Annotated in this window: 53 protein-coding genes and 1 pseudogene (1 of these 54 cut by a window edge); 35 read left to right on the top strand and 19 right to left on the bottom strand. The window is 71.5% G+C overall.

Annotated elements, in window-relative coordinates; translation table 11 throughout:
- Positions 1–507 carry the 5' portion of a DUF2470 domain-containing protein gene (locus VH969_RS34105; protein ID WP_331982330.1) on the bottom strand. The gene continues 255 nt to the left of window position 1, outside the view, so 507 of the gene's 762 nt are visible here — the first part of the coding sequence; its start codon is at positions 505–507; the stop codon falls past the left edge of the window.
- Positions 508–571: 64 nt separating this feature from the next.
- On the opposite strand from VH969_RS34105, the gene VH969_RS34100 reads away from it, so the two are divergent.
- Together VH969_RS34100 and VH969_RS34095 are read left to right on the top strand one after the other, a co-directional pair.
- A complete protein-coding gene (locus tag VH969_RS34100; RefSeq protein WP_331982327.1) occupies positions 572–1,195 on the top strand; it encodes a LysE family translocator in 624 nt (207 codons plus the stop codon).
- A gap of 28 nt (positions 1,196–1,223) precedes the next feature.
- On the top strand, positions 1,224–2,735 hold the full coding sequence (locus tag VH969_RS34095; protein ID WP_331982324.1) for a cyclic nucleotide-binding domain-containing protein: 1,512 nt from the start codon (positions 1,224–1,226) through the stop codon (positions 2,733–2,735).
- A gap of 197 nt (positions 2,736–2,932) precedes the next feature.
- Here the strand turns inward: VH969_RS34095 and VH969_RS34090 are convergent, their stop codons facing one another.
- A complete protein-coding gene (locus VH969_RS34090; protein ID WP_331982321.1) occupies positions 2,933–4,111 on the bottom strand; it encodes a homogentisate 1,2-dioxygenase in 1,179 nt (392 codons plus the stop codon).
- Positions 4,112–4,181: 70 nt separating this feature from the next.
- On the opposite strand from VH969_RS34090, the gene VH969_RS34085 reads away from it, so the two are divergent.
- From VH969_RS34085 to VH969_RS34075, 3 genes are all read left to right on the top strand, one after another.
- Positions 4,182–5,060 carry a hypothetical protein gene (locus tag VH969_RS34085; RefSeq protein WP_331982399.1) on the top strand — a complete coding sequence of 293 codons (879 nt, stop codon included), beginning with the start codon at positions 4,182–4,184 and terminating at the stop codon, positions 5,058–5,060.
- A 73-nt stretch (positions 5,061–5,133) separates the two neighbouring features.
- Positions 5,134–6,336: a fumarylacetoacetase gene (gene fahA, locus VH969_RS34080; RefSeq protein ID WP_331982318.1), complete on the top strand. Its 1,203-nt coding sequence runs from the start codon at positions 5,134–5,136 to the stop codon at positions 6,334–6,336.
- A gap of 1 nt (position 6,337) precedes the next feature.
- Complete coding sequence (locus tag VH969_RS34075; RefSeq protein WP_331982315.1) at positions 6,338–7,024, top strand: helix-turn-helix domain-containing protein; 687 nt, start codon at positions 6,338–6,340, stop codon at positions 7,022–7,024.
- A gap of 2 nt (positions 7,025–7,026) precedes the next feature.
- Here VH969_RS34075 and VH969_RS34070 read toward each other — a convergent pair whose 3' ends face one another.
- Positions 7,027–7,890 (bottom strand): oxygenase MpaB family protein, encoded by an 864-nt coding sequence (locus tag VH969_RS34070; protein ID WP_331982312.1) that lies wholly within the window; start codon positions 7,888–7,890, stop codon positions 7,027–7,029.
- Positions 7,891–7,943: 53 nt separating this feature from the next.
- On the opposite strand from VH969_RS34070, the gene VH969_RS34065 reads away from it, so the two are divergent.
- Positions 7,944–8,567 carry a TetR/AcrR family transcriptional regulator gene (locus tag VH969_RS34065; RefSeq protein WP_331982309.1) on the top strand — a complete coding sequence of 208 codons (624 nt, stop codon included), beginning with the start codon at positions 7,944–7,946 and terminating at the stop codon, positions 8,565–8,567.
- Here the strand turns inward: VH969_RS34065 and VH969_RS34060 are convergent.
- The gene (locus VH969_RS34060) at positions 8,564–9,151 is read right to left on the bottom strand and encodes a TMEM165/GDT1 family protein (RefSeq protein ID WP_527249176.1); all 588 of its coding nucleotides are present in this window, start codon (positions 9,149–9,151) and stop codon (positions 8,564–8,566) included. The genes VH969_RS34065 and VH969_RS34060 overlap by 4 nt on opposite strands.
- Before the next feature lie 370 nt (positions 9,152–9,521).
- On the opposite strand from VH969_RS34060, the gene VH969_RS34055 reads away from it, so the two are divergent.
- The 3 genes from VH969_RS34055 (at position 9,522) to VH969_RS34045 (ending at position 14,021) form a co-directional block, all read left to right on the top strand.
- Positions 9,522–10,664, top strand: a complete 1,143-nt coding sequence (locus VH969_RS34055) for a GAF domain-containing sensor histidine kinase (RefSeq protein WP_331982303.1) — start codon at positions 9,522–9,524, stop codon at positions 10,662–10,664.
- Between the two features lie 79 nt (positions 10,665–10,743).
- On the top strand, positions 10,744–11,511 hold the full coding sequence (locus VH969_RS34050) for an ABC transporter ATP-binding protein (RefSeq protein ID WP_331982396.1): 768 nt from the start codon (positions 10,744–10,746) through the stop codon (positions 11,509–11,511).
- Positions 11,511–14,021, top strand: a complete 2,511-nt coding sequence (locus VH969_RS34045) for an FtsX-like permease family protein (RefSeq protein WP_331982300.1) — start codon at positions 11,511–11,513, stop codon at positions 14,019–14,021. The genes VH969_RS34050 and VH969_RS34045 overlap by 1 nt, the downstream gene beginning before the upstream one ends.
- Positions 14,022–14,386: 365 nt before the next feature.
- Here the strand turns inward: VH969_RS34045 and VH969_RS34040 are convergent, their stop codons facing one another.
- Genes VH969_RS34040 through coaA form a run of 4 tightly spaced genes read right to left on the bottom strand, consistent with a single transcriptional unit; the run spans position 14,387 to position 17,405 of the window.
- Entirely contained in the window at positions 14,387–15,001 is a 615-nt protein-coding gene (locus VH969_RS34040; protein ID WP_331982297.1) for a hypothetical protein, read from the bottom strand.
- 4 nt (positions 15,002–15,005) lie between these two features.
- Complete coding sequence (locus VH969_RS34035; RefSeq protein WP_331982294.1) at positions 15,006–15,641, bottom strand: response regulator; 636 nt, start codon at positions 15,639–15,641, stop codon at positions 15,006–15,008.
- 19 nt (positions 15,642–15,660) lie between these two features.
- Positions 15,661–16,404 (bottom strand): maleylpyruvate isomerase family mycothiol-dependent enzyme, encoded by a 744-nt coding sequence (locus VH969_RS34030; RefSeq protein WP_331982292.1) that lies wholly within the window; start codon positions 16,402–16,404, stop codon positions 15,661–15,663.
- Between the two features lie 50 nt (positions 16,405–16,454).
- A complete protein-coding gene (gene coaA, locus VH969_RS34025) occupies positions 16,455–17,405 on the bottom strand; it encodes a type I pantothenate kinase (protein ID WP_331982289.1) in 951 nt (316 codons plus the stop codon).
- A gap of 84 nt (positions 17,406–17,489) precedes the next feature.
- Here coaA and VH969_RS34020 point away from each other — a divergent pair, with 84 nt between their 5' ends.
- Positions 17,490–17,930: a GNAT family N-acetyltransferase gene (locus VH969_RS34020; RefSeq protein ID WP_331982287.1), complete on the top strand. Its 441-nt coding sequence runs from the start codon at positions 17,490–17,492 to the stop codon at positions 17,928–17,930.
- Between the two features lie 55 nt (positions 17,931–17,985).
- Here the strand turns inward: VH969_RS34020 and VH969_RS34015 are convergent, their stop codons facing one another.
- On the bottom strand, positions 17,986–18,372 hold the full coding sequence (locus VH969_RS34015; RefSeq protein WP_331982284.1) for an SCO5389 family protein: 387 nt from the start codon (positions 18,370–18,372) through the stop codon (positions 17,986–17,988).
- 239 nt (positions 18,373–18,611) lie between these two features.
- Here VH969_RS34015 and VH969_RS34010 point away from each other — a divergent pair, with 239 nt between their 5' ends.
- On the top strand, positions 18,612–19,088 hold the full coding sequence (locus tag VH969_RS34010; protein ID WP_331982281.1) for an Hsp20/alpha crystallin family protein: 477 nt from the start codon (positions 18,612–18,614) through the stop codon (positions 19,086–19,088).
- Positions 19,089–19,100: 12 nt separating this feature from the next.
- On the opposite strand, the gene VH969_RS34005 is transcribed toward VH969_RS34010, so the two are convergent.
- Positions 19,101–19,742, bottom strand: coding sequence for a macro domain-containing protein (locus tag VH969_RS34005; protein WP_414638667.1), 642 nt, complete (start codon positions 19,740–19,742; stop codon positions 19,101–19,103).
- 252 nt (positions 19,743–19,994) lie between these two features.
- On the opposite strand from VH969_RS34005, the gene pheA reads away from it, so the two are divergent.
- The 3 genes from pheA to VH969_RS33990 all read left to right on the top strand — a co-directional run bounded on the left by pheA (position 19,995) and on the right by VH969_RS33990 (position 22,913).
- Positions 19,995–20,921: a prephenate dehydratase gene (pheA, locus tag VH969_RS34000; protein ID WP_331982275.1), complete on the top strand. Its 927-nt coding sequence runs from the start codon at positions 19,995–19,997 to the stop codon at positions 20,919–20,921.
- A gap of 92 nt (positions 20,922–21,013) precedes the next feature.
- Positions 21,014–21,979, top strand: a complete 966-nt coding sequence (locus tag VH969_RS33995; RefSeq protein ID WP_331982273.1) for an efflux ABC transporter ATPase subunit, DrrA-related — start codon at positions 21,014–21,016, stop codon at positions 21,977–21,979.
- Positions 21,980–22,112: 133 nt separating this feature from the next.
- Complete coding sequence (locus VH969_RS33990; protein WP_331982271.1) at positions 22,113–22,913, top strand: ABC transporter permease; 801 nt, start codon at positions 22,113–22,115, stop codon at positions 22,911–22,913.
- 1 nt (position 22,914) lies between these two features.
- On the opposite strand, the gene VH969_RS33985 is transcribed toward VH969_RS33990, so the two are convergent.
- The gene (locus VH969_RS33985; RefSeq protein WP_331982268.1) at positions 22,915–23,700 is read right to left on the bottom strand and encodes an arylamine N-acetyltransferase family protein; all 786 of its coding nucleotides are present in this window, start codon (positions 23,698–23,700) and stop codon (positions 22,915–22,917) included.
- Between the two features lie 334 nt (positions 23,701–24,034).
- Here VH969_RS33985 and VH969_RS33980 point away from each other — a divergent pair, with 334 nt between their 5' ends.
- Positions 24,035–24,469, top strand: coding sequence for a hypothetical protein (locus tag VH969_RS33980; protein ID WP_331982266.1), 435 nt, complete (start codon positions 24,035–24,037; stop codon positions 24,467–24,469).
- A gap of 157 nt (positions 24,470–24,626) precedes the next feature.
- Positions 24,627–25,301: a DUF4232 domain-containing protein gene (locus VH969_RS33975; RefSeq protein ID WP_331982264.1), complete on the top strand. Its 675-nt coding sequence runs from the start codon at positions 24,627–24,629 to the stop codon at positions 25,299–25,301.
- On the opposite strand, the gene VH969_RS33970 is transcribed toward VH969_RS33975, so the two are convergent.
- The gene (locus VH969_RS33970) at positions 25,298–25,954 is read right to left on the bottom strand and encodes a response regulator (RefSeq protein ID WP_331982261.1); all 657 of its coding nucleotides are present in this window, start codon (positions 25,952–25,954) and stop codon (positions 25,298–25,300) included. The two genes, VH969_RS33975 and VH969_RS33970, sit on opposite strands and share 4 nt — an antisense overlap.
- Positions 25,951–27,636, bottom strand: a complete 1,686-nt coding sequence (locus tag VH969_RS33965; RefSeq protein ID WP_331982258.1) for a sensor histidine kinase — start codon at positions 27,634–27,636, stop codon at positions 25,951–25,953. The genes VH969_RS33970 and VH969_RS33965 overlap by 4 nt, the downstream gene beginning before the upstream one ends.
- A 186-nt stretch (positions 27,637–27,822) precedes the next feature.
- On the opposite strand from VH969_RS33965, the gene VH969_RS33960 reads away from it, so the two are divergent.
- A complete protein-coding gene (locus VH969_RS33960) occupies positions 27,823–28,017 on the top strand; it encodes a hypothetical protein (protein ID WP_331982256.1) in 195 nt (64 codons plus the stop codon).
- A 222-nt stretch (positions 28,018–28,239) separates the two neighbouring features.
- On the opposite strand, the gene VH969_RS33955 is transcribed toward VH969_RS33960, so the two are convergent.
- On the bottom strand, positions 28,240–28,920 hold the full coding sequence (locus VH969_RS33955) for an RNA polymerase sigma factor ShbA (protein WP_331982253.1): 681 nt from the start codon (positions 28,918–28,920) through the stop codon (positions 28,240–28,242).
- 156 nt (positions 28,921–29,076) lie between these two features.
- Entirely contained in the window at positions 29,077–30,291 is a 1,215-nt protein-coding gene (locus VH969_RS33950) for an endonuclease/exonuclease/phosphatase family protein (protein ID WP_331982251.1), read from the bottom strand.
- A gap of 148 nt (positions 30,292–30,439) precedes the next feature.
- Here VH969_RS33950 and VH969_RS33945 point away from each other — a divergent pair, with 148 nt between their 5' ends.
- The 5 genes from VH969_RS33945 to VH969_RS33925 all read left to right on the top strand — a co-directional run bounded on the left by VH969_RS33945 (position 30,440) and on the right by VH969_RS33925 (position 36,484).
- Positions 30,440–31,129, top strand: coding sequence for a TetR/AcrR family transcriptional regulator (locus tag VH969_RS33945; protein ID WP_331982248.1), 690 nt, complete (start codon positions 30,440–30,442; stop codon positions 31,127–31,129).
- A 91-nt stretch (positions 31,130–31,220) separates the two neighbouring features.
- Positions 31,221–32,117: an AurF N-oxygenase family protein gene (locus VH969_RS33940; protein ID WP_331982245.1), complete on the top strand. Its 897-nt coding sequence runs from the start codon at positions 31,221–31,223 to the stop codon at positions 32,115–32,117.
- A 41-nt stretch (positions 32,118–32,158) separates the two neighbouring features.
- Positions 32,159–33,337 carry an RtcB family protein gene (locus VH969_RS33935; protein ID WP_331982242.1) on the top strand — a complete coding sequence of 393 codons (1,179 nt, stop codon included), beginning with the start codon at positions 32,159–32,161 and terminating at the stop codon, positions 33,335–33,337.
- A gap of 47 nt (positions 33,338–33,384) precedes the next feature.
- Positions 33,385–34,029, top strand: coding sequence for a MerR family transcriptional regulator (locus VH969_RS33930; RefSeq protein ID WP_331982239.1), 645 nt, complete (start codon positions 33,385–33,387; stop codon positions 34,027–34,029).
- Entirely contained in the window at positions 34,004–36,484 is a 2,481-nt protein-coding gene (locus VH969_RS33925) for a VIT domain-containing protein (RefSeq protein ID WP_331982236.1), read from the top strand. Before VH969_RS33930 ends, VH969_RS33925 begins: the two co-directional genes overlap by 26 nt.
- A gap of 122 nt (positions 36,485–36,606) precedes the next feature.
- Here VH969_RS33925 and VH969_RS33920 read toward each other — a convergent pair whose 3' ends face one another.
- Both VH969_RS33920 and VH969_RS33915 read right to left on the bottom strand, forming a co-directional pair.
- Positions 36,607–36,957 carry a metallopeptidase family protein gene (locus VH969_RS33920; protein WP_331982233.1) on the bottom strand — a complete coding sequence of 117 codons (351 nt, stop codon included), beginning with the start codon at positions 36,955–36,957 and terminating at the stop codon, positions 36,607–36,609.
- 4 nt (positions 36,958–36,961) lie between these two features.
- The gene (locus VH969_RS33915) at positions 36,962–37,870 is read right to left on the bottom strand and encodes a septum formation family protein (RefSeq protein WP_331982230.1); all 909 of its coding nucleotides are present in this window, start codon (positions 37,868–37,870) and stop codon (positions 36,962–36,964) included.
- Between the two features lie 139 nt (positions 37,871–38,009).
- Here VH969_RS33915 and serS point away from each other — a divergent pair, with 139 nt between their 5' ends.
- The 5 genes from serS (at position 38,010) to VH969_RS33890 (ending at position 42,753) form a co-directional block, all read left to right on the top strand.
- The gene (gene serS, locus VH969_RS33910; RefSeq protein WP_331982227.1) at positions 38,010–39,269 is read left to right on the top strand and encodes a serine--tRNA ligase; all 1,260 of its coding nucleotides are present in this window, start codon (positions 38,010–38,012) and stop codon (positions 39,267–39,269) included.
- Positions 39,270–39,470: 201 nt separating this feature from the next.
- Positions 39,471–40,373 (top strand): DMT family transporter, encoded by a 903-nt coding sequence (locus tag VH969_RS33905; RefSeq protein ID WP_331982225.1) that lies wholly within the window; start codon positions 39,471–39,473, stop codon positions 40,371–40,373.
- Entirely contained in the window at positions 40,370–41,095 is a 726-nt protein-coding gene (locus VH969_RS33900) for a ZIP family metal transporter (protein ID WP_331982223.1), read from the top strand. Before VH969_RS33905 ends, VH969_RS33900 begins: the two co-directional genes overlap by 4 nt.
- An 84-nt stretch (positions 41,096–41,179) precedes the next feature.
- Complete coding sequence (locus VH969_RS33895; protein ID WP_331982221.1) at positions 41,180–41,527, top strand: YciI family protein; 348 nt, start codon at positions 41,180–41,182, stop codon at positions 41,525–41,527.
- Entirely contained in the window at positions 41,527–42,753 is a 1,227-nt protein-coding gene (locus tag VH969_RS33890) for an RNA polymerase sigma factor (protein WP_331982219.1), read from the top strand. The genes VH969_RS33895 and VH969_RS33890 overlap by 1 nt, the downstream gene beginning before the upstream one ends.
- Before the next feature lie 133 nt (positions 42,754–42,886).
- Here the strand turns inward: VH969_RS33890 and lhgD are convergent, their stop codons facing one another.
- Positions 42,887–44,068 (bottom strand): L-2-hydroxyglutarate dehydrogenase, encoded by a 1,182-nt coding sequence (gene lhgD / locus VH969_RS33885; protein ID WP_331982217.1) that lies wholly within the window; start codon positions 44,066–44,068, stop codon positions 42,887–42,889.
- Positions 44,069–44,130: 62 nt separating this feature from the next.
- On the opposite strand from lhgD, the gene VH969_RS33880 reads away from it, so the two are divergent.
- Genes VH969_RS33880 through VH969_RS33865 form a run of 4 tightly spaced genes read left to right on the top strand, consistent with a single transcriptional unit; the run spans position 44,131 to position 47,506 of the window.
- Entirely contained in the window at positions 44,131–45,456 is a 1,326-nt protein-coding gene (locus tag VH969_RS33880; RefSeq protein WP_331982215.1) for a hypothetical protein, read from the top strand.
- A gap of 33 nt (positions 45,457–45,489) precedes the next feature.
- On the top strand, positions 45,490–46,260 hold the full coding sequence (locus tag VH969_RS33875; protein WP_331982213.1) for a glycosyltransferase family 2 protein: 771 nt from the start codon (positions 45,490–45,492) through the stop codon (positions 46,258–46,260).
- Positions 46,257–46,631: a DUF2304 domain-containing protein gene (locus tag VH969_RS33870; protein WP_331982211.1), complete on the top strand. Its 375-nt coding sequence runs from the start codon at positions 46,257–46,259 to the stop codon at positions 46,629–46,631. Before VH969_RS33875 ends, VH969_RS33870 begins: the two co-directional genes overlap by 4 nt.
- Complete coding sequence (locus VH969_RS33865; protein WP_331982209.1) at positions 46,628–47,506, top strand: glycosyltransferase family 2 protein; 879 nt, start codon at positions 46,628–46,630, stop codon at positions 47,504–47,506. Before VH969_RS33870 ends, VH969_RS33865 begins: the two co-directional genes overlap by 4 nt.
- Before the next feature lie 3 nt (positions 47,507–47,509).
- Here VH969_RS33865 and VH969_RS33860 read toward each other — a convergent pair whose 3' ends face one another.
- On the bottom strand, positions 47,510–49,519 hold the full coding sequence (locus VH969_RS33860; RefSeq protein WP_331982208.1) for a DUF6541 family protein: 2,010 nt from the start codon (positions 49,517–49,519) through the stop codon (positions 47,510–47,512).
- Positions 49,520–49,818: 299 nt separating this feature from the next.
- On the opposite strand from VH969_RS33860, the gene VH969_RS33855 reads away from it, so the two are divergent.
- The 4 genes and pseudogenes from VH969_RS33855 to VH969_RS33840 all read left to right on the top strand — a co-directional run.
- A complete protein-coding gene (locus VH969_RS33855; protein WP_331982206.1) occupies positions 49,819–52,644 on the top strand; it encodes a PQQ-dependent sugar dehydrogenase in 2,826 nt (941 codons plus the stop codon).
- A 98-nt stretch (positions 52,645–52,742) separates the two neighbouring features.
- Positions 52,743–54,695 (top strand): glycosyltransferase, encoded by a 1,953-nt coding sequence (locus tag VH969_RS33850; protein ID WP_331982204.1) that lies wholly within the window; start codon positions 52,743–52,745, stop codon positions 54,693–54,695.
- 55 nt (positions 54,696–54,750) lie between these two features.
- Complete coding sequence (locus tag VH969_RS33845) at positions 54,751–55,374, top strand: flavin reductase family protein (RefSeq protein ID WP_331982202.1); 624 nt, start codon at positions 54,751–54,753, stop codon at positions 55,372–55,374.
- 351 nt (positions 55,375–55,725) lie between these two features.
- Positions 55,726–56,425 (top strand): annotated as a pseudogene (locus tag VH969_RS33840) (glycosyltransferase family 2 protein); the annotation flags it as partial.

Raw genomic sequence — 56,425 nt, 5'->3', positions numbered from 1 at the left:
CCAGCCGGCCTCCCGGTGGCAGAACGGGTCCGCCGCGGCGGCCGCAAACGCTTCCGCCGACACCGGATGCGTCCCGTCCGCGTCCGCGATGACCATCGACAGCGGCGCCAGCCGCAGCATCGTCACGCCGTGGCCGAGGTCGAGCAGCCGCGGGTCCGGCCGCTCCTCGACGAGGTCGAGCGCGAGATCCCGGGCCTCCGCGAGGTTGACGGGCGCCAGCCGCCCGGTGATCCACAGCAGCCCGCGGACCGGCTCGCGCAGCGGTACCGGGGCGAGGTCGACGAGCTCGACCACGGTCGTCGCGGCCGCCGCCTGCTCGTCGGGCAGGAGCACGGTCACCGACCCGTCGGCGTGCACGTGATGCCAGATCGGCACGACCCGGTCGGACTGGCGTTGCGCGCCGGCCGGCGGCAAGGTGGGCAGCGGCGGCAGCAAGGTCGCCGGGCCTCGCGCGGCGATGGTCCTGGCGCGCTCACCCGGTCCGGGAACCGGCGGTCGGTCGCTCACAAGTGGTTAGGCTAGCCTAAGTTGGCCCCGAAAAGCGACACCCGAACGTCGGTAGCCTGCTCGCGTGACCGTGACCCAGTTGCTCGCCCTCGGTGGCGTCGTCCTGCTCGCCGCGATGTCGCCCGGCCCCGACTTCGTGATCGTCACCCGCAACGCGATGCTCTCCGGCCGCCGTGCGGGCATGGCGTGCGCCGCCGGCATCGCCGTGGGCGTCTTCACGTGGGCCGTCGTGACCGCGCTCGGCATCTCGGGGCTGCTGGCCGCGTCCGCGGTGGCGTTCACGGTGGTCAAGCTCGCCGGCGCGGCCTACCTCGTGCTGCTCGGCATCCGAGCCCTGCTCGCCGCCCGCCGTGGTGGTTACGAACCGCCGCCGGACTCCGGTGACCGCGCGAACCGTGGCGTGCTCGCCGCCTTCCGCCAGGGCCTGGTCACGAACCTGCTGAACCCGAAGGTGGCGGTGTTCTTCACCGCGCTGCTGCCGCAGTTCGTCCCGGCGTCGTCGACCGCGGCCGACCACCTCCTGCTCGGCGGCGTGGCCGCGACCGTGAGCCTGCTGTGGTTCGTCGTGCTGAGCAACGTCGTCAGCGTGCTGCGCCGCTTCCTCACCACGTCCCGGGTCCGCCGCACGATCGACGCCGTGACGGGCACGCTCCTCGTCGCACTGGGCCTGCGAATCGCGGTCCAGTAGGCCACTTCGGCTGGGTAGGGTCACATGCGTGGATGGCACGCAGCCGGTCTCGACCGCCTTCGTCTCCTGCGACATCGTCGGTCACTCGGCCATGCCCTCCGACGACCAGCTGCGCAACGTCGCCGCGATCAACGGCATCGTCGCCGACGCGATCGCCGCCCACGGCGACGACATCCGCTGGGCGTCCGGCGGCGACGGCGGCCACATCGTCCTGTGCGGGGCCGACTGGCCGGAGCACGCCGTGGAGCTGATCACGGCGCTGCGGCAGTGGTCGACCACCGAGCAGGTGGCGCTGCGCGTGGTGGCCCACCACGGACCGGTCTTCGACACGACCGGCGCGGACGGACGGCACCAGTTCGTCGGCGACGGGATCAACACCGCAGGCTGGATCCTCGAGCTCGGCACCCCGCACGGCGTCGTCGTCTCCGAGCAGTTCCGCGCCGCGTACCGCGCAGTCCTTCCCGGCAACGACGCGACGTTCCACGAGCAGCGGGCGCTCCAGCACAAGAACCGCACGACCTTGCAGCTGTGGCTGGCGTCTTTCGGCGACGACTTGTCGCACTGGTCCAACCCCAGCGAGGGCGACCGCGACAAGCTGGCCGTCGCACTCGCCGAGCCGGATGGGTGGGGGGTGCTCTACCACGCCAAGCGGATCATGCAGATCAACCCGGACGACGCCGAGGCCGTGGACGCCGTGCTGGAGCTCAGCCCCGTCGACCTGACCTACCGCGTCGACCAGCGCTCGATCAACCCGTTCCTCGGTCACCTGGAGCCGCCGGTCCTCCGCGAGATCGTCCAAATAGGACAGCTGGTCGAGCGCCGGTACAACGAGGTGATCTGCCGGTACCGGGACCGCGGCGAGACGATGTTCGTGATCCTCCACGGCCAGATCGGCGTGTACAAGACCGAGGGGATCGGCTCGGCAAACCCGGCGGAGCCCGGCTTCGTGATGAACGAGGGCGAGATCGTCGGCGAGCTCGCGTTCACGCTCGGGCGGCCCCGCACAGCCGACCTCATCGCGCTGACCGACACCGCGTTGCTGTCGTTCACCTGGAACGACTTCGCGAAGCTGATCAACGCGGACGGCCGCCCGCACCGGATCCGCGAGATCGTCGAGCGGTTCATCGCGGCCCGCGTGCTGGAACACGTCTGCCACAGCGTGCCGTACCTGCTCGGCAGCGAGCGCGACGGCCCGCTGGCCACCGGCCGCCGGTCCTGGCGGGAGGCGCTGAGCACGCTGGCCGCCGGCAGCCGGCTGGAGACGCTCAACCCGAGTGACCTGCGCGTCAGCCGCGAACTGCTACGCGGCGAGGGCGGTCTGTACATTCTCGCCGCGGGCCGGGTCGGCGGCGTCCAGTCCGGCGACACGCGCTTTCCCCTGCTGTGGACGGACATCCCCGGCTCACACGTGCGCACCGACCGCCAGTACTCCGTGATCGACGGCCCGGTGAAGGTCCTGCACATCGGCGCGTCCGCCATCGCGGAGCTAGAGCCGGCGAAACGCTCCGCGCTGTACAACCGCATGTCCGCCGAGCCGTGAGCGCCCCGCCCCGAGTCGACCGCCGCGACGGACACAACGCCGACACAACGCCGATACAACGCCGACCGCGCCCAGCCGCGTCAACGCCCGGCTCGTCCGGCAAAAGGAGTGGTCAGCCGGGTTCTGTGGGCAACTTCGGCATCTGTGGACGAACCGGGCCGGCTCGCCGTCGAAGGCCCGAGGCGGCTTCGCCCGGTTCAGCGGCCTGGTCCGCGCCCCGACCACGACCACGCGTACGCCGGGTCCTCGCACGCGCCCGCCGCCTCGCCGAGTGACAGCGGGCGGAACGTGTCGACCATGACCGCGGTCTCGTCGAAGTAGTCCACGCCGATCGACGCCTCGGCCGCGCCCGGCTGCGGGCCGTGCGTGAAGCCGGACGGGTGCAGCGACAGCGAGCCGAGCCCGATGCCCGAGCCCTTCCGTGCCTCGTAGTTGCCGCCGACGTAGAACATCAGCTCGTCGGAGTCCACGTTCGCGTGGTTGTACGGCACCGGGATCGACAGCGGGTGATAGTCGACCTTGCGCGGGCAGAACGAGCAGACCACGAAGTTCGGGCCCTCGAACGTCTGGTGCACGGGCGGCGGCTGGTGCACCCGCCCCGTGATCGGCTCGAAGTCGCGGATGTTGAACACCCACGGGTAGAGGCAGCCGTCCCAGCCGACGACGTCGAACGGGTGGTTGGCGTAGGTGAAGCGGGTCAGCCCCGCGCGGTGGCGCACCAGCACCGGCACGTCGGTGTCGTCGACGAGCAGCGGCTCGGCCGGCCCGCGCTGGTCCCGCTCGCAGTACGGGGCGTGCTCGAGGAACTGGCCCTTCGTGGACAGGTAGCGCTTCGGCGGGCCGACGTGCCCGGTGGCCTCGATGATGTAGAGCCGCGTCTCGCCCTGTGGGAGCACGCGGTAGGTCGTCGAGGTCGGCAGTACGACGTAGTCGCCGTCGGTCACGTCCATCGCGCCGTAGATCGTCTCGATGCGGGCCGCCCCGGTCTGCACGTAGATCAGCTCGTCGCCGGCGGCGTTGCGGTACAGCGGGCTCGGCGCGGTGGCGATGGCGAACGCGATCGTCACGTCGTTGTTGCCGAAGAGCGTGCGCCGGCCGGTCACCGCGTCGACCTCGTGCTGGCTCTCCGACTTGAGGTCCTGGGTCCGGAAGTGGCGCGGCATCAGCGGATGGTTCGGCGCCAGCTCGCCGCGGTGGTCCTCGACGACCTCGGCGTTGACGATGGCGGTCGGCAGGTGGCGGTGGTACAGCAGGGCCGAGTCGGAGGAGAAACCCTCGACCCCCATGAGCTCCTCGGCGTAGAGCCCACCCTCCGGAGAGCGGAACTGCGTGTGCCTCTTTCGGGGGATCTCCCCGATGCTGCGGTAGTAAGGCATTGCCCCCTCCGATGTGTCCGCATGTCGAACGTCTTTGTTCAGTTGCCGATACGCTACTAGCGTGTCAGCCGTGTCAAGCGCCGCACCCGTTCCCGCGTCAGGTCCTCGCGACGTTCCACCCCTGCTGGCTCGGCTCGTCGACGACGCCGCGCTGTTCCCGCCGGGCAACGCACCCATGCCCGACGCGGTGCGTCTGCACCTCGAAGGGCGGACCAGCGAGCGGGCCGACCTGGTCGGGGTGTTCCTGTGCCCCGCGTCCCGGCTGCCCGAGCTGATCACCGATCTGATCAAGATCAAGCCGCCGCGGCCGGTCGAGTTGTCGCTGGTCATCGACACCGGGCTCGGCGGTGTGCCCAAGGCGCTGTCGATCGTCGAGTCGCGGGCCGAGCTGCTCGCGCTGCGCATGGTCGAGATGCCCGCACCGTCCGATGTGGACGAAGTGTGGCTGGAGCGGGTGTCCGAGTTCGTGCCCGAGGACGTGATCCGGGTGATCGAGCCGCGGCGCGGCGGTGCCGGCTGGCTCGACGGCATCCAGCGGGTCATCGAGCACGGCAGCTGGCCGAAGATCCGCTGCGGCGGGCTGTCGAGGTCGAACTTCCCGAGCGTCGAGGAGGTCGCCGAGTTCCTGTCGGTGATCAACGCGGGCAACTCGTCGTTCAAGGCCACGGCCGGGCTGCACAACGCGGTCCGGCACGCGGACGCGGCGACCGGCTTCACCCACCACGGCTTCCTCAACCTGCTGGTGGCCACGCACCGCCTGATCGCGGGCGGCGTGGCGGACGAGTCCGTGCACGACGCGCTCGAGTCGACCGACGGCAAGGCGCTGGCCGCGGAGGCGCAGGCGCTGACCGAGCACGAGGCGCTCGCGGTGCGCGGCGTCTTCTCCTCCTACGGCTCGTGCTCGCTGGCCGACCCCATCGCCGACCTCGAAGAGCTGGGCCTGCTGTGAGCGGAGCTTGCGGAGCGAACCAGCAGACACCGGGCGACCGCGAGCGGCGGCGCCGAGCCTGCGAGGGGGCGTCGTGAGCTGGATCGACGACCCGGCGTTCGCCCGCGACCAGCCGTTCGGGCCGCAGACACTGCCCTACGGCGTGGTCGACTTCGGCGACGGCCAGCAGGTCGCGGTCCGGGTCGGCGACCACGCGCTGCCCCTGCGCCCGCTGGCCGCCGACCTCGGCGACGTCGGCAACCTGGTGACCGGCTGGACGCTGGACCAGCTGCTGGCCGCGACCCGCGCGGAGTGGAGCGAGCTGCGAGCGCGCCTGCGGGACCTGGTGACCGGCACGGGCCGACCGCACGGCGCGCAGCTGGTACCGCTCGCCGATGCGCGCGTACGGCTGCCGTTCACGGTCGGCGACTACGTGGACTTCTACTCCTCGCGCTACCACGCGGAGAACGTCGGCCGGATCATGCGGCCGGACTCCGAGCCGCTGCTCCCGAACTGGACGCACCTGCCGGTCGGCTACCACGGCCGGTCCGGCACGGTCGTCGTGTCGGGCACCGACGTGATCCGGCCGCACGGCCAGCGCCGCGGCTCGAAGGGGCCGCAGTTCGGCCCGTCGGGCCGGCTCGACATCGAGGCCGAGGTCGGCTTCGTGTGCGGGGGACCGGTGGCCCGCCGGGTACCGACGTCGAACGCGACGGAGCACATCTTCGGCGTGGTCATGCTGAACGACTGGTCCGCGCGGGACATCCAGGGCTGGGAGTACCAGCCGCTCGGCCCGTTCCTGGGCAAGTCGTTCGCCACGTCGATCTCGGCGTGGGTGACCCCGCTGGACGCGTTCGCGGCGGCGCGCGTGCCGGTGCCCGACCCGGGACATCCGCGGTTGGAGTACCTCGTCGAGGACTCGCCGTGGGGCCTGGACCTGCGGCTGGCGGTCGAGTGGAACGGCACGGTCGTGTCGCGGCCGAACTTCTCCGACATGTCGTACTCGTGCGCGCAGCAGCTGGCGCACATGACGGTCAACGGGGCGACCGTGCGGCCGGGCGACTTGTTCGCGTCGGGCACGGTCTCCGGCCCGGAGGTCGAGCAGCGCGGCTGCTTCCTGGAGCTGTCGTGGGGCGGCCGGGAGAAGATCAAGGTGGGCGACGAGACCCGGACCTTCCTCGAGGACGGCGACACGGTCGTGATCACGGCAACCGCGCCGGGCGAGGAGGGCTCGGTGGTGGGCGTCGCCGAGGTGGCGGGGACGGTCCTGCCGGCTTCGGCGGGCGACGGAGGCTGAAATGGCCGCCCGGCCGATCCGCCCGATCGTCCCGTCCACGCGCCAGACGAGCACCGCGGCCGGCCGGGAGAGCTCGCTGACGCTCGACCGTGGTCTGGCCCTGCTGCAGGCGGTGGCCGACGCCGACTCCGAGGCCCCGACGATCAGCGAACTGGCCACGGCGATCGGCGCCAGCCGCGCCGCCGTCTACCGCCTGCTGGTTCCCCTGCAGGAGCGCGGCCTCGTACGCCGGGACGGCTCCAAGGTCCGCCTGGGCCTGGGGCTCCTGCGCCTGGCCGCGAAGGTGACGCCGCAGCTCCGCCTGGCCGCGCTACCGGCCCTGCGCGAGCTCGCCGAGTCGGTGGGCGCCACGGCCCACCTGACCGTCGCCGACGGTGACGAGGCCCAGGCGATCGCGGTGATAGAGCCGTCGTGGACGACGTACCACGTGGCCTACCGCGTCGGCACGCGCCACTCGCTGGGCCGCGGCGCGGCCGGCAAGGCGATAGGCCTGCGCGACGAGACCCCCGGCTGGATAGCCACGACGGGGGAGCTGCAGCCGGGCGCGTCGGGCATCGCGGCCCCGGTGCGCGGTGTGCCCGGCCTGCGGGCGAGCGTCGGCGTGATCACGTTCCACGAACTGGACGGCGACGTGGTGGGCCCCAAGGTCCGGGCCGCCGCCACCGCGGTGGCCGACGCCCTGCGCTGACCTCAGCGCGGCCGGCGGGCGAGAACGCGCTCCAACGCACGCCGCGCGCGGTCCGCCCGCCGTGCCCGGTAGGCGATGGGGAAGTACCGCAGCCGCTCCGGCAACACGGCCATCGTCAGCGCGACGGCCCGCCCCAGCAGCCGCAACCGCCGCTCGTCCCGGGCCGTCCACGGCAGGCCGAGGATCTCGCGGGCCCGCGGCGGCAACGTCCCCACCGTGACGAAGTGCTGCACGCGTCCCGGCACGAGAGCCGCCAGCCGCCACACCGGACGCAGCCACGTCGGCAACGCGGGTGGCGGTGGCACGTGCCGGGTCGCGTCGAGGAACTCGTAGGCCGTCGGGTGCGCGACCAGCCGGTGCGCCAGCACGTCCTCGAAGCGGGAGAGGTAGTCGGCGTACGTGGGTGGGATCTCCCTCTCCGCCACGTGCAGGTTCCGCATCAGCTGCTGGATCTCCGCGTAGAACGACTCCGCGTCCGCGCGCGACAGCGGGCGCGGCGAGAAGTACCGCGCCGCCACCGTGTACGCGTACGGCGCGGTCAGCAGGACCCACGCCCATGGCCCGGACGCCAGCGCCTTGTGGGTCACGCCGTCGGCGGAGGTCGTGCGCAGCGGCGCGTGCAGGGCGCGCAACCGGTCGGCCTCCACCAGCGCCTCCGGCCCGCCGTACACCCAGGTCAGCACCGACGCGATGCTGCGCTGCGCCCGCCCGATCGCGTCCGTGCGGAACACCGAGTGCTCGCCCACCACCGCCCCGACCGACGGGTGCATCACCTGCAGCGCGAAGGCCGCGCCGGTCGTCAGCGAGAACGTGATCAGCCCGGTGTCCTCCCACAACCGGCTTCCCGGTTCGATCGGCCGTCGCATCCCCGACTCCTATCTGGTGAAGGCCGTCACCAGATTCAGCATATACTCGCCACGTGGCCCCACGCACCTACGCCGGCGAGACCGCGGACGAACGCAGGCAACGGCGCCGGGCCGCGCTCATGGACGCCGCACTCGACCTCGTCGCCGACGGCGGCTGGGACCGCGCCACCGTCCGCGCCGTCTGCACCCGCGCCCGGCTCAACGACCGCTACTTCTACGAGAGCTTCGCCGACCGCGACGCCCTGCTCCTCGCCACCTGGGACGCGACGGCCGCGGACGCGCTGAACGCCCTCCAGAAGACGATCGGCGACACGAGCCCGGACGAACGCGTCCGGGCCGTCGTCGAGTCGGTGCTCGACTTCTTCACCGCGGACCGGCGTCGCGGCGCGCTGATGTTCGAGCCGCACCCGGCCCTGCGCGCGCGCCGGCACGACATGCTCCGCATGGTGTCGGCCATCGTCGCCGACCAGGCCACCGAGATCCTCGGCGAGCGCGCCGCGGCCGCCAAGGACCGCGAGCTCGGCGCGCTCACCCTGGTCAGCGGCACGATGGAGGTCTTCGCCGGCTGGTTGCGCGGCGAGGTGGACGTGAGCCGCGATCACCTCGCCGACTTCCTCGTCGCCATCGTCAACACCACCGGCGACCTCTCCGGCGCGCTGGCGCGCGAACGCCGCTAGAAGATCGCGTGGTACGCCGCCAGCAGCGCGAACGCCCCGAACACCACGGCCGCGCCGCGCTGGATGAAGTGCGCCGGCACCCGCGCCCGCAGCTTCCGCCCGACCAGCAGGGCGATCACCGTGACGCTCATCAGTGCGAGGAACGCGCCGAGCCCCACCGCGACCGGGCTCGCGTACCTCGCCGCCACGCCGATGGCCGTCACCTGCGACGCGTCGCCCCACTCGGTGAGGAACAGCGTGCCGAACGAGATCATCGCGGCACGCGGGAACGACGTGCCGGCCCGCATCGCGGACGCGGCGGCATCGGACTCGTCGGACTCGTTGGACAGGCTCTCGCGCAGCAGGAGGATCGCGCCGACCCCGAACAGCACCGCGATGGCCCCCGCCACGATCCGCTCCGGTAGGAGGCGGATCGCGCTGCCCAGCGCCACCGCGATGACCGCCTGCAGTGCGAACGCCACCGCCGCGCCGGCCAGTACGGGCCGGCTGCGGAAGCGGCTGGCCAGCACGAGGGTCAGCGCGGTGGTCTTGTCGGGCAGCTCGAGCAGGAACACGGCGCCGTAGGCAGACGCGAACGCGAGCAGCCAGTGACCGATGTGGATGACATCCCCCTCCGGGTCTGGCCCGGACGGAGGCAGGACGACTCCGGCCGGGCATGGTCAATGCCGGCCGGAGGTCTCGTTCGCCCACTCGCGGTGGGTGAGGCACCGGACTCGCAGAGCGAGTCAGTATGTCGATGTCCTCGCCGGGTGAGGCTGAGCTCACCGCGGGAACTACTCCCCTCTGGCACATCCGATTCTACCGGCTGTGCCTCGAGGCTCGCTGGTTGTGCTGATCACAGAACCTAGGTCCCCGCCGGACAGGACCCGGGGACCTGTCCCGCCGGCCCGCCACGAGCGGACGCCGACAGGTTTCGGCGGCTGGAAGCCGGGCCGCGCTAGCGTGAAGGTGGACATGGAGCCCGACCTCGCCGCCCGTGCGCTCGGTGCGGCTACCGAGATCGCCACGGCGGCGCTGTCCGGCGACGACCCGGAAGCGGTGCTGCGCCTCGTCGTCCACCGGGCCGCCGATCTCGCCGGCGCCGACCTCGGGCTCGTCATGGCGCGCGCCGAGGACGGGTCGCTGACCGTGGAGGCCGCGCACGGCAATCCCACCGTCCCCTCGACCGAGCCGGTCGGGCTCGTGCTCTCCGCCCGCAGCGCGGCCGCCCGGGTCGCCCGCAGCGGCGTCGCGATCGTGGTCGACGACATGTGGACCGACCCGCGTACCGCCCCGTTCGCGCCCCGCGAGCTGCGCCGGTACGGACCCTTCGTCGCCACCCCGTTCGGCACCGCGCAGCGCCGGCTCGGCGCGCTGACCGTCTACCGCCTCAAGGGCGCCAAACCCTTCGAGCCCGCGGCGATCGACCTGCTCACCGCGTTCGCCGCGCAGGCGGGCCTCGTGCTCGTCCTCGCCGAGGGGGCCACCGCCCGCGCCCGGGTCGGGCTCTACGAGGAACGCGAGCGCATCGCCCGCGACCTGCACGACGTCATCGTCCAGCGGCTCTACGCCGCCGGCATGCAGCTCGACCTCCTCGCCCGGCGGCACGCGCGCAAGCTCGCCCGGGCCGACGCCAGCCGGCTCGCCGAGGCGATCGACCAGCTCGACGCCTCCATCGCCGACGTGCGCCAGGTCGTCCGCGCGCTGCGCACGCCCGACCCCGCCGACACCGGCGCCGACCTCGCCGAGTCCGTCCGCGGCGAGGTCGCGATCGCCGGGGAGCTGCTCGGCTTCGAGCCCGAGCTGCGGATCGACGGCGACCTGCGCGACGTGCCCGCCGAGCTCGCCGACCACACCCGGGCGGCACTCCGCGAAGCGCTGTCCAACGTCGTCCGGCACTCCGGCGCGCATCACGTGTCCGTCCACATCGGACGCAAAGGTCGCGACGGCGAGCTGCGGATGACCGTCGCCGACGACGGCTGCGGCATCCCGCAGGGCGTCACGCACCGCGGGCTCAAGCACCTCGCCGAACGCGCCGACCAGGCCGGCGGCCGCTGCGAGATCGACTCCTCGTCGGCCGACGGCACCACGGTGACCTGGATCGTCCCGCTGGGGTAGGGCTAGCCCCACCCCGTTTCCGCTGGTGAGCCCCAGTGTTTCCGCCGTTGACGCGGAGCAGGCTGGGTTCGTGCGACAGATGAACGAGATGAGCGCGGACGTCGTGAGGCTGACCGACGTCCGCAAGACCTATGGGGGCAAGCGGAACAGCGTGGTCGCGCTGAACGGGGTGAGCATCGGCTTCGGCCGCGCGACGTTCACCGCGGTGATGGGCCCGTCCGGCTCCGGCAAGAGCACCTTCCTGCACTGCGCGGCCGGCCTCGACCGGCCCACCGGCGGCGCGGTCGTGGTCGAGGACCAGAACCTGGCCGAACTGTCCGAAGTGGAGCTGACCCGGCTGCGCCGCGAGCGCATCGGGTTCGTGTTCCAGGCGTTCAACCTGCTGCCCGCGCTGACCGTGCAGGAGAACGTGACGCTGCCGCTGCGCCTCGCCGGCCGCCGCGCGAAGCCGGAGCTGGTGTCGCGGGTCATCGAGCAGGTCGGGCTGGCCGACCGGCGCAAGCACCTGCCGGGTGAGCTGTCCGGCGGCCAGCAGCAGCGGGTCGCGATCGCCCGGGCGCTGGTCACCCGGCCGGCGGTGATCTTCGCCGACGAGCCGACCGGCGCGCTCGACACCCGCACCGCCCGCGACGTGCTCGGCCTGCTGCGCGGCGCCGTCGACCACGCCGGCCAGACCGTCGTCATGGTCACCCACGACCCGGTCGCCGCGTCCTACGCCGACCGCGTCGTCTTCCTCGCCGACGGCAAGTTCGTCGGCCGGCTCGCGCACCCGACCGCGGAGGCCGTCGCCGAGCGGATGACCCACCTCGGCGCCTGGGCCGAGCGCGAGCCCGCCGGAGCCCGGTGATGTTGCGGATCGCCCTGCGGACGCTGCGCTTCCGTACCGGCACGTTCATTGCGACGTTCCTCGCGATGGCGTTCGGCGCCGTGATCGTGCTCGCCTGCGGCGGACTGCTCGAGACCGGCGTCCGCACCGACATGCCACCCGAGCGGCTCGCCGCCGCGCCACTCGTCGTCACCGGCAACCAGGACTACGAGCTGCCCAAACAGAACCCGGACGACCCGGAGGAGGACGCCGAGACCGGCACGCTCGCCGAGCGGGTCCGGCTCGACTCCGGCTTGCTCGACAAGATCGAGTCGGTGCCCGGCGTGGCGTCGGCCGTCGGCGACCTGACCTTCCCGGCGACGGTCGGCGCGACGACCGTGAACGGCCACGGCTGGTCCTCCGCCGCGCTGACGCCGACCCGGCTCACCGCCGGCCACGAGCCCGGACCTGGTCAGGTCGTGTTCGGACCCGGTCACCGGCTCGGCGAACGAGTCACGATCGTCGCCGGCGCGCAGCCGCGGACCTTCACCGTCGCCGGGCTGAGCGCCTCGCCCGATGTGTTCTTCGCCGACCCGGACGCCACCCGGCTCGCCGGGCACCCCGGCCGCGTCGACGCGATCGGCGTGCTGACCAAGCCAGGGGCGGACCTCGGCCGGGTCGAGCAGGGCGTCGGCCAAGCGGTCCGCGGCGCCCCTGCCGTGGTGCTGACCGGCGACGACCGGGGCGTAGCCGAGCACGTCGAGGCCGGGAAGGCGAGCGAGAACCTGATCATCCTCGCCTCGGTGTTCGGCGGGCTCGCGATCAGCGTCGCGCTGTTCGTCGTCGCGACGACGCTCGGGCTGTCGGTCCAGCAGCGGCAGCGCGAGCTCGCCCTGCTGCGCGCGATCGGCTCGACGCCCGGCCAGCTGCGCCGGATGGTCATCGGCGAGTCCGTCGCGATGTCCGTCTTCGCCACGGCGCTCGGCTGCCTGCTCGGTGTCCCGTTCGGACAGTGGCTGTTCGGCCGGCTCGCCGCCGCGGGCATGGTCCCCGAGCAGCTGGTGTTCCGCGCCGGCTGGATCCCGATGCTCGTCGCCGTCGGGTCCTCGCTGCTGATCTCTCTCGTCGCCGCGTTCGTGGCCGCACGGCGCGCGGCCCGCACCCGGCCGACCGAGGCGCTCGCCGACGCCGCCGTCCAGCGGCGCTGGCTGTCCGCGATCAGGCTGATCCTCGCGGTGCTGTGCTTCGGCGGTGGGATCGCGCTGTTCATCGTGACGATCGCGGTGATGACCGGGCCGATCGCGGCCAGCACGGCCGGTCCTTCGGTGCTGCTGTGGGCGATCGGGCTCGCGCTGATCGCGCCCGGCATCACCCGCGTCATGGTCGGCGTGCTGCGCTGGCCGGTCCGCGCGGTGTCCGGCACGGCCGGATACCTCGCGACGCTCAACGCGCGCAGCCGGACCGTGCGGATGGCCGCCGTGGTCACTCCGATCATGCTGGCCACCGGCATCGCCACGGCGAACATCTACCTGCAGACCACGCAGGTCGCCGTCGCCAACCAGGCGTACGCGGAGAACCTCCGGGCCGACCTCGTGCTGACCTCCTCGACAGGCGGTGTCCCGGCCACGTTCGTCGACCAGGTCCGGCACGTGCCCGGGGTGGCCGCGGCGTCCGGGTTCGCCAGCACCACCGGGTACGTGGCGGCGCCGTACGACGGCTCGCAGAGCGAGGACGGCTGGCTGATCCAGGGCGTCAGCGCCGACGGCGCCGCCGAGACCACCGCGGTGAAACTGACGGCCGGCCGGCTCGCCGACCTGCGCGGCGACTCCGTGGTCCTGCCCGCCGCGCACGCGAAGACGCTGGGCCGCGGCGTCGGCGACACGATCACCATGAAGATGGGCGACGGCGCCACGGTCGACGTGCGCATCGTCGGGCTCTACCCGGGCCGCGAAGGCTTCGAGACCCTGCTGATGCCCGCCGACCTCGTCGCCGCGCACACCACCGCCGGCCTTCCGACACAGGTCATGGTGCGCGCCGCACCGGGCGTGTCCACCGACGCGCTCGCCGCCGAGCTCACGAAGCTCCTCGCGGGCCGGCCCGGCGTGGTCGTCGCCGACCGCGACGTGCTCACCGCGGCGTATGCCAAGGACCAGGAGATCGGCGCCTGGATCAACTACCTGATGGCCGGCATGATCGTCGCCTACACGGCGATCTCCGTGGTCAACAGTCAGGTCATGGCCACCTCCGCACGGCGGCGGGAGTTCGGCCTGCAACGGCTGACCGGCTCCACCCGCGGCCAGGTGGTGCGGATGATGTTCGTCGAAGCCGGGCTCGTCTCGGTCATCGGCATCGTCCTCGGCACGATCGTCTCCACCACCACGCTGGTCCCCTTCACGCTCGTCACGGACGGCTCGCTGCTCCCGCACGGCCCGGCCTGGCTGTACCTGGGCGTGATCGGCACCGCGGCCGCGCTGACCGTCGTGTCCACGCTCCTGACCACCTGGGTCACGTTGCGCCCCCGCCCGGCGGAGGCAGCTGTCGCACCGGCGTGATCCCAGGGAGGCCGGGGTGCCGCGGAGTCCCGCCCGCGGCACCCCGGCCGAGGCGCCGCTGAACCCCGGATCTCCGGCCGGGCAGCCGGCCACACGGCTGGCGCACCGGCGGCCGCGCCGCGCGCCACGTCGACGAAGTCAAGGCACGTCATGCGTTGTGGACAACGAATCCGATTGAACGGTCCATTCAATCGGCCCAGGGGCCCCCGATTTCCACGCTAGCAATGAGGTCTGACATTTTTCGCCGCCAGTCGGTGCCTCAAAGAACAGCCATCGCCGGGCATGTGCGACTCGGCGACGGGCCTGTGTCCAGCCCTGATCAGGTCAGGGGTCGCTGTTCTCCAGGACGTGACGTACCCCGCCGATCACCGCCAGGACGGCGACCGTGGCTGCGCCCGCTGCGCTGCAGGCGAGACACGCGGGTCGCCGGAGTGGAACGCCTCCCACCACCGTCGGCCGGCCGCGACGAAGTCCTCGACCGGCACGGGAGTGCCGTCCGCGCGCCGCGCGGCCACGTCCGTGAACTCCACCAGGCCCTCGATGCAGAACGACTCGTCCGCCGTGCCGCACTCGTTGAACCAGTACAGCGAGTGCGTGCCGTCGGCGGGCGGGCCGAGCGTGAGGTCCAGGCTCACCTCGTCCGGCCAGTCCGCGCGCAGGTCCGGCGCGTCCAGGAACTCCCACCCGTACAGGTCTCCTGTCCGCGTCAGCGAGGCGAAGAACGCCTCGACCGCAGCGAGGTCCGCCAGCGGCAGCGCCGGGCCGTAGTCCACCTGGCCCGGTACGTCGTGGCGCAGCAGCACCCGCACCCGCGACACCCCGGACAGCACCAGCGCCCGGCGCGTGTCCGGGTCCGGCGGGCCGTCCTCGGGCAGCGCGAGCACGTGCAGCAGCAGGCTCACCGCGCGGCCCTGCTCGGCGCGCAAACCGACGACGGTGGCCTCGTTGAGCGCGACCTCGAGGTCGTCGGGCACGCCCACGCGGTCAGTCCCTCGGCTGGTGCCGCGCGATCCACGCGACCGCCTGGGTCCGCCGCTCCATGCCCAGCTTCGCCAGCACCGACGTCACGTAGTTCTTCACGGTCTTCTCCGCGAGGAACAGCCGCTCCGCGATCTGCCGGTTGGTGAGGCCCTCGCCCATCAGCTCGAGCACCCGCCGCTCCCGCTCGGTCAGCGCCGCCAGCTCGTCGGTCTCCGCCGAGCGCCGCATCCGATCCAGCACCCGCGCCGTCGTCACCGGGTCCAGCAGCGACCGGCCGGCCGCGACCTCACGCACGGCGTCCACCAGGTCCTGCCCGCGCACCTGCTTGAGCAGGTAGCCCGACGCACCGGCCATGATCGCCTCGACCAGGGCCTGCTCGTCGTCGAACGCGGTCAGCACCAGGCACTTCGGCGCCGGATCCCGCTCGCGCAAGGAACGGCACAACGCCACGCCGTCACCGTCGGGCAGCCGCACGTCGACCACCACCACGTCCGGTGAGGTCGCCCCGATCCGGGTCAGCGCCTCGTCGACGCCGCCCGCCTCGGCCACCACCTCGATACCCGGCTCGCCGTCCAGCAGGTCTCGCAGCCCGCGCCGCACCACCTCGTGGTCGTCGACGAGCGCCACCCGCACCGGCATGCGCCCAGACTATGCCGTGCTACGCCGTGGCCACCCCCATCAGGTTGTGCAGCTTGCCGACCACCGCCCGGCTGCCGTCGAGCTCGACCGCCGAGTTGCCGACCCGGCGCCAGAGCCACCGCAGCACCGCGTCTTCCGACCCGCGGACCACCGCCTCCGCGTCCGCCGTGTCCCGCTCCACCGTGACCACGTCCGGGCCGAGCTGGACCAGCCAGCTGCCCGCCTCCGTGTCGAGCCGGACGGTCGCCCCGTCGCAGTCCGCCAGGTGCGCGGCGAGGTTCTCCGGATACGCGATCGTGTCGTAGGCGAGGAAGCAGACCAGCACCTCGTCGATGCCGTCCGCGGCGAGATCCGCGGGGACGGGTAACGGGTCCACGCCGGCCGCGAGCTCGGCGTCGATCCGGTGGATCACGGTCTCCTGCGCCATCCGCCGGATCCACCAGCCCACGGTCTGGTCCGGCTCGTACCACGTCGGCGCCGGGTCGTCCGGCTCGTGCGCGGCGAACTCCGCGGTGAACTCCGCGTAGGCCTTGTCCAGCTCCGCCAGCGGGTCCGCGCCGAGTTCCGGCGCCCACTGCTCGGGTATCGCGCCGTTCCGGACGCACTCGGTCTTGTGCAGGTACACCGCGGCCACGTGGGTGGCGAGATCGGCACCGGTCCACTCGGGGCAGGTCGGCACCCGCTCACCCAGGGCGGCGGGCAGCACTTCGCGCAGCCGCCGGTAGTCCGCGTCCAGGCAGGTGAGAAGTCGCTTTTCGTCCACGGTGGGCACTCAACCACGCCCCACTGACAATTCCGGACGAGTGTCCACGGCTACAGCTTGCGCAGCCGGACCCGGCTCACCCGGTGGTCGGCGTCCTTGCGCAGGACCAGGCCCGCGCGCGGGCGCGTCGGCAGGATGTTGTGCACGAGGTTCGGCTCGTTGATCTCCCGCCAGAGCCGGGACGCCTCGGCGCGCGCGTCCGCGTCGGTCAGCACCGCGTAGTGGTGGAAGTGCGAGGTCGGGTCGGCGAACGCGGTGTCGCGCAGGGCGAGGAACCGCTCGACGTACCAGCGCGCGATGTCCTCGGTGTGCGCGTCGACGTAGATCGAGAAGTCGAACAGGTCCGCCACCGTCAGGCCCTGGCCCGGCAGCAGTACGTTCAGCCCCTCGACGATGAGGATGTCCGGCCGGCGCACCACCTTCATCCGGTCCGGCACGATGTCGTACGCCAGGTGCGAGTACACCGGCGCCTGGACCTCGGGCGCGCCGGACTTCACGTCGGAGACGAACCGCAGCAGCCCGCGCCGGTCGTAGCTCTCCGGGAAGCCCTTGCGGTGCATGATGCCGCGCCGCAGCAGCTCCGCCTTCGTGTGCAGGAAACCGTCCGTGGTCACGAGGTCCACGTGCGGGTGATTCGGCCAGCGGGCGAGCAGGGTCCGCAGCAGCCGCGCGGTCGTCGACTTGCCGACCGCGACGCTGCCCGCCACGCCGATCACGAACGGCACCTTCGTCGTGCCCTCGCCGAGGAACGACGTGGTGGCCTCGTACAGGCTCTGCCGGGCGGCCACCTGCAGGCTGATCAGGCGCGACAGCGGCAGGTAGACGTCCACGACCTCCTCGAGGTCGACCGGGTCGCCGAGCCCTCGCAGCTGCACCAGCTCGTCCAGCGTCAGCGTCAGCGGGGTCGATCTGCGGAGCTCGCGCCACTGCTCGCGGCGCAGCTCGACATAGGGGCTCAGGTCGCCACCGGAACGCGCCGGCCGCACGTGGGTCGCCCGCATTACCCAAACGTAAGGCGTCGTGACAGGTTGGGCACTGTGACGCCGTACACCCTCCGCCGTCTCTCACCCGCCGATCGAGTCATCGTGGTGCCCCTGCTCGAGCGAGAGTGGGGCGGGGTGGAGCTGGTGGCGCTATCGCTCGGCGGCGTGGTCGACGCCAGCAGGCTGCCCGGCTGGCTCGCCGAGCGCGACGGCGAGGTCGTCGGCCTCCTGACCTACCTGACCAGCGGTGACGTCGTCGAGCTCGTCACGATCAACGCCTTCACCGGCGGCGGCGTGGGCGCCGCGCTCCTCGAGGCGCTGGTCGAGGAGGTTCGCGGGTCCGCCGCGAAGGTGCGGGTCACGACGACCAACGACAACACCCGTGCGCTGCGCTTCTACCAGCGGGCCGGCTTCCGGCTCACCGCCCTGCGGCCGGGCGCGGTGGACGAGTCGCGCAGGCTCAAGCCGCAAATTCCGGTGCTCGGCCACGACCGTATCCCCATCCGGGACGAGCTGGAGCTCGAAATGGAGTTATCGCGATAATTGCATGAGTCGGACGCTGAAAAAGGGAGCCGGGCGCGGGCTCCCCTTTCCAGGATCAGCAGTTGACTAATTCCGGACTCTGGTTGAGCAGCTGTGCTCGCGGGCTGATGAACTCGCCGTACTCCCGGTGGGCCGCCGGGTCGAACATCGCGAGCCGGTGGCAGTTCTGGAAGGCGAGCCGCACGTTGAAGTGCCGCTCCACCGCCGCCCGCATCGCATCGCTGCCTACCAGGCGCAACAGTTGCCCGCGGGATGCCTCGTCCGCCGGTGCGGCCTGGTTGTCCGCGAAGGGCCCGCCCCCGTTGGCGAGCCGCTCGGCGACCTCGGTGACCACGGACCAGGCGTAGGGCAGCGAGTCACGGATACACGCGATGAAATCGTCGTCGGACACCGGTCCGCGCTGCGCCTTCTCGAGCAACGCGGGGGACACCGTTAACGACATTCGACCTCCTGGCTCGGAATCCGGTCGCCACTCAGCTAACCGGTCCCACGGCATTTTGGCGACCACCCAAAGTGTGAATTTCGGGGGTGCAATTCCGTCACCACAGGTCGCCGGCGACCGGACCGGCCGGGCCGGAGGTCCGGGAACACACAGGCACCGCGGAGCGTTAGCACTCATGACGGCCGACTGCTAATGAGGCCGACGAAGTACCAGGTCAGAACCTTGGAGGTTGGTAGGAGATGGCTCTCCCAGTTCGTTCCGGGTGGGATCCGTTCGGCTCGCTCGTCCGGCAGTTCGACAGTGACTTCGACACGCTCGTCCGCCGCGCGTTCGCCGGCTCCGGTCAGGCGGCGTTCGTCCCCGCGGCCGACATCGTCCGCGACGGCACCGACGTCGTCGTGACGCTCGAGCTGCCCGGTGTCGACGTCGAGAAGGACGTCGAGGTCGAAGTCTCCGACGGCCGGCTGCTCATCACGGGCCGGCGCACCGAGGAGCACCGCGAGGACAACGGTGGCGTGCTGGTCCGCGAGACCCGTACCGGTCGGTTCCGCCGCGCGTTCACGCTCCCCGAGCACGTCACGGCAGACGACGTCGAGGCCGACTACGACCGCGGCCTGCTGAAGATCCGGGTGCGCGACATCGCGAAGCCGAACGCCGAGCCGCGTCGGATCACGATCCGTGCCGAGCGTCCCGCCGTCGAGGGCACGAGCGAGTAAGTCGCTCAAAACCTATGGCCGCGTCGGGTCGAAGACCTCGTCCCACGCGGCCATCACCTGCCTGGCGCACGTCTCCGGCGCCACCCCGCCCGTGCCGGTGCCCAGGCCCGGCAGCGCGATCGTGCGCACCACCTGCCGCACCGGGCGGTCGTCCTCCAGCCTTCCGTCGTGCCACAGCCGGAACACCGCGCGCGCCGCGAGATAGGGATGCACGGTGTCGGGCGGCAGGACCTCACCCGGCTCGCGCATCGTCGGCGCGCTGATCAGCCATGCGGGCGCCGGCGCGTCGGTCGGCACGATCAGCGCCTGCCCCACCGGAAGCTCGCCGCCATGGTAGGCGAGCACCGCGCTGCGCACGTGCTGCTCGACCGACGGAAACGTCTGCGCGTACACGGCATCGATGCCGCCGCGCATCCACCCATACGAGTTCGCGGGGCTCACCACTGCCTGCGCGTCGACGTCCAGCACCGAGCCGCGGTGCACCCATACGTCACGGCGCTCCGCAACGGCGTTCGCCCAGGCTCGCGCGAGCGGCTCCTCGACCGCGCAAAGTACCAATGCCAATCGATCGGTCGCGAGTTCCGAGCTCTCTGCCTCCGAATCGGCGGTCACGGCTCCAGCATCGCACCTTCGTCCGACAGTGCGTAATGGCATCCGGGTGATACGTAACTCGGTCGCCGACCCCGATCGGTGGACTGTCGATCACTGTCCGATACACGGGTATACGAAACCCGTTGTCCTACAAGAAAACTCGCGGCCGGCGCCGGATACCGGTGCACTCGTCGCCCGAGGACCGGTGTCGTAGGATTTCGCGTGTTGTTCATCCAGGCGGGACAAGGCCGAACGGGTGGCACGCTTGGCCCGATCGGCCGGAACCGAAAGTTCGGGGCTGCGTAGGGTGAGCCCGTGCCGAGCATTGCCTACTTCGGACCGGAGGGCACCTTCACCGAACAGGCCGCGCTGACCTACGCGCAGCCCACGGACTCGTTGGTGCCCGTCACAACCGTGCCGCTCGCGCTGGCGGCGGTCCGCGCCGGCGACACCGACCGCGCGTGCGTACCGGTCGAGAACTCCGTCGAGGGCGCCGTGTCGGCCACGATGGACGCGCTCGCCGTGGACGATCCGCTGGTCGCCGTCGCCGAGATCGTCCTGCCGGTGCGGTTCTCGATCCTGGCCCGCCCCGGGCTCCGCGCCGCTGACGTGCGCACGGTCGCGAGCCACCCGCACGCACTGGCGCAGGTCCAGGGCTGGCTGCTGGCCAACCTCGGCCGGGCCGAGCAGGTCGCGGCCAACTCCACCGCCGCGGCCGCGGTCGGCGTCGCCGCGGGGGAGTGGGACGCCGCCGTCACCGCGCCGGTCGCCGCCTCGCACTACCCGCTCGACGTGCTGGCCACGGGCGTCGCCGACCTCGACGGCGCGGTGACCAGGTTCCTGCTGCTCAGCCGCCCCGGCACGCTGCCGGAACCGACCGGCCAGGACCGCACGTCGATCGTCGCCGTCGCCGCGGCGGAGCGCACCGGCGTGCTCGCCGAGATGCTCACCGAGCTGGCGTTGCGCGGCATCAACCTCACCCGCATCGAGTCCCGCCCGCAGAAGGGCCGGCTCGGCCAGTACCGCTTCTACCTGGACCTCGACGGCCACGTCACCGAGCAGCGGGTCGGCGACGCGCTCGCCGCGCTGCACCGGCGCTGCCAGGAGCTGCGCTTCCTCGGCTCATACCCGAAGGCCGAGCCCGGCCCGCCCGCCGCGGGTGCCGCCGCGGGCCACACCGACGACGACTACATGGCCGCCGCGCGGTGGCTCTCCGAAGTGCTCGGCGGCACGGCCGGCTGAACCCGATTCAGCCGACGGGTAAATCGGTCCGAATTGTCGGGGCTCGGGTCTACAGTCGCGACGCCATATCGAACCAGCCTCGGGGAGTCGTCATGCCAGCGTCCGCGTCCGACGTCGCGGTGCGCGCGGAGGCCCTGGTCAAGACATTCGGGTCCACCCGCGCGCTCGACGGCATCGACCTGGAGATACGTACCGGCACCGTGCTCGGCCTGCTCGGGCCGAACGGCGCCGGGAAGACAACCGCCGTGCGAATCCTGACCACGTTGCTGCGGCCCGACTCCGGCCGCGCCTGGGTGGCGGGTCACGACGTGCTCGCCGAACCCGATGCCGTCCGCCGGGCGATCGGCCTGTCCGGCCAGTACGCCGCCGTCGACGAGAACCTCACCGGGTTCGAGAACCTGTACATGGTCGGCAGGCTCTATGGCAAGAACAGGGCCGACGCCCGGTCCCGCTCGCGGGAGCTCATCGGCCGCTTCCGGCTCGACGACGCCGCCGACCGGCCGGCCAAGACGTACTCGGGCGGCATGCGGCGCCGCCTCGACCTCGCCGGCGCGCTCGTCGCCGAGCCGGAGGTGGTGCTGCTCGACGAGCCGACCACCGGCCTCGACCCGCGCGGCCGCCTCGACACCTGGGAGGTCATCGGTGAGCTCGTCGCCGAGGGCGCCACGGTCCTGCTCACCACCCAGTACCTCGAGGAGGCCGACCGGCTGGCCGACACGATCCTCGTGATCGACCACGGCAAGGTAATCGCCACCGGCACGGCCGACCAGCTGAAGGCCCAGGTCGGCGGCGAGATGCTGCAGATCGTGGTCGCCGAGCAGGGTGAGCTCGAGGCCACCAAACGGGTCCTGGCCGACCTCGGCTCCGCCGAACCGGACGTCAACACGCACAGCCGCGAGGTGCAGGTTCTCGTCGACGCCGGGCCGAAGTCGCTGATCGAGGCGCTGCGCCGGCTCGACGCCGAGGGCGTGGTCGTGCTCGACGTGAGCCTGCACCGCCCGACGCTCGACGACGTGTTCCTGTCCCTGACCGGCCACACCGCGGAGGAGCAAGCATGACCCCCCGCCGCTTGCGCGCTTCCCAACCGCACCTGAGGGGAACGGGGCGCAACGCAGCCACCGGTACGTGCGGAACCGGGTCGTTCGAACTCAACGCGACCGACAGGTTTGATTCCGGGGAGGCGGAACCCGTATGACCGTGCTGTCCCAGGGGATCCGCGACGGCGGCATCGTCGCCTGGCGGAACCTGCTCAACGTCCGCCGCAACGCCGACTGGCTGTTCGCCGCGGTGATCCAGCCGATCATGTTCGTGCTGCTGTTCGCGTACGTCTTCGGCGGCGCGCTCGGCGGCTCGGCGTACCGCGAGTTCCTGATCGCCGGCATCTTCGTGCAGACCACGGCGTTCAACTCCGCGTTCACCGTCATCGGCCTGTGCAACGACCTGCAGAAGGGCATCATCGACCGCTTCCGCTCGCTGCCCATGTCGCGGCTCGCCGTGCTGCTCGGACGGACCACGTCCGACCTGGTGGTCAGCGGGATGGCGCTGCTGATCATGTCGCTGTGCGGCCTGCTGGTCGGCTGGCGCATCCGCGGCAGCTTCCTCGACGCGGTGGCCGCCTACCTGCTGCTGTTGCTGTTCGGGTTCGCGATGTCGTGGATCGGCGCGCTGATCGGGCTGTCCGTGCCGAGCGTCGAGGTCGCGCAGAGCGCCGGGATCGTGTGGCTGTTCCCGGTCACGTTCATCTCGTCGGCGTTCGTCGGCGCGGGCACCATGCCGGGCCCCCTCAAGCCAATCGCCGAGTGGAACCCGTTCACGGCGGTCATCCAGGCGGTTCGCGACCTGTTCGGCAACGAGGCGCCGCCGAACATGGCGCCGCCGCCGGGTTGGCCGAGTGAGCACGCGCTGCTCTACGCGGTGCTCACGTCGCTCGCGATCCTGGCCGTGTTCATCCCGTTGTCGGTGGCGAAGTACCGCCGGGTGGCGAGCAAGTAGGTCAGGCCGCGACCGTCGGCTCGGGCGGGGTCGGCAACCGGTCGAGCTCGAAGCCGAAATGCGTGCGGTACGCCTCCCGCACCGCGTCGTCGCCGGCGAGCACCGACTCGGTCCGCTCGCCGGCGGCCGTCGTGACCAGCCGGTTACCGGAGATCGTCACCCGGCCGTCGTCGGTCAGCCGCGAGCACGTGAGCGAGCGGGTGAAGTGCGAGTCCGGCGAGGTCTGCTGCCACCAGCAGGTCGGCGCGAAGTCGGACAGTTCGCGCGCCCTGGCCTCCACGCGGTACTGCGGCGTGCCGTTCGTCAGCACGTCCACGTCCCCGTTGGGCGCGTCCACCACGAGGAACTCACCGCCCGGGTCTGCTTGCGGCTCGGGCCAGTCCTGGCGCAGCGGGTAGCTCGCGTGCGCGCCGAACCCGACGTCGACCAGGAACCGCTCGTCGAGGTCCACCCGCAGCACCGCGTGGTCGAACGGGTGCGTGAGCGCGCCGTCGGGCGTGAATACCTTCGCGGACAGCAGTGTCACGCGGAACCCGAGCGCCCGCAGGAGCTGCGCGAACAGCCCGTTCAGCTCGTAACAGAACCCGCCGCGCCGCCGGTCGACGATCTTGCCGACCAGCGTCGCCTCGTCCAGCACGATGGGCTCGCCCAGGTGGATGCTCAGGTTCTCGAACGGCACCGTTCGCTGATGGCGCACGTGCAGGTCGCGCAGCAGGTCGATCGTCGGCTCTCCGGGCGCCGGCGCACCGATCCGCTCCAGGTAGCGCCGCACGGTCTGGTCGTCCATGGCGCCAGCGTGCCTTCTACACCTAGGTGGAGGTCAAGGACGTTTCAAATGACACGTTCAAGATCTCGACTCGAGTACGATAAGACCTCTGTGGCAGGAATGTTTCTTCTAATTGGACACTTTCACCGAAAGTCTTGACGGATCTCTGCTGTCCAGCCCTAATAGATACAGCACCGACGACGTCGGTCGGTGAAGGTTTCATCACGGTCGAGGAAATGGTGAGAGGTGCCTGAATTGACCTGACGACCCGTCGGCGCTGCCGGGTCTCGGCCGCGCCCTCCGCTGCCCTCGGCCAGTGGCAGCACGGAGGGACTGTCGGGAGGTGCGGGCATCCATGGGTACATTGCTTGTCGTTCTGGTCGGCCTTCTCGTTCTGGTTATCGTCACGAAGTTCTTCATCGGCAGAACGCGTGTCCGCGAGCTCGACCGCGATTTCTCCCTGGAGCTTTCGTGCTCGCGTGAGCGGGCGCGGGAAGTGGCGGCCGGCGCCGCGCGGGGCGTGATGTGGCAGGTCGAATTCACCGACAACGGCCTCTACACGCGGCACATCTTCGCCCGCAACGTCATCCACGTGTCGATCTCCAGCCATCCGGGTCGGGCCGGCCGGTGCATCGCCAAGGTGTGGACGCGGGTCCGCCTTGCCGACGACGGGGTGTTCTTCCTGCGCGCCAGGTCGTACCTGGACACCAAGCGCAAGCGGGACAAGATCGTCCGGCTGCTGTCGGCCTACGGGGTCAACACGAACGGTCGCGACGCCACGATCGGCTGAACAACCTGGGCAAACGGTCACCGACAAGCCTCGGTGACCGTTTGTTGTTGTCCGATCGCGGGTAGTCCTGGTTACCAAGCAACCCGAGAGCGGGTCGGCACGTCCTCTCAGTGAAGGCATCCAGAGGTTTCGGGGCCAGGTCTGGAGGCGAATCACCATGCTGCGAAACAGGATCAGCCGGGTCGCGGTCGTCTGCGGCGGCGTCGCCGTCGCGTTGTTCATGGCGGGATGTCAGGACAGCGCGAGCAACGCGCAGGATCCGGGCGTGCCGTCGATCTCCGAGGCAGCGGAAGCGCCGCCGTCCACGACCGAGCCGCCGAGCACGGCGACCTCGAGCAAGGGACCCGAGGCGCAGCCGCCGGTCGACGGCACGGTCAAGCCGGGTGGCGAGAAGCCCGCGCCGGCGTCCGACCCGTCGGAGTGCAAGGTGGCCGACCTCAAGCTGAGCCTCGGCGGCGGGGACGCCGCGGCGGGCACCATGTACCGCGAGCTGCGGTTTACCAACAAGGGCAGCCGGACCTGCAAGATCCAGGGCTTCCCTGGTGTGTCCTATGTGGCCGGTGAGGACGGGCATCAGGTCGGCCCCGCCGCGTTCCGCGAGGGCACCAAGGGCGCGGCGATCAGCCTGAAGCCGGGTATGACGGTGTTCGCGCCGGTCGGTTTCGTGCAGGTGCGCAACTACGACCCGGCGGCGTGCAGGCCGACCTCGGTCCGCGGCCTGCGGGTGTACCCACCGCACGAGTACGACTCGATGTACGTGGCAGCACCCGGCACCGGCTGCGCGGGCAACCCGCCCGGCAACCAGCTGACCGTTGCGACTATCCGGGGCTAGCTCATCAGGCCTGTTCGCCAGGCCCACGCGGCGACCTCGACGCGGTTGCGGGCACCGATCTTCGCCTGCACCGCGGCGAGGTGCGTCTTGACCGTGGACAGCGACAGGTAGAGCTCGGCGCCGATCTCGGTGTTGGTCAGCCCACGCGCGGCCGCCTTCGCCACGTCCGTCTCGCGTTCGGTCAGCGGCTCGCTCGGCGCGTCGGCGGGAGCGGCCGGCACCGCGTTCGTCGAAGCGAAGTGACGCAGCAGGCGCACGGTGATCTGCGGCGACACCAGCGCGTCACCGCGGTGGGCCGCCCGGACCGCCTCCAGCAGCAGCGCCGGGCCGGCGTCCTTGAGCAGGAAACCGTTGGCGCCGTTGGACAACGCGGCGTTGACGTACTCGTCGAGGTCGAACGTCGTGACCACGACGACCTTCAGGGGGTCGGCCACGCCCGGCCCCGCGAGCGCCTTGGTCACCTCGAGCCCGTCCATGCCCGGCATGCGGATGTCGAGCAGGCACACGTCCGGCCGCAGCTCCCGGGCCCGCGCGACCGCCGCGATCCCGTCCGCCACGTCTGCCACGACCTCGATGTCGTCCTGCGTCTCCAGGATCATCCGGAACCCGGCACGCACCATCTCCTGGTCGTCCGCGATCAGTACCCGGATCATGCCCCCTCTTTCCGCAACGGCAGCCACGCCTCGACCGACCAGCCGACGTAACCGCTCGGCCCCGCCTCGAACCGGCCGCCGAGCAGCTCCACCCGTTCCCGCATGCCGACCAGACCGTAGCCGCCCGACCCGCCGGCGGGGTTCGCCGGCCGCTGCGCGCCGTCGTCGGTCACGCGGATGTGCAGCTCGTCCTCGGTGCTCGCAACCCGAACCCGCACGTCGGTCGCACCCGGCGCGTGCTTGCCGACGTTGGTCAGCGACTCCTGCACCAGCCGCAGCACCGACCTGCCGACCTCGTGCGGCAGCTGCTCGGGCAGGTCGAGCTCGAGCGTCGGAGCCGGGCCGATGTAGTTCTCCGCCAGCGCGCGGATGTCGGCGTCGAGGTCGGTGGTGGCCTGTCCGGTCGCGTCGGAGTCACCCGCGGTCCACGCCGCGGTGCCGTCGCGCAGGCTCCCGACGAGCGTGCGCATGGCGGTCAGCGCCTCGGTCCCGCTGCGCTCGATCTTCTCCAGCGCGGGCACGGCGACGTCCGGGTTCCGGTCCGCGACGAGCAGCGCGGCCTGTGCCTGCACGACGATGCCGGTGACGTGGTGGGCCACCACGTCGTGCAGCTCGCGGGCGAGTGCCATCCGCTCGCCCTGCTGCGCGGAGGTCACCGCCGCCTTGACGGTCTGGCTGCGTTCCCGGTCCCGCGAACGGAAGTACCACCCGGTCGCCACCGATACGACGAACAGCAGGCCGAGGAACAGCAGGATGTCGGGCGCGAGCGTGCCCCGCAGGACAAGGCCGACCACGTTGGTGAACGCGAGCGCGGCGGTGGCTCCGGCGGCCGCTCGCAGCTCGAGGTAGCGCACCGCGTAGGCGGTCATCGCCATGCTCGCGGCGAGCCCCGTGAACGACAGCGGCAGGCCCGGCCCGGCGCCGCCGAGGACGAGCATCGGCGCGGCGAGCGCGACCGCGCCGAGCAACGCGTACCGCAGCGGGGCGCGGGGTGCGAAGAACGCGCACACCCCGGCGAGGGCCGCTCCGACGAGCGAACCGAACCCCGCGAGACCGGTCTGGCCCGCCTGGAGCAGCAACAGCACGGCGAGTGCGGCGGCGAGCGGCCACTGCTTGCGGATGAGCTCGTCGGTCTTCGTCACGACCCGGGTGTGACTGACGCGCCGCAGGTAGGCGCCGATGCCGACGGAAAGCAGCAGGACGCACAGCCCGAACACGAGTGAGCTGTAGAGGTCTCCGCCGCTGATGAGCTCGTAGGGCGTGGTGCAGAACGTCCCGTCGCACGGGTTCCCCCGCACGCTCATCGCGATGAGGCCGGCGAACACCAGAAGCGCGACGCAGCCGGCCGAGACGAGCGGCGAGCACCGCCACACGACCAGCACGACGAGCGTCGCCCCGGCGAGCAGCTCGGAGAGCACGATGCCGTGGATGCCGAGCGAGACCGGGACGGCATCGGCGTAGCGGATGACCGCGGTGGAACCGACGAGCACGGCCGCGCCGGTCATGGCGCCGGTCACCGGCCGGGTCAGCGCGATGTACGCGCACACGCAGAGCGCGAGCGCGCCCGGCAGCGCGGGCAGGCCCTCACGCAGGCTGTTCGTACCGGCGAGCGCGAGGTCGACGAGCAGCGCGGCGCCGAGCAACGCGGCCAGCCAGCGATGCGGCACCGGGATCGGTGTCATGCGCAGAAACGTATTGGACCCGCCCGGCCCGCGCCTCGGCCGACCGGCGGGCGCGGGGTCAGCCGATCGGCCAATGGCCTGCCGGCACACGGTGACCGGTCGGCCGGCGGGCGGTGCCTGATCGACCGATCCGCCGGCCTGCCCTCCGGAGCGACGCTGTGACCAGGACGTTCACGGAGGTGGGAGATGTTGCAGGCGATTCTGGTGTGGAGCGGGGCCGTGGTGGCGATCGTGGTGCTGCTGCTGATGGCGCTCGGGCCGGTCATCGTCGAGGTCGACTCGTGGTGGTACGCCCGTCGACACGAGCGGCGCCGGGCGAAGCGCGCCGCGCGGACGGCCCCTTCGGTGCCGTCGGCTCAGCCCGCTCGCCCGGCTGCCTGATTCCCGGTCAGAACAATGCGATCAGTATGAGAATCACGACGACCGCGATGACGATCGGCACGATCGGCATCGGCCGGCGCCGCGGTGCCCGACGCCGGTGACTCCGAACCCAGCTGCTGCGGCGGAAGAGGCCGTTGCTACGCCGGTGACTGCGAACCCAGGTCATGTTCCACCTCCGTCACAACCAGGTGTATCCAGGTTGCGCCGGGTGGAAACGTCCGGTTACTGCATGATCGCGCGGCGCAGCCGGTTGAGCGCCCGGTGCTGGGCGACCCGGACCGCGTCCGGCGTCGTGCCGACGGCCTCGGCGGTCTCCTGTGCGGACATGCCGAGCACGACGCGCATGATCAGGATCTCGCGCTGGCGGGGCAGCAGTGTGCGCAGCAGGCCGCCGGTGTGCTCCACGAGCTCACGGCGGAGGGCGATCTGTTCCGGGCTTTCCTCGACGTCTGGCATGTCGGGTGTCTCCGCGGTCGGCAGCGAGCGGTCCCGCGCGGCGGCGCGGTGGACATCGGCCACCTTGTGCGCGGCCACGCCGAACACGAAGGACAGGAACGGGCGGCCGAGGTGGCGGTAGGTCGGCAGCGCGCGGTACACCGCGAGGCAGACCTCTTGCGCGACGTCGTCCGGCGAGCTGACCGGACGCACCCGGCCGAGCTTGCCGCGGCAGTAGCGCACCATGATCGGGCGCAGGTAGGTCAGCAGCTCGTGGGTTGCCACCGTGTCCCCGGCCGAGGCGGCAACGGCCACCGCGTCGACGTTGCCCCGGGTGACGGGCCGCGACCACGTCCCGGGGATCGGCTGGGCGGCGAGCTCGGCCTCGAGTTCGGCGATCGCCGAATCGGCCAGGGCCGCCGTCTCCGGCTCGGCTGAGACCGTCTCCGGCTCGGCAGTGCACAACATCGCGCCTCCATGAGGGTCACCCCGCGGTTGTGGTCACACCAAGAGAGCACGATCCAGGGCCACAAATACGTTGAAAACGAAGTTGCGGCCCCGTGGAACGAAGTTGTCGCCCTTTTGGGCATAAGCCCTGAACTGGACGTGTTTTGTTGGTTACCGTCAGCGCCCGGGAACGAAAATGTCCTGCCGGACGAGGTGGTGGTCGGAGGCGTCGTTGAGCCGGGCGAGCGGCGAGTCGGACGTCGGCCAGAAGACCTCGCCGTGGAGCGGGACAAGGCCGCGTGAGGGAAGCACGTAGTCCGCCCGGAGGTTGCCCGGCGCCTGGTCGTTGAAGTCGGCCGTGTCGAAGAACGGGTCGCTTCGGTGCGTGAGGTTCGCGCCGCCCTGCTCCTGCGCCGCCCGCTCGCCGCCGACGCTGCCGGGCATCGGGTCGATCACGCGTGGTGCGTTCAGCAGCTGCTGGATCGCGCCGGGCACGCTGTCGCCGTCGAGTGGGTCGGAGTTGTTGTCGCCGGCGACGACGAACCGCGCGCCTGGCTTCAGGCCGCCGCGCCCGCCCTTGTCGTCGTAGATGTAGCCACCCTTGCCCGGGGTCACGTAGTCGGCGAAGAACCGGATCTCGTCATGGTTGCGCGTGCCGTTGCGGTCCTCTGGGCCGTCGAAGGTGGGCGGGGTCGGGTGCGAGACCAGGAAGTGGACGATGCGGTGGCCGATCCGGATCGGCAGATCCCAGTGCGACTTCGACGACAGCCGCAGCACGTTCAGGATCTCCGGCGAGTACCAGTCCTTCGGTGCCGGCGTGGCCGGGTCGTCGGGCAGCATCGCGTTCGGCATGTCCGCCCAGCGGAACTTCTGGAACGTGCGCACCCCGCGGGTGTCGATCGGGTACTTCGACAGCACGAGCATGCCGAACTGGCCCTCGAACGCGCCGAAGCCATGCGCGTCGTCGCCGGTGTCGGTGCGGCCGTCGCGGTTGAGGTCGAAGCCGGTCGGCACGCCGGTGTTGGACGGCGCGACGAACGCGTACGGGTAGTGGATCGGCCGGGCGCCGTTCTGCCCGCGCTCCAGGTAGTTCTCGCGGAACAGGTCGGCGGCCGCGTGGTCCGGCACGAAGTCGAACTCGTTGATCAGCAGCACGTCCGGCCGGTTGCGCTGGACGACCTCGGCCACCTCGCGGGCCTGCGCGTTGTCCGGCGTCGACAGGTCGGTCACCAGCTGGCCCGCGGCGGCGCGGTTGAGCGAGGCGTTGAAGGTCGCGAAGCGGACGGGCTCGTGCCGGTTGTGATGTCCCGCCGGAGCGGCCTGCGCCGCGGGCGCGGTCAGCGCGCCGGCTGCCAGTGCCAGCGCGGGCACGATCCACAGTCGTCGAATCATGATCCACCTCCAGGATCGGCCCCGTCAGCCATTGCGCGCCGCGGCCACAGCGGGTGATGCCCGAGTGAACACCCGCCCGTGCGGTCGGACCATCCGCCATCGGTCTGAATCGCAGGGCGCCCGGGTCGCCCGGCGATACGGTGACGTGGTGACCGAATCCCCCGGCACGGTCGTGCGGACTGCCAAGAGTGAGGCGACACGGACCCTCATCGTGGAGACGGCGCTGCGCCTGTTCCAGGAGAACGGCTACGCGAAGACCACGATGCGGGCGATCGCCAGGGAGGCCGGGGTCTCGGTCGGCAACGCGTACTACTACTTCTCCTCCAAGGAACAGCTCGTCCAGGGCTTCTACGACCGGATCGCCGAGCTCCACGCACAGGCCTGCGAGGAGGCGCTGAGCACCGAGCGCGAGTTCGCGCCGCGGCTGAGCGCGGTCGTGCATGGCTGGCTGGATGTGGCGGCCCCCTATCACGAGTTCGGCAAGCAGTTCTTCGTCAACGCGGCCGACCCCGACAGCCCGCTGAGCCCGTTCTCCGCGGAGTCGAGCCCGGCCCGCGAGTCGCAGATCGCGCTGCACCGCCGCGTCCTCGATGGTTCGAACGTCAAGGTCGACACCGAGCTGCGACCCGAGCTGCCCGAACTCCTCTGGCTGTACGAGATGGGCGTGGTGCTGTTCTGGGTGCACGACCGTTCACCGGACTGCCGCAAGACGCGCCTGCTCGTCGACCGGACCGTGCCGCTCATCGATCGGGTCATCGGCCTGTCACGGCTCCGCTTGCTGCGCCCCGTCACCCGCGAGATCGTGCAGCTCATCGGCGACCTAGTCCGCCCTGACTGACCTCGCCTTGACAGAGGTGGGCTCGCCGGGGACCCTTGATCCCGAGTAACTGTTACGCGAGGTAACACTTAACCGGGGAGAGTGGTCCACGATGGCCCGCGTGCTGCGACCGAAGGACCGGGAGGTCACCGCCGAACGCCTCCTCGACTCGTCCGTGCGGAACTCCTACCAGCCCGACCTCGACGTCGACTGGGACGCACCACTCGTGGCGGGCAAGATCTTCCTTCCCGAGGAGCGGGTCTCCCTGTACGGCACGGAGCTGTGGGAACGCCTCACTCCGGAAGAGCGGATCGAGCTCGCCAAGCACGAGATCGGCAGCATCACCAGCGTCGGCCTGTGGACCGAGATCCTCCTGATGCAGCTGCTCGCCCGGTACGCCTCCGACCTCGACCCTCGCAACCCGCACACCCACTACGCGCTGACCGAGATCGGCGACGAGACACGTCACGCGATCATGTTCGGCAAGGGAATCGCCCGTCTCGGCCTGCCCGCGTATGGTCCGCCCCGGATCGTCCGGAAGCTCGCCAAGCTCTTCGGCGCCGTCATCGATGGTCCCGCGATGTTCGCCTCCGTCCTCGTCGTGGAGGAGACCACCGACCGTCTGCAGCGCTCGATGCTGGACAACGACGACGTCCAGCCGTTCATCCGGATGATCAACCGGATTCACGTCGTCGAGGAGGCCCGGCACGTGCGCTACGCACGCGAGGAGCTGGTCCGCGGGCTGGAGTCGCTGAGCCGCCCGATGCTGGAGCTGCACCGTCTCGTCACGGCCGTCGTCGCCTACACGATCGTCGACATCATGGTCAATCCCGGCGTGTACACGGCGGTCGGCCTCGACCCCAGGCAGGCGCGCGAGGTCGCCCGGGATAACCCGCACCACCACGAAACCAAGCGGTGGATGGCCGAGAAGATCGTCGAGTTTCTCGGCGAGGTCGGCATGATCGGCGGCCCGTCGAAACGCTTCTGGCGTAAGGCGCACCTGCTGTAAAGCCGTCGCGAGCGCTTCGCTCGCGACCTAGCCTGAGGATCATGGCTGCGACGACGATCCCCGGGGGACATGTGGACATCCGCATGTGGACCCAGCCCGACTCTGTCGATCTCCAGGCCATGCGACAGCTGCACAACATCTCGGCCCTGCCCTGGATGTTCAAGCACGTCGCGGTGATGCCGGACGTGCACTACGGCAAGGGCGCCACGGTCGGCTCGGTCATCGCGATGCGAGGTGCCGCCTCGCCGGCCGCGGTCGGCGTCGACATCGGCTGCGGCATGACCGCGGTCCGCACGTCCCTCTCCGCGCCCGACCTGCCCGACGACCTCGGCCGCCTCCGGTCCGCTGTGGAGCATGCGGTCCCGGTCGGGTTCGCGCAGCACAAGGCGACCGCGTTCACCAGCCGGGACGCGGGCGACTGGGACAGCTTCTGGCGCCGGTTCGAGGACCTGACGCCCGCCGTGAAGGCGAACGCGGCCAAGGCGCTGCACCAGATGGGGTCGCTCGGCGGCGGCAACCATTTCATCGAGATCTGCCTCGATACCGACGACCGGGTCTGGGTGATGCTGCACTCCGGATCCCGTGGCATCGGGAATCTCCTTGCCCAGCACCACATCGAGGTCGCGCGCGGGCTCGCGCACAACCAGTCGCTGCCGGATCCCGATCTCGCCGTGTTCCTCGCGCATACACCGCAGATGGCCGCCTACCGGCACGACCTCTTCTGGGCGCAGGACTACGCGCGGCGCAACCGCGCGGTGATGATGCGGCTGGTCTGCGACGTGCTGCGCCGCCGGTTCCCCGCGGTGGCGTTCGAGGACCCGATCAGCTGTCATCACAACTACCTCGCCGAGGAGACCCACTTCGGCGAGGAGGTGCTGGTGACGCGCAAGGGCGCGATCCGGGCCGGCCGCGGCGAGATGGGCATCATCCCGGGGTCGATGGGTACCGGCTCCTACATCGTGCGCGGGCTCGGCAACGCGGACTCGTTCGAGTCCGCCTCGCACGGTGCGGGGCGGCGGATGTCCCGGAACAAGGCACGCAAGCGCTTCACCGAGGCGGATCTCGCCGAGCAGACCGCCGGCGTCGAGTGCCGCAAGGACTCCGGTGTCGTCGACGAGATCCCGGCCGCGTACAAGGACATCGACGAGGTGATCCGGAACCAGGACGACCTCGTGGAGATCGTCGCGAAGCTGCGGCAGGTGGTCTGCGTCAAGGGCTGACATACTGCAATATTGACAGTGTCGTCGAAAACTGTCAATATTGCAGTATGAACGACGAGCTGTGGACGATCGAGCAGCTCCCGGACCAGGTTGCGGCGCTGCTGGCGCACAACTACGAGGGTCAGAGCAACGGCCGGGTGCGGGAGCTGCCCAATGGTCGCACGATCAGGTGGTACACGACGATCGGTCTGGTGGACCGGCCGGCCGCCATGCGCGGTCGTACCGCCCTCTACGGGCGCCGCCACCTGCTGCAACTCGCCGCCGTCAAGAAGCTGCAGTCCGCGGGTCGCACGCTCGCGGAGATCCAGGAGATGCTGCTCGGGGCCACCGACCGGCGGCTCGCCGAGCTGGCCGACCTTCCGCCGCTGGACATCAACTTCCGTCCGGTGCCGGTCACGGTGAGCAAGGACTTCTGGAGGCGGACCGCGCACGGCCGCCCCACGGCCGCTGCGCAGACCGACGGTGACGGTGTCGAGGCCAGAGCCGCGGACACTGTCGCGAAAGCCGTGCACGGTATCCGGATCGGTGACAGTGTCACCGTCCTGCTGGACTCGGCCACCCGGGCGCCCGACGCCGATGAGCTCGCTGCCATCGAGTCCGCCGCCGCACCGCTGCTGGAGCTGCTCGGCCGGCTTGGCCTGGCGCCGACCCGAGGAGGGGAACACGATGAGCATGAACGTCGACGTCATTGAGGCGCCGGAGGCGCCGAGCCGTCCGACCGAGGACGACGGGGTCGGCTGTCTGCGGACCTCGCGCGGCAACCTGCCGCTGGAGTTGATCGACGTACGGGCCGCGATCACCGGCCTCGCCTCGAGCATCCAGCTCACCCAGGGGTTCCAGAACCCGTACGACGAGCCGCTCGAGGCCACATACGTCTTCCCCCTGCCCCCGCGCGCGGCCGTCACGGCCCTGCGGATGGAGGCCGACGGCCGCGTGGTCGAGGGCCTGCTCAAGGAGCGCGCGGAGGCACGTCAGGAGTACGACAACGCGATCAGCTCCGGCAAGCGCGCGTCCATCGCCGAGGAGGAGCGGCCGGGCGTGTTCACCATGCGGGTCGGCAACATCATGCCGGGCGAGAAGGTAAGCGTGCACCTGACGCTGGCGGGCGCGCTGTCCTATGAGGATGGTGCGGCCACCTTCCGGTTCCCGCTGGTGGTCGCGCCGCGCTACATTCCGGGCGTGCCGCTGGCCGAAGGACAGGTCGGCGACGGCGTCGCGCCCGACACCGACCAGGTGCCGGACGCATCGCGAATCAGTCCTCCCGTGTTGCTGCCCGGCTTCCCGAACCCCGTCCAGCTGGCGGTCTCGGTCGACATCGACCCGGGCACGTTGCCGCTCAACGGTGTCTCGTCGAGCCTGCACGCCACGGCAACCGACGACGCGCCGACCGGGCTGCGAGTCCGGCTCAACCCGGGGGAGCGGGCTGACCGGGACTTCATCCTGCGGCTGCGGTACGGCAGCGAGGCGATCAGCACGTCGCTGTCCGTCCTGCCCGACGACGAGGGCGGCACGTTCGCGCTGACCGTGCTCCCGCCGGCGCTCGACAAGCGGATGCGCGGCCGCGACGTCGTGCTGGTGCTCGACCGATCCGGCTCGATGGGTGGCTGGAAGATGGTCGCCGCGCGCCGGGCGGCGAGCCGCATCGTCGACACGCTCACCGGCGCCGACCGGTTCACGGTGCTGGCGTTCGACCACCAGATCGCTTTGCCGGCGTCACTGCCGGGCGGGCTCGTCGACGCTGACGACCGCAACAGGTACCGCGCCGTCGAGTTCCTGTCCGGTTTGGACGCTCGCGGTGGCACCGAGATGCTCGAGCCGCTGCGCCGCGCCACCAACCTGCTGCGCGACGACCCGGAGCGCGACCGTGTGCTGGTGCTGGTGACCGACGGGCAGATTGGCAACGAGGACGAGCTGCTACGCCTCCTCGCGCCGGGGCTGGCGGGCGTCCGCGTGCACACGGTCGGCATCGACCGGGCCGTCAACGAGGCTTTCTTGCAGCGGCTGGCCGGTTCGTCGGGCCGCTGCGAGCTCGTGGAGTCCGAGGACCGGCTGGACGAGGCGATGCAGCACATCCACCGCCGCATCGGCGCGCCGGTCGTCACCGGTCTGCGGGTCAGCCCGTCCGGCTTGGCGGTCGACGCGGACACGATGACGCCGACACCGCTTCCCGACCTGTTCACGGGCGCACCGGTCGTGATCACGGGCCGGTTCGCGGGTTCCGCCGATGGCGCGGTCACGATCACCGGCGACGACGCCTGGCAGTCGACGGTCACCGCGACGCGGAGCGAGAACCCGAGCCTGGCGGCGCTGTGGGCGCGGGCGCGGATCCGGGACCTGGAGGACCGGTATGTCGTGGGCGCGAGCGACCCCGCGGCCGCGGAGAAGCAGATCGTGGACACGTCGCTGAGGTACTGCGTGCTGTCCCGCTTCACCGCGTTCGTGGCGGTGGATCAGCGGGTGGTCAACGAGGGCGGCAAGGTGCACCGGGTGACACAACCGGTCGACCTCCCGAGCGGTTGGGAACCCCCGGGCGCTGCCATGGCGGAGGGGTACGCCGCCGCGCCGGCAGCCAGCCCGCAGGCACAGGGCATGCCCCGGATGCAGACCTTCGGCGCCGCCCCGGCGGCATTCGCCGACTCCCGCGCCCGCCGGTTCCTCCCAGACGGCGGCCCGGGTGGCGGGCACCGCATGCCGCCGCCGCAGCCACCGCTGGCGAAGCCGGCCCCACCGCCGAACTTCACAGGCGGCGACTCCCTCGACGCCCTGTCCGAGCCACCGTCGGTCGAGCAGAGCCGGTCCGACGCTTTTGTCCCGCCAGTGGCACCCCCGCCGAAGGCGCTGACGGACTTCGTGGTCCAGGAACTCCGAACCCTGACCGCAGCGACAAACGCCAACGTCTGGACCCGAGCCGGCCTGCTCACCGCGTTGGCCGAACGCATCCGAGTCCAGCTGGGCCCATGGGAAGTAGCAGGCGAGCCACAAAACCTTCGCCTGACGCTGGGCAAACTGTCCGCGGAGCTGGCGGTGCCCACGGCCGACCCGGCAGAGGTCGACCGCCGCTGGCAACACACCCTGACAACACTGGCCAGCCTGACCACGACAGCGTCGAACCCGACGAGGCAGCGCCCGACCTTCTGGAAGCGCTAGAAGCCCAACGTTGGCCGGGCGAGCGACGACCCGACGACTCGCCCGGCCAACCGAATCGACCAGGTCGAAGGGCAGGTGTTGGGCGGGTTCGCCGAGATAGCCGGGGCGAACCGGCCTTGACGCTAGCCCCAGCCCAGTTCGTGTAGGCGGGCGTCGTCGATGCCGAAGTGGTGGGCTACCTCGTGGACGACGGTGATCGCTACCTCCTCGACCACGTCGTCCTCTGTGTCGCAGATGCCCAGGATCGGCTCGCGGTAGATGGTGATTCTGTCTGGGAGAACGCCGCCGTACTGGGACGTTCGTTCCGTCAGGGCGACCCCGTGGTACAGGCCCAGCAGGTTCGGCTGCTCCGGGTCCCGGTCCTCCACCAGGATCACCACGTTGTCCATCGCCGCGGCGAACTCCGGAGGGATCAGGTCGATCGCGTCGCCCACCAGTTCCTCGAACCGCTGGCGACTCATCTCCACGGGCAAGCGGTCACCCGCCGGGTTTGGCCGGCGCGCTCGACGGCGGCGCCGGCTCCGCCTTCACGCTGCCCCGCACCGGCCGCAACGCGCCGTTCTTCTCCCGGGCGCCGACCTTGCAGTTCACCCGGTACGACCCGGCTTGCCAACTCTCTTTCTTCAGCGTGTCCGGGTACAGCGACAGCTGCAGCTTCTTGAGGTCGGCCCCGCCCGTGTACTTCTTCGCCACCGGCGGGCAGAGGTCGACCAGCTTGTTCAGCTGTGTGGCCTCCGGCGGGTACGTCTTCGGGTCGAAAGTCTTGCTCAGATCGACAATTCCGACGACCTCGTACGCGTGCACGCCACCGCAGTCGACGGGATCGCCGACCTCGCCCTTGACCAACGCGAAGCAGGTACCTGGCTCGTGCACGTTGGACTGATCCTGCTTGGCCGCCGCACCCGTGGTCGTGAGCAGCCGCTTCCCGGACGGCGACACACGCTGCAGACCGCACCGCAACTTCCGGTCACCGTCGCGCCACTGGTCGGCCGTCGGCTTGAGCGCGCCGACCGTGTACTTGCCGAACGGGTCCAGCGGCCGACCGAGGTAGTCCTCGCCGACCTTCGTGCAGCGGTCGGTGACGATTTGCTGCCAGTCCTTCTCCGGGGGCGGCGGCGAGCTCGGGCTGTAGTCCCCGCCGATCTCCACGTTCGACGCGACCTCAAACGTGTGTGGCTGCTCACACGGCACCCGCCGCATGTTCTGGGGCGCGTCGTGCGGCCAGTCGAGGCACGTTCCGCTCGGTGAGTCGAATGCCTTCGCCGCCTCGTCCGCGGCGGTGTCCGCCGAGCCGTTGACCGACACGGGCCAGGAAAACAGCACGCTTCCACTCAGCACGGCGAGCGCCCCGATGAAGGCGCCGGCCATGACCAACCGTGTCCGCATGGTGCTCCCCCGGGAGCCCATCCACCCGACTCGTCCAGACCTGGTGTTCATGTCGGGGTCCATGATGCCAGCGCACACCTCGGATGCAGTTACCGAATCACGTTGCTGCACAGACCGGCAAGCCGGATACGCTCAGGCTGTGATCGACTTGAAGACGCTGCGTGAGGACCCGGAAGCGGTGCGCACATCCCAGCGCACCCGCGGCGAGGACGAAGCGGTGGTCGACGCCCTCCGCTCCGCCGACGAGCGCCGCCGTGCCGCTGTCGCCCGCGCCGACAGCCTGCGCGCGGAACAGAAACAGCTCGGCAAGCAGGTCGGCCGCGCCCGCGGCGAGGAACGCGACGCGCTGCTCGCCCGTGGCAAGGAGCTCGCCGCCGAGGTCCGCGCCGCCGAGGCCGAACAGGGCAAGGCCGAGGCCGAGCTCGCCGAGGTGCACCAGCTCGTCCCGAACCTCGTGCACCCGGACGTCCCGGCCGGCGGTGAGGACGACTACGTCGTGCTCAAGGAGGTGGGCAAGCCCACGGCGTTCGACTTCGAACCGGCCGACCACCTCGACCTCGGCACCAAGATCGGCGCGCTGGACACCGAGCGCGGCGCGAAGGTCTCCGGCGCGCGGTTCTACTTCCTCACCGGCGTCGGCGCCCAGCTGCAGCTCGCGCTCCTGAACCTCGCGGCCGCGCAGGCCACCGCGCACGGCTTCCAGCTGATGATCCCGCCGGTCCTCGTCCGTCCGGAGATCATGGCCGGCACCGGTTTCCTCGGCGCGCACGCGAGCGAGGTGTACCGCCTCGAGGAGGACGACCTCTACCTCGTCGGCACGTCCGAGGTGCCGCTCGCCGGCTACCACGCCGACGAGATCCTCGACCTCTCCGCGGGCCCGCGCCGCTACGCCGGCTGGTCCTCGTGCTTCCGGCGCGAGGCGGGCTCCTACGGCAAGGACACCCGCGGCATCATCCGCGTCCACCAGTTCGACAAGGTGGAGATGTTCGTCTTCTGCAAGCCGGAGGACGCCGAGGCCGAGCACGCCAAGCTCCTCGCCATGGAGGAGGAGATGCTTGCCAAGATCGAGGTGCCCTACCGCGTGATCGACGTGGCCGGCGGCGATCTCGGCAGCAGCGCGTCCCGCAAGTTCGACTGCGAGGCGTGGGTACCCACCCAGGGCCGCTACCGCGAGCTGACCTCGACCTCCAACTGCACGACGTACCAGGCGCGCCGGCTGTCCATCCGCTACCGGGACGAGAACAACCGCCCGCAGGTCGTCGCGACCCTCAACGGCACGCTCGCGACGACGCGCTGGATCGTCGCCATCCTCGAGAACCACCAGCGGCCCGACGGCTCGGTGCGTGTGCCAGGGGCGCTGCGCCCGTTCCTCGGCCGGGACGTGCTGACCGTCGACTGACCCGCACGTAATCCGGTCGCGTGCGACGGCGGTCGCGACGTAGCGTCGCGGCATGCGCCGACCGTGCCTGATCACCTCGCCGCCCCCGCCGGCTGAGCGGGGTGCCGCCGGCGGTGTGATCCACGATCACGCCCGCTGATCACCGGGCGCGCCCCGCGGACGAAGACGCCACATCTCTTCGACGCCTCGGGAGCGTTCCCCTTGTCGACCTCATCGATATCGATCAGCCCTGCGCGGGTCTCGTCCGCGATGCTCGTCACGGCGGGAGTCCTCGCGGGCACCGGCGGCCTGGCCGGCGCGCTGCTCGCCGCCGCGGGCCACCTCCACCCGGTCGCCGTCGCGACCTACCGGCTGCTCGCCGGCGGCCTGTGCGCGGTCACCGCCGTCGCGGCCGCCGGGCACCTGCGGCACCTGCGTGCCCATCCGGTCCGGCTGCTGGTCCTCGGTGCGCTGCTTGCCGAGTGCCAGGCCGCCTACCAGGTGTCCATCGCCCAGATCTCGGTCAGCCTCGCCACCTTGATCACCACCGGCAGCATGCCGGTCTTCGTCGCGGCGGTCACCACGTACCGGGCGCGGCGGCTGCCCGAAGGCCGCGCGCTCGTCGCGATCGCCGGCTCGGTGGCCGGTCTCGCGTTGCTCTGCGGTGGGCCGGCCGGGGTCGACGCCTGGCACGCGGCCGCCGGGGTTGTCATGGCGTTGCTGGCCGGCGCCGGATTCGCCGCGCTCGCGCTGTTCGCCGAGCGGCCGGTCCCCGGGCAGGGCGCGATCACCTCGGCCGCCCTGCTGGTCGGCGGCGTGCTGCTGGCGCCGTTCGGGCTGGCGTTCGGGATGGCGGTGTCGCTGACCGGACACGTGGTGGCGCTCGTCGGGTTCCTGGGCGTGGTGCCGACGGCCCTCGCGTACGCCGCCTTCTTCCTCGGCGTGCGCCATGCCGGGGCCACGGCCGCCGCGCTCGCCACCGTGCTCGAGCCGCTCACCGCGACGCTGCTCTCGGTCGCCTTCCACGGCGAGCGGCTCACCATGGCGGGGATCGGCGGCGCGCTGCTGATCGCCGGCGCGCTCGTGCTGTACTACGCGCCGGGACGCCGTACGTTGATGCGGTGATCGAATCGGCGTTGTGGGGGCTCGTCGGCGGCGCGTCGCTCGTGCTCGGCGGCGTGCTGGCGCTCCTGCGGACCTGGTCGCCGCGGGCGATCGCGCTCGTCATGGCGTTCGGCTCGGGCGTGCTGATCAGCGCGGTCTCGTTCGAGCTCGTCGCCGAGGCGTGGCCGGCGGCGGGGGTCGTGACCGGAGTCGCGATGGCCGTCGGGGCGCTGGTGTTCTTCGGCTTCGACGTCGTGCTCAGCCGACGCGGGGCACCCCGGCGCCGGCGAGCCACCGCGGCACCCGCGGCGGCCGCGATGGTGATCGTCGCGGGTGCGGCGCTGGACGGGATCCCGGAGTCCATGGCGATCGGCTCCACGCTGACCGACGCGGGCGGCGTCAGCATCGCGTTCGTGCTCGCGGTGTTCCTGTCGAACATCCCCGAGTCGATGTCGTCGTCGGCCGGGCTGCGGCGGTCCGGCCGTTCCGCGCGCCGGATCGTCGGACTCTGGGTGATCATCGCGGTGGTGTCCGCGGTCGCGGCGGGCCTCGGCTACCTGATCGTCGCGGGCGCGCCGCCGGAGTTCGTCGGCGCGATCCGCGGGTTCGCGGCCGGCGCCGTGTTGACGATGGTCGCCTCGACGATGCTGCCCGAGGCACACGACGAGGGCGGCCCGGTCACCGCACTCGTCACGACTGCCGGGTTCATCGTCGCGGTGGCGATCGGCGGCGTTCCCGGCTGAGCTGTCCATCTCGGCGTCCCGCCGTTCGTCCTTATCGTGGATGCCGGCGGACCCGCGCCGGCCGGACCCACAGGGAGCACCGAAATGCCCAGCTACCTCGCTCTCACCTACACCGCAGACGTCGACTGGACCGAGCCGGCGCAGGCCGCGGAGCTCGCCGAGTACCGCGAGTTCATGGCCGCCGCCGGCGCCGTGGTCCAGGGCGGCAAGGCGCTCTACCCGACGGCCACCGCGACGACGGTCCGGGTGAAGGGCGGCAAGGGCGGCGACGTCCTGACCACCGACGGGCCCTACGCCGAGACCAAGGAGGCGCTGACCGGCTACTACCTGCTGGAGTGCGCGGACCTCGACGAGGCCGTCGCGGTCGCCGCGAAGCTCCCGGCCGCGTGGAACGGCGCGGTCGAGGTGCGCCCGATCATCGAGTTCGGCTGATGACCGGCGCCGGTGACGCGGTCGCGCGGCTGGTCCGGGACGAGGGTGCCCGGGTACTCGCCACGCTGATCCGCGTCACCGGCAGCGTCGACGTCGCCGAGGACGCCACGCAGGACGCGGTCGTGCGGGCCTTGCAGACGTGGCCGGCGGACGGCGTGCCGGACAACCCGCGCGGCTGGCTGCTGGTCACGGCGAAGCACCGGGCGATCGACATCCTGCGTCGCGAGGCCCGCCGCGCCGGCAAGGAGGCGGAGGGAGTGATCGACACGGGGATCGGCACGGGGATCGCCGACGCCGAGCCCGACCCCGACGACCTGCTCCGGCTCGTGTTCACCTGCTGCCACCCGGCGCTGGCCGTCGAGACCCAGGTGGCGCTCGCCCTGCGAACACTCGGCGGGCTGTCGACGGCCGAGGTCGCGCGGGCGCTGCTGGTGCCGGAGGCGACGATGGCGAAGCGGCTCACGCGGGCGAAGCAGAAGATCGCGCGGGCGCGGATCCCGTACCGGGTACCGGCGGACGAGGAGCTGCCGGCCCGGCTCGCGGGCGTCGCGGCGACCGTGTACCTGATCTTCAACGAGGGATACGCGGCCGGGTCCGGCGACGCGCTGGTCCGGCTCGCCCTGACCGCCGAGGCGCTGCGGCTGGCGCGCCTGCTCGCCGACCTGATGCCGGACGAGCCGACGGTGCTGGGCCTGCTGTCGTTGTTGCTGCTGCACGACTCCCGCCGCGACGCCCGGCTCGATGCGGCCGGGCAGCCGGTGCTGCTCGCGGACCAGAACCGGTCGCGGTGGCACGCGGCGTCGATCAAGGAGGGCGTGGAGCTCGTCGGCCGGGCGCTGCGCCGGACGCCGTCGGAGCCGAACTCGTACGTGGTGCAGGCGGCGATCGCGGCGTGCCACGCGCTCGCGCCGAGCTACGCGGAGACCAACTGGGCGGCGGTCGTGTCGTGGTACGACGTGCTGCTCGCCGTGGAGGACACGCCGGTGACACGCCTCAACCGCGCGGTCGCGGTGTCCGAACGCGACGGTCCCGGGGCGGGCCTGCTCCTCGTGGACGCGATCGAGGGCCTGGCGGCGTACCCGTGGTGGCACGCGACCCGCGCGGAGTTGCTGCGCCGCCTGGATCGCGTGCCGGAAGCCCGGGACGCGTACGAGCAGGCACTGACCCTGGAGATGAACACCGCGACGGCGGACCACACCCGCCGCCGACTGTCCGAACTGGACTGAGCCGGGCACAGTTCTATCCGCGCGCGCGTACCCGTGAATCCACGGCCCCCACCCTCTCCGGGGGACCGCCCCGACATCAATTCTACCGGTGGGGGCTGACGAAAAGGCGTGTCAGCGGGTTGCTGTGGACAGGTCAGCCGGTTGTGGATACCTGGTCGGCCACGTACTTGGCGATCTCCAGGCAGCAGGTCGCCGCGGGGGAGGGGGCGTTCAGGACGTGCACCTGGTTCGGGGCGGTCTCGATCAGGAAGTCCTGCACCAGCGTGCCGTCCGGAAGCAGGGCCTGCGCCCGCACGCCCGCGTGCGCGCGCACCAGGTCCTCGCGGCCGACGGCCGGGACCAGGCGCGCCAGCGAGCGCGCGAAGCGGCGCCTCGACAGGGACCGCAGGACCTCGTCGACCGCTGTGCGCGGGTAGTGGCGGGCCAGGCGCCACAGCCCCGGAAAGCGCAGCGTCTCCGCGAAGTCCGCGAGCGACACGTCGCGCCAGCGGTAGCCTTCGCGACGCAGCGCCAGCACCGCGTTCGGGCCGGCGTGCACGCTGCCGTCCAGCATGCGGGTCAGGTGCACGCCCAGGAACGGCAGCGACGGGTCCGGCACCGGGTAGATCAGGCCCCGCACGAGGTGCGCCGACTCCGGCCGCAGCGTGAAGTACTCGCCCCGGAACGGGACGATCCGCGCCCGCGGCGTGACACCGGCCAGCCGCGCCACGCGGTCGCTGTGCAGGCCGGCGCAGTTGACCAGCGCGTCCGCCCGCACGATGTCCGTCCCCGTCGCGATCTCCACGCCGCCGTGCGAGCCCGGCCGGATGCCGAGGGCGGGCGTGGACAGCCGCAGGTCGGCCGACGACAGCGACCGGACGAGAGCCGCACAGATCGCGGGGAAGTCGATGATGCCGGTCGACTCCACGCGCAGCGCGCCGACGCAGGCCACCTCCGGCTCGTACGCGTGCGCCTCCGCCGGGGAGATCAGCTTCGCCGGCACCCCGTTCGCCTCCGCGCGCTCGGCGAGGGCGTGCAGCCGCGGCAGCTCCGCCTCCTCGGTGGCGACCACGAGCTTGCCGCACACCTCGACGCGGACGTCGTGCGCACGCGCGAAGTCCACGATGGACCGATTGCCGGCCACCGACATCCGCGCCTTGAAGGAGCCGGGCGCGTAGTAGAGGCCCGCGTGTACGACGTTCGAGTTGTGCCCGGTCTGGTGCCCGGCCCAGTGGTCCTCCTTCTCGATCACCGTCACGTGGTCGCCGCGCGCGGTCAGCTCCCGCGCCACGGCCAGCCCGAGGATCCCGCCACCAACCACCGCTACATGTCGCACGAACCCGACCCTACTTGCGGTTGATCGATCGCCGGCCATACGCGCCTGGTTACGGTGGCCGGGTGGCAGGCGGACGAGACCGGTTCGGCCCGGCGCTGTACCTCGGCGGCGGCCTCGCGCTCGTGGGCGCCGCCGGCTACGCGTTCGTCGCGCTGACCGGCCACACGCTCCCCCCGGCCGACGCCGCGGCGGCCGCGAGCCTCTACCTGCTGGTCAACATCATCGGTCCGGGTATCTTCGCCGCGCTGGAGCAGGAGACCAGCCGCTCGGTCAGCGCCGAGATCGCCGCCGGCCGCGACCCCCGGCCGGTCACCCGCAACGCGAGCATCCTCGCCGGTGCGTTGCTCGTGGGGGTCGTCGCCGTCCTGCTCGCGATCTCCCCGGTGCTGACGAACAAGGCACTCGCGGGGAAATGGGGGCTCTTCGCCGCGGTCCTGCTCAGCGTCGTCACCTCCGCCGCGGTCTACGCAGTGCGCGGGCTGGTCGGCGGCCGGCAGCGGTTCACCGGTTACGCGGCCACGCTCGGCGCCGAGGGCGTGGCCCGGATCGTGCCGTGCATCGTTATCGCCGCGAGCGGGGCGCCGAACGCGGTGACCTTCGCGATCGCCTTCGCCGCCGGCTCGGCGTTCGGCGCGCTGGCCGGCCTGCCGTGGCTGCGCCGCCCGGTCGAGCTGCCGGAGGTGCGCAAGTCGACGGCGCCCGCGTCGGCCGGCCGGATGGCCCGCGCGCTGTCGTTCCTCGTCGGCGGCACGCTGCTGATGCTGCTCGCGATGAACCTCGCGCCGATCGTCGTGACCCCGCGCCTCGGCGCGGACGCCGCCACCGCGGCCGCGTTCGCGTCGGCGTTCGTGCTCGCCCGGGTACCGCTCTTCCTGTTCGCCCCGGTCCAGGCCGTGCTGCTGCCGTCGCTGACCCGGGCCGCCACGCGGGGCGAACTCGGCGTCGTGCGGGCCCGGCTGCGGGCGATCCTGCTCGCGGTCGCGGCGATCGGGCTCGCCGGCGTGCTCGCGTCGTTCACCGTCGGGCCGTGGGCCGTGCAGGTGCTCTTCGGCGCGGAGGTTCGGCTGTCCGGCGCGGTCGTCGGCCTGCTGGGGGTCAGCACGGTCGGCCTGATGGTCGCGCAGGTGCTGCAGCCGGGGCTCGTCGCGCTCGGCCGGCACAAGATCGTCACGCTCGCCTGGGCGGCCGGGACCGTGGCGCTCGTGGCGCTCCTCGCGTTGCCCGGCGACCCGCTGCGGGCGGGCGTGGCGGGTCAGCTGGTGGCCTCCGCGTTGGTCGTCGCGGTGATGCTGACCTCGCTGTATCGCGTGCTCGGGGCATCGAGAAGCGGCCGGTCGGCCAAGGGCGTCGATCCGGTCAGCGGTGATGAAAATGTAATAAAACAGTGACCATAAAGTGATTGGACCAGTTAACCTAAGCCTGTGTCCGCCTCGCCCGTCCTACGCCCGCTGATCGTCGTTCCGGCCTGGAACGAGGAGCAGACGGTCGGTGAGACCGTGCGCGAGATCCGCGGCGTGATGCCGGAAATCCCGGTCCTCGTAGTGAGTGACGGCTCCACGGACCGCACGGTTCACATCGCGCGCCGGGCCGGGGCCCGCGTGCTGGTCCTGCCGTTCCGGCTCGGCGTGGGCGGCGCGATGCGAGCGGGCTTCCGCTACGCCGTCCGCAACGGCTACGACGCCGCCGTCCAGGTCGACGCGGACGGCCAGCACGACCCGAAGCAGGTCCCGGCGCTGCTGGACGAGCTCGGCCAGGCCGAGGTCGTCATCGGCGCCCGGTTCTGCGAGCAGCAGGACGGCTACCGGGTGAGCGGCCCGCGCCGGTGGGCCATGGTCCTGCTCTCCAAGGTGCTGTCCCGCCTGACGAACACGCGGATCACCGACGCCACCTCCGGCTTCAAGGCCACCGGCGGCCAGGCGCTGCCGCTGTTCGCCGAGCACTACCCCGACGAGTACCTCGGCGACACCGTCGAGTCGCTCGTCATCGCGGCACGGGCGGGCTGCGCGGTGACGCAGGTGCCGGCCCGCATGCGCCCGCGCCGCGGCGGCGAGCCGAGCCACCGCCCGGTCAAGTCGGCGATCTACCTCGGCCGGGCCGCCATGGCCCTGGTGCTCGCGCTCATCCGGCGCTGGGACATCACCCCGGTGCCCGTGCCGCAGCTGCGCCCGGCGGTCGAGGAAGGCGTGCCGTGACGGAGAACAACTACCTGATCGCGCTGATCGGGAGCGTGCTCGTGCTCGCCGGCATCGTCGAGTTGCTGCGCCGCCGCCAGCTCAAGGAGAAATACGCGGTCCTGTGGCTGATCGTCGGCGTCGTGCTGGTGATCTTCACCGCGTTCCCCGCGCTGCTCACCCGCATCGCGTCCGCGCTCGGCGTGGCCGTGCCGACGAACCTGCTGTTCTTCGTGGCGATCCTGTTCCTCGTCGGCGTCGTGCTCCACCTGTCGTGGGAGGCGTCGCGGCTGGAGAACGAGACCCGCAAGCTCGCCGAGGACGTGGCGATCCTGCGGCTCGACGTCGCCGAGCTCAAGCAGGAGAAGCTCGCCCAGGACAACACGGATTGACCACCGTCGACGTCCTGGTCCCGTTCTACGGCGACGCGGCTCTCCTGCGCGAGGCCGTGACCAGCGTGCTCGCCCAGGACGACCCGAACTGGCGGCTCACCGTCGTCGACGACGGCGGCGCCGAGGACGTCCGCCCCTGGTTCGCGACGGTCGACGACGAGCGCGTCCGCTACCTGCGCAACCCGCGGAACCTCGGCCTCACCGGCAACTTCAACCGCTGCCTCGACCTCGTCGAGCTCGACCTCGCCGTGCTGATGGGCTGCGACGACCGGATGCTGCCGAACTACGTGCGCACGGTCCGCGCCGCCCACGCCGCGGACCCCGAGGCCGGCATCATCCAGCCCGGCGTGCGCGTCATCGGCCCGGACGGAAGGCCGGCCCGCACCCTTGTCGACGAGGTCAAGCGCCGGATCTACGCGCCGCGCGGCCGGGTCACGCTCGGCGGCGAGGACCTCGCGGTCAGCCTGCTGCGCGGCGACTGGCTCTACTTCCCCTCGCTCGCCTGGCGGGCCGACGTGCTCACCTCGGTCCGCTTCCGGCGCGACCTGCGGGTGATCCAGGACCTCGCGCTGCTCATGGAGCTGGTCCTGCGCGGCGTGCGGCTCGTCGTCGACGACACGCCGTGCTTCGAGTACCGGCGGCACGGCGCGAGCGAGTCGTCGGCGACCGCCTTCGACGGCTCCCGCTTCACCGAGGCGGGCGAGTTCTTCGCCGCCACCGCCGACCGGCTCACTCGCCACGGCTGGCCGCGCGCGGCCCGGGTCGCGCGGCGGCACGTGTCCTCGCGGATCTTCGCGCTGACGATGCTGCCGCGGGCCGTGCGCCAGGGCGCCGGTATGCGCGCGCTGGTGCGCCACGCACTCGGCCGGCGCTGAACCTCAGCCCGCGGGCTGGGACGCCGCGTCGCAGCCGGTGATCTTGTACAGCCTGCTCGGCCCGGACTCGTCGACGAGCTCGAAGCCCGGCAGCCCGAACGGGTCAGACAGCCCCGCGTAGTACTTCCACTTCGTGTCCGCCGTGCGGAAGGTGGCGCCGCCGATCAGCAGGTACTTCACGTGCAGGTCCTCGACCGCCTCGCACACCTCCGGGTCGTGCGTCAGGTCGTCGAGGTGCTTCGCGATCAGGTCCTGCTGCTCGCTCGTCGTGTTGCGGAAGTGCGGGAACAGCACCTTCCGGTTCTCCAGCGCCCACAGCAGCGAGCTGCCCTCGAACGGGTTCCCGACCACGACCGCGTCCTTGGGGATCTCGCGCGCGATCTTGTCGTAGAACTGCCGCATCTGCGGGGTCAGCAACACGGAGGCGGGCCCCTTGGGCACGTAGCTGACCACGACCCGGTCGTACCGGTCGTCGGGGTAGAGCCCGCGGGTGCCGACGCCCAGCAGGAGCGTGAGGATCACCGCGAGGGCGCCGAGCGAGGCGAGCCACCGGTTGCCGGCCCACCGCCGCCGCCAGCCGGGCGCGCGCTCGGTCGTGCCGACCTTCTCGAGGATCTTCGTGGCGAGGTAGAGGATGCCGCCGACCGCGAGCGGCACGCCGGTGATCGGCAGCATGGCGGCCAGGCGGTGCGCGTCGTTGTACCAGTAGCCGGTGAACTTCTGCGTGTCCATCCGGTTGATCGACGCGGTCAGCACGTAGAGGAACGCCGTGATCAGGTGGCCCGCGACCAGCAGCCGCAGCACCGGCCAGCGGCGCGACGCGACGATGCCGAGGATCACCACGATCGACAGCAGCCACAGCGCGTCGTGCCGGTGGGTGGCGTTGAGCGCGACGTCGCCGACCGCGTTGGCCGGCGTCTCGAACGGCGGCCAGTACTGGTCGCGGGTGGCCGCGAACATCGGCGTGGTGGCCGCCCACCACCAGGCGACCGAGAAGAACGCGACGAACAGCAGCGCCTCGACCAGGCCGCGGGCACCGTGGCCCGCCTTGCGCAGCCGCCACGACCGGGCCGCCACGCGCGCGACGATCGGGGGCAGCGACAGCACGGCGACCGAGAACAGCACGTTGGGGTGGGCGAGCCCGCCCGCGGCGAGACCGGCGACCAGCGCCAGCCAGCCGCGCACCTGGCCGATCGCGTCGTCCTTGGCCCAGCGGGTCAGCGTGATGACCAGCGCGAGCAGCGCCGGACCGATCGACATGCCGAGCAGGTTCGGCCACAGCACGCCGAACCCGAGCAGGTCCCACGGGAACGCGGTGAACCCGATGGACAGCGTCCCGGTGATCGCGAGCGCCGCGGTGTGCCGGCCGAACAGCTGGCGCACGAGCAGCAGGCAGGACAGCGGCCACAGCACGATCGTCGCCACGACCGTCACCGCGTTCGCGGCGAGCGGGATGCTCGCGCCGGAGGACATCATCACGAGCGACGCGACGTCGTGCCAGGCGGCGGGGTAGAAGAAGCCCGGCACGTCCGGGTTGCCGAGCGCGCTGAACGACAGCGACGAGGCGTTGTGCGAGTCGGCGATGTAGGCGAGCGCGTTGTAGTGGAACACCGCGTCGTAGGTCTGCGAGAGCGTGTCCGGCGCGCCCATGGCCTGGATGAGCGTGATCATGCCGAGCACGAGCGCGGGGAGCAGGCCGAGTGCCGCGAGCAGCGTCAGGCGCCGCGGGTCGGGGTCGCTCGCCAGGAAGGCCGCGCGGCGCAGCAGGAACGCGAGCACGCCGACGACTGCGACGACCGCGACCGACACGATCAACACGAACCCGAACGACCACGGCACGCCGAGGAAACCGCCGAGCACGGCGGCCGACGCGATCAGCGCGATGCCCGTGATGGGCGCGAGTCCCCAGGCGGCCACGCCGCGCAGGCCCAGCAGGTAGCTGACCAGCAGGCCGGGCACGAGCAGCCAGGCGACCGTGACGAGCGCGACCGGCGCGGCGTCGATCCAGTTCATCGCGCGACTTACCTCATATCTGTCGGCCGAACCCCGGCCGTGCTGCACTCCGGGTCCACTGCCGTCGACCCGGCATGGCGCGCCCGATTCTAGGGAGCGCCTCCGCGCGGACCCGGCCCGACCTCGGGTTCGCCCGCGGAGTGACCCGTCAGAACGTGTGAACAGCCAACCCCGGGTGAGCACCTTTCTAACTATTTGGCAAAACGAAGTCGTTACGGCGAAACCATTGCCCTCCACCGGGCGATAGGGGGGCCGAGATATCTGGCAGAGTGCCGCCACTTTCCCGTGAGGGGGTCGATGTGATCACGCAGCGCCGACGTATCGCGTTGCTGGTGGTGCTGGTCGCCGTACTCGGCCTCGTCGCCACCACGGACTCGCGGCCGGCCCTCGCCGCGGAGCAGACGCTGCCGTCCGGCTTCGTGCTGCGTGACATCCCGACGGGCATGCGCCCCACGGTCGGCTCGGACCCGGGCGACCTGCTCACCGACTTCGCCTACCTGCCCGATGAGAGCTTCCTGGCCGTCGGCAAGTTCGGCAAGGTCACCTGGGCGTCGCGCACCGGCGAGACCCGCACGCTCGGGAACCTGTCGACCAACGCGGCCGGCGACCTCGGCCTCACCGGTATCGCGGTCGCCCCGGACTACGCGACCAGCAAGACCGTCTACACGGTCCGCTCGGTGCCCGACACCGGTCCCGGCTCGGGCATCAACGGCGTGCTGCGCCTGTCCAGGTGGACGCTCACGCTCGACGGCGCGGGCAAACCCACCGGGCTCACCGGCGAGCAGACGATCTTCCAGACCTCCGCCGACTTCCACGTGCACGGCATCACCGGCCTCGTCCCGGCCTCGGACGGCACGATCTGGATCAGCATCGGCGACGCCGCCGACTACCGCACCGTCGACCCGCTCGCGCTGCGCGCGCAGGACCCCGACGATGCGCACGGCAAGCTGCTGCACCTCAGGGCCAACGGCGACGGCGTGCCGGGCAACCCGTACTACTCGGCGAGCGCGCCGCGGGCGATCCGCAGCCTCGTGTACGCGAGCGGGTTCCGCAGCCCGTTCCGCTTCAGCCTCGAGCCCGGCACCGGCCGGCCCGTACTCGGCGACGTCGGCCAGGCGCACTACGAAGAGGTCGACATCATCGCGCCGGGCAACAACTACGGCTGGCCCTGCTGGGAGGGCCCGATCAAGACGCCCGGCTACCGCGACCTGCCCGAGTGCGCCAGCAAGACCGGCGCCGCCCCGCTGTGGTCCTACCTGCACGTCGGCGGCGGCAGCATCACCGGCGGCGTGACCTACACCGGCTCGAGCTACCCGGCGCAGTACCGCGGCCGGTACTTCTTCGGCGACTACGTCCACCACACGCTCTGGACGCTGGGCTACGACGCGCAGGGCCGCCTCACGACCCCGCCGGAGACGAACGGCTTCGGCACCGAGATCGGCTTCCCGGTCAAGATCGACCGCATGCCGACCGGCGGCGACATCGTGTACGCCGACCTGCGCGCGGGCGTGTTGCGCCGGCTCGTCTACGCGCCCGGCAACCAGCCGCCGACAGCGGTGATCACCTCGACCGCCGACCCGGCCACCCGCACGGTCACGTTCGACGCGAGCCGAAGCAACGACCCGAACGGCGACACGCCGGCCTACCACTGGGACTTCGGCGACGGCGGCAGCGCGAACGGCGAGCGCGTGACCCACGCGTACGCGGCCGGCCAGGACAGCTTCACCGTGAAGCTGACCGCGACCGACCCGCAGGGCGAGGCCGGCACCGCGCAGGCCACGGTCTACCCGGGCAACCACGCGCCGGAGCTGACCCTGTCCGCGCCCGACCCGGGGCAGACGTTCGCGGTCGGCGACGTGATCAGCGCGGACGCGTCCGCCACTGACGCCGAGGACGGTTCGGTCCAGGTCAGCTGGGCGACCGTGATCGTGCACTGCGCGGACGCCGCCAGCTGCCACGAGCACCCCGGCGAGGCGCAGCAGGGTCCGCAGTTCCGGCTGACGTTCGAGGGCCACCCCGGCGACAGCAGGCTCGAGGTCACCGCCATCGCCACCGACAGCTTGGGCGCCACCACGTCGAAGACGTTCACGGTCCGCCCGAAGCAGCGGCGGGTGACGATCCAGAGCAGTGTCGAGGCCGGGTTCACCATCGGCGACGAGCAGACGTCGTCGGGCCTGTTCACGGTCGGCACGCCGCTGACGATCGTGGCGCCCGCCCAGGCACTCGACGGCGTGGCCACCTTCGAGAGGTGGGGCGACGGCACGACGAACCGGGTCCGCCAGCTGACCCTGCCGGACGCCGACCAGACGCTGTCCGTCGAGTACCGCACGCCGATCGACCGCCGCTACGCCTCCGACACCGCCGTCCGCACCGCGCTGGGCGCCCCGTCCGACGTGGAGCAGGGCGACGCGAACGTGCGCTGGCGGGTCTATGCCAACGGCCGGATGTACTGGTCGGCCGCGACCGGCGCGCACACGATCATGGCCGCCATCCTGGCCGGGTACCTGCACGTCGGCGGGCACCCCGCGGTGGGCGTGCCCTCGACCGACGACACCGCGGGCGCGAACGGCGGCCGGTACGTGCTGCTCTCCGGCGGCCGCGGGTACTACTGGTCGGCCGCGACCGGTGCCCACTACGTCGCCGGCTCGATCCACATCCGCTACCGGGCGATGGGCGCCGAGAAGTCCAGCTACGGCTACCCGACGACCGACCAGGGGCGGGTCACCAACGGCTACTACAACAAGTTCAAGAACGGCGCGATCTACGCCAAGAACGGCCAGGCCGCGCACAACCTGAGCGGCGCGATCCTCGCCAAGTGGACCGCGACGGGCGGCGTGACCGGCCGGCTGAAGTTCCCGACCACCAACCTGGCGGTGACGGGTGACCGCCGCGGCTACTACGACCACTTCGAGGGTGGCTCGATCTACTGGTCGTCGGCGACCGGCGCGCACAGCGTCACCGGCGGCATCCGCACCCGCTGGCGCGCACTCGGCGCCGAGCGGTCCTACCTCGGCTACCCGACGACCGACGAGTTCGCGATCTCCGGCGGCACGAGGCAGAACTACCAGCACGGCTACATCACGTGGAACCGGACCACCGGCAAGATCACCGACCGCCGTTACTAGCACGTTCTGCCTGCCCTAACGGTGTTCGGTCAACCCGCCGAATGTAGGCTCCGGGCGAGATGACGGCCCGGACTCCGCCCGTGGAGGACTGAACTCGAATGCCCGCTAGCAGCTCGATCACCAGCGACGCAGCGACCGCGCAGCCGGCGGGGAAGGGGGACGAACGGCTCGTCGAACACGCGCCGACCGGGCGGCTCGTGGTCCAGCGCGGCCTGTTCCGCGGCCCCGACCCGGTGTGCCCGGACGACCTCTACGCGCAGGTGACGTTCGGCGCCGCGGTACGCGAGCGGCAGCGGCTGGTCGTGCACGCCGGGTCCGAGGTCACCACGGACACCTACTTCGGCCGCTTTCCGGCGAGCTACTGGCAGCGCTGGACGGTCGTCGACTCCGTCGACGTCGAGATCACGGCGTCCGGTTCGGGCCGGATCGCGGTCGTCGCCTCCGACGTCGCGGGCGAGACGCGGACGGTGGCCGCGCGCGACGTCAGCGGCCTGTCCGGCGAGTCGATCACGCTGAGCGCCAAGCTCGACAAGTTCGTCGACGGCGGGTTCCTCTGGCTCGAGTTCACCACCGGCGAGAGCGACTTCGTGGTCGAGAAGCTGCGCTGGACCGTCGAGCCGCCGCACCGGCTGCGCCCCACCGCGGTCGTGATCTGCACGTTCAACCGCGCCGACGACTGTACGAAGACGCTGCAGTCGCTGGGCGGCGACCCTGAGGCGCTGGACGTGCTCGACGCGATCTACGTCGTGGACCAGGGCAGCGACACGGTCGAGTCGCGGCCGGCGTTCCCGGACATCGAGAAGGCCCTCGACGGGCGGCTGCGCTACATCCGCCAGCCCAACCTCGGCGGCGCGGGCGGGTTCGGCCGCGGCATGTACGAGGTGACCGAGGCGGCCCGGGTCAACTCCGACGCCGAGCACGCGAACCTGCTGTTCATGGACGACGACGTGCTGTGCGAGCCGGAGATCGCGATCCGGCTGACCGCGTTCGCGAACCGCACGCCGGAGCCGACGATCGTCGGCGGCCAGATGCTGCGGCTGCTGCACCCGACGGTGCTGCTGGCCGGTGCGGAGTACGCCGATTTCGCGCAGCTCAAGCCGGGCAAGGTGGTCACCAACGCGCTCGACGACGTGGACCTGCTCGCCGAGGAGGTCGACGAGGAGGGCATCCCCACCGGCAAGATCAACCGCGGCGACCGGCGCGTGGACGCGGACTACAACGCCTGGTGGTCCTGCCTGATCCCGGCCGAGGTGGTCGCGAAGATCGGGCTGCCGCTGCCGCTGTTCTTCCAGTGGGACGACGTGGAGTACGGCTACCGCGCGCGGGCCAACGGCTTCGCGACGGTCACGCTGCCCGGCGCGGGCCTGTGGCACGCGGACTTCGACTGGAAGGACGCGGACAAGTGGAACGAGTACTTCGCGGTTCGTAACTCGCTGATCGTGAGCTCGCTGCACGCGGCGATCGAGCCGAAGCACCACGCGAGGGTGATCCTGTCGCGGATCTCGCGGTACCTGCTGACCATGCAGTACGGGCTCGCCGCCACGATCCTCAAGTCGGTCGAGGACTTCCTGCGCGGGCCGGAGTTCCTGCATGACGGCGGCCAGACCGCGGCGAAGGAGGTCTTCGCGCTGCGCAAGGAGTACCCGGACACGGTGATGCACAAGGCGTCCGAGGTGCCGGGGCTGAAGGCCGGCACGGTGCCGCTGATCCAGGCGGGCCCGAAGCCGACGAAGAACCGCCTGGTGATGGCGAAGCGGCTGGCGTACCTGGCGCTCGGGCGCACGGTGCACCCGATCGGCGCGGTGTCCAAGGAGGACGCCACGTGGTGGCACGTGTCGCAGTTCGCGACGGCCGTCGTCACCGACGGCTCGCAGGAGGGCGTGCGGCTGCGCAAGCGCGATCGCGAGACGACGATCCGGCTGGCGAAGCAGACCGCGCGCGTGCTGCGCACCCTGGTCGCCGAGATGCCGCGCCTGCGCGAGGAGTACCGCGCCGCGGTGCCCCAGCTGACCAGCCGGGAGAACTGGCGCCGTCTGTACAACATGGACTAACGCGGCGTCCGATTCCCGCCAGCAGGGCTGCGTTCTCCCACGGCATCGTGGAGATATGCACCGAGTCACGCCGCTCAAGGTCCTGTACTTCGGCACGCCCGTCGTCCTGATCAGCTCCCGCAACGAGGACGGCTCGGCCAACCTCGCGCCGATGTCGTCGGCGTGGTGGCTGGGGCAGACCTGCCTGCTGGGTCTGGCGGAGACGTCCCAGACGGCGGCGAACCTCCATCGAGAGCGCGAATGCGTGCTGAACCTGCCGTCGTCGGCACTCGTGGACGCGGTCGACCGGATCGCGCTGCTGACCGCCCGCCCGGACGTGCCGCCGCACAAGGTGGCCCGCGGCTACACGCACTCGCGCACGAAGTTCGCCTCGGCGGGCCTGACGGAGCAGCGCTCGCACCTGGTGTCGCCGCCGCGGGCGAAGGAGTGCCCGATCCAGCTGGAGGCGACGCTGGACACGGCCCACCGCGTGACGGACGGGCTGACCGCGTTCCAGGTCTCGGTGCGGCGCACGCACGTGGCGGAGGAGCTGCTGATCCCCGGTAAGGACTACGTGGACCCGCTCAGGTGGGACCCGCTGATCATGAAGTTCTGCGAGTACTTCGGCGAGGCGGCGAACCTCCGCGACTCGAGCCTGGCCACCGGCTGGCAGATGCCCCACGCCCAGCCCGCCGCCTGAGCCGGCTCCAAAGGCCGGCACGCCCCGCTCAAGGGGCCTGCGCCGCAACAGATCCGGGCGCCCGCAGTCGCGGAACCCGCGCGACAACCACTGGTCCACGGCCCCACCCTCTCCGGGGGCCACCCACGTTCCAGCGTACCGGAGATCGGGTCGGTGAAGATCGACTTCGGGTTCGCTGTGGACAACTGCATGCTTGTGGATGGTTGCCGCGCCGCGCAGCCGCCGCACCCGCGCGCCCCCACCCGCCCGCCGCAGGGGCTGTACGCGTTGGGCCCGGTCGTCTCGGTGTGCGCCGCATAGCGGACAAAGGGCGGCCGAGCGGGCGAGTCGCCGGTGGTTACCATGCCCAGCATGGCTTCCCGTGCTACGACCCGGTCCGGCAAACAGGGCTACGACACCGATCGCGTGCTGCAGCGGATGATCCTGCCGCGGGACAGCGACCCGCTCGACGTGCGGCCGCTCTACGTCGACGAACCCGCGGGCACGCACAGCCACGTCGCCGGGCGGCGGGAGGTCGTGGTGCCGGCGTCCGCGCGGGTGTCGTTCGCGTCGTTGTTCAACGCGTTCCCGGCCTGCTACTGGAAGCGGTGGACCAAGGTCAACCACGTCACGCTGCGGATGACCGTCCGCGGCGCCGGGCGGGTCGAGGTGTACCGGTCGAAGCTGGGCGGCGACATCGCCCACGTGACCGGCGAGGCCGTGCATCAGGAGGACGGCCCGCGCACGCTCGAGTTCCCGGTCGACCTCGCGCCGTTCGAGGACGGCGGCTGGATCTGGTTCGACGTGTTCACCGACGACACCCCGCTCGAGGTGGCCGACGCCGCCTGGCTGACCGACCGGGAGCTGCCCAGGCAGCGGGTGGCGGTCGGCACCACGACCTTCAACCGGGTCGACGACTGCGTGGCCACGCTGCTGGCGCTGAGCGAGGACCCGGCCGTCCTCGAGGTCGTGAGCCGGGTGTACGTGGCCGACCAGGGCACCGAGAAGATCTCCTCGCACCCGCGGTTCACCGAGGCCGCCGCTCGGCTCGCCGGCCGGCTCGAGGTGATCG

This window comes from Actinophytocola sp. (assembly GCF_036555685.1).
Taxonomy (GTDB): domain Bacteria; phylum Actinomycetota; class Actinomycetes; order Mycobacteriales; family Pseudonocardiaceae; genus Actinophytocola.
The sequence above is the reverse complement of the archived record's forward strand: the minus strand, read 5'-3'. Positions and strand labels throughout refer to the sequence as shown.

Excerpts from the sequence above, each read along its gene's own strand:
- coaA (WP_331982289.1), bottom strand. The coding sequence starts at position 17,405 with ATGCGGGCGACCCACGTGCGGCCGGCGCGTTCCGGTGGCGACCTGAGC.
- VH969_RS33845 (WP_331982202.1), top strand. The coding sequence starts at position 54,751 with ATGCACCGAGTCACGCCGCTCAAGGTCCTGTACTTCGGCACGCCCGTC.
- VH969_RS33890 (WP_331982219.1), top strand. The coding sequence starts at position 41,527 with ATGACCGGCGCCGGTGACGCGGTCGCGCGGCTGGTCCGGGACGAGGGT.
- VH969_RS33990 (WP_331982271.1), top strand. The coding sequence starts at position 22,113 with ATGACCGTGCTGTCCCAGGGGATCCGCGACGGCGGCATCGTCGCCTGG.
- VH969_RS33925 (WP_331982236.1), top strand. The coding sequence starts at position 34,004 with ATGAGCATGAACGTCGACGTCATTGAGGCGCCGGAGGCGCCGAGCCGT.
- VH969_RS33940 (WP_331982245.1), top strand. The coding sequence starts at position 31,221 with ATGGCCCGCGTGCTGCGACCGAAGGACCGGGAGGTCACCGCCGAACGC.
- VH969_RS34050 (WP_331982396.1), top strand. The coding sequence starts at position 10,744 with ATGAACGAGATGAGCGCGGACGTCGTGAGGCTGACCGACGTCCGCAAG.
- VH969_RS34005 (WP_414638667.1), bottom strand. The coding sequence starts at position 19,742 with ATGCCATTACGCACTGTCGGACGAAGGTGCGATGCTGGAGCCGTGACC.
- VH969_RS33995 (WP_331982273.1), top strand. The coding sequence starts at position 21,014 with ATGCCAGCGTCCGCGTCCGACGTCGCGGTGCGCGCGGAGGCCCTGGTC.
- VH969_RS34070 (WP_331982312.1), bottom strand. The coding sequence starts at position 7,890 with ATGCGACGGCCGATCGAACCGGGAAGCCGGTTGTGGGAGGACACCGGG.
- VH969_RS33960 (WP_331982256.1), top strand. The coding sequence starts at position 27,823 with ATGTTGCAGGCGATTCTGGTGTGGAGCGGGGCCGTGGTGGCGATCGTG.
- VH969_RS33930 (WP_331982239.1), top strand. The coding sequence starts at position 33,385 with ATGAACGACGAGCTGTGGACGATCGAGCAGCTCCCGGACCAGGTTGCG.
- VH969_RS33915 (WP_331982230.1), bottom strand. The coding sequence starts at position 37,870 with ATGCGGACACGGTTGGTCATGGCCGGCGCCTTCATCGGGGCGCTCGCC.
- VH969_RS34035 (WP_331982294.1), bottom strand. The coding sequence starts at position 15,641 with ATGCCGGTGCGGGTGGCGCTCGTCGACGACCACGAGGTGGTGCGGCGC.
- VH969_RS33985 (WP_331982268.1), bottom strand. The coding sequence starts at position 23,700 with ATGGACGACCAGACCGTGCGGCGCTACCTGGAGCGGATCGGTGCGCCG.
- VH969_RS34075 (WP_331982315.1), top strand. The coding sequence starts at position 6,338 with ATGGCCGCCCGGCCGATCCGCCCGATCGTCCCGTCCACGCGCCAGACG.
- VH969_RS34045 (WP_331982300.1), top strand. The coding sequence starts at position 11,511 with ATGTTGCGGATCGCCCTGCGGACGCTGCGCTTCCGTACCGGCACGTTC.
- VH969_RS34055 (WP_331982303.1), top strand. The coding sequence starts at position 9,522 with ATGGAGCCCGACCTCGCCGCCCGTGCGCTCGGTGCGGCTACCGAGATC.
- VH969_RS33955 (WP_331982253.1), bottom strand. The coding sequence starts at position 28,920 with ATGTTGTGCACTGCCGAGCCGGAGACGGTCTCAGCCGAGCCGGAGACG.
- VH969_RS33895 (WP_331982221.1), top strand. The coding sequence starts at position 41,180 with ATGCCCAGCTACCTCGCTCTCACCTACACCGCAGACGTCGACTGGACC.
- VH969_RS33970 (WP_331982261.1), bottom strand. The coding sequence starts at position 25,954 with ATGATCCGGGTACTGATCGCGGACGACCAGGAGATGGTGCGTGCCGGG.
- VH969_RS33950 (WP_331982251.1), bottom strand. The coding sequence starts at position 30,291 with ATGATTCGACGACTGTGGATCGTGCCCGCGCTGGCACTGGCAGCCGGC.
- VH969_RS34015 (WP_331982284.1), bottom strand. The coding sequence starts at position 18,372 with ATGTCGTTAACGGTGTCCCCCGCGTTGCTCGAGAAGGCGCAGCGCGGA.
- VH969_RS33975 (WP_331982264.1), top strand. The coding sequence starts at position 24,627 with ATGCTGCGAAACAGGATCAGCCGGGTCGCGGTCGTCTGCGGCGGCGTC.
- VH969_RS34090 (WP_331982321.1), bottom strand. The coding sequence starts at position 4,111 with ATGCCTTACTACCGCAGCATCGGGGAGATCCCCCGAAAGAGGCACACG.
- VH969_RS33980 (WP_331982266.1), top strand. The coding sequence starts at position 24,035 with ATGGGTACATTGCTTGTCGTTCTGGTCGGCCTTCTCGTTCTGGTTATC.
- VH969_RS34010 (WP_331982281.1), top strand. The coding sequence starts at position 18,612 with ATGGCTCTCCCAGTTCGTTCCGGGTGGGATCCGTTCGGCTCGCTCGTC.
- VH969_RS33860 (WP_331982208.1), bottom strand. The coding sequence starts at position 49,519 with ATGAACTGGATCGACGCCGCGCCGGTCGCGCTCGTCACGGTCGCCTGG.
- VH969_RS33935 (WP_331982242.1), top strand. The coding sequence starts at position 32,159 with ATGGCTGCGACGACGATCCCCGGGGGACATGTGGACATCCGCATGTGG.
- VH969_RS33850 (WP_331982204.1), top strand. The coding sequence starts at position 52,743 with ATGCCCGCTAGCAGCTCGATCACCAGCGACGCAGCGACCGCGCAGCCG.
- VH969_RS33965 (WP_331982258.1), bottom strand. The coding sequence starts at position 27,636 with ATGACACCGATCCCGGTGCCGCATCGCTGGCTGGCCGCGTTGCTCGGC.